This is a genomic window from Moorena sp. SIO3E8, assembly GCF_010692445.1.
Lineage (GTDB): Bacteria > Cyanobacteriota > Cyanobacteriia > Cyanobacteriales > Coleofasciculaceae > Moorena > Moorena bouillonii.
Genome location: NZ_JAAHHM010000012.1, coordinates 57,369 through 115,039 on the forward strand (window position 1 = coordinate 57,369; position 57,671 = coordinate 115,039).

General features: G+C 43.5%; 52 protein-coding genes, 1 tRNA gene and 2 pseudogenes (1 of these 55 only partly in view). 25 read left to right on the forward strand and 30 right to left on the reverse strand.

Going from position 1 to position 57,671, the window contains the following annotated elements; all coding sequences use genetic code 11:
- Positions 1-1,215, reverse strand: partial view of a lysine--tRNA ligase gene (lysS, locus tag F6K46_RS07710; protein WP_293051796.1) — the 5' portion only. It extends 504 nt beyond the left edge of the window; only the first 1,215 of its 1,719 coding nucleotides appear in the window; it begins with the start codon at positions 1,213-1,215; its stop codon lies beyond the left edge, outside the window.
- Between the two features lie 517 nt (positions 1,216-1,732).
- Between lysS and F6K46_RS07715 the strand changes: the two genes are divergently transcribed.
- The 5 genes from F6K46_RS07715 (at position 1,733) to atpD (ending at position 7,004) form a co-directional block, all read left to right on the forward strand.
- Positions 1,733-3,055 carry a four-carbon acid sugar kinase family protein gene (locus tag F6K46_RS07715; RefSeq protein WP_293023255.1) on the forward strand — a complete coding sequence of 441 codons (1,323 nt, stop codon included), beginning with the start codon at positions 1,733-1,735 and terminating at the stop codon, positions 3,053-3,055.
- A 64-nt stretch (positions 3,056-3,119) separates the two neighbouring features.
- Positions 3,120-4,040, forward strand: a complete 921-nt coding sequence (minC, locus tag F6K46_RS07720) for a septum site-determining protein MinC (RefSeq protein WP_293023253.1) — start codon at positions 3,120-3,122, stop codon at positions 4,038-4,040.
- The gene (gene minD / locus F6K46_RS07725; protein WP_293043306.1) at positions 4,037-4,831 is read left to right on the forward strand and encodes a septum site-determining protein MinD; all 795 of its coding nucleotides are present in this window, start codon (positions 4,037-4,039) and stop codon (positions 4,829-4,831) included. Before minC ends, minD begins: the two co-directional genes overlap by 4 nt.
- 91 nt (positions 4,832-4,922) lie before the next feature.
- Positions 4,923-5,237 (forward strand): cell division topological specificity factor MinE, encoded by a 315-nt coding sequence (gene minE / locus F6K46_RS07730; RefSeq protein ID WP_293023248.1) that lies wholly within the window; start codon positions 4,923-4,925, stop codon positions 5,235-5,237.
- 318 nt (positions 5,238-5,555) lie between these two features.
- Entirely contained in the window at positions 5,556-7,004 is a 1,449-nt protein-coding gene (gene atpD / locus F6K46_RS07735; protein ID WP_293023246.1) for a F0F1 ATP synthase subunit beta, read from the forward strand.
- On the opposite strand, the gene F6K46_RS07740 is transcribed toward atpD, so the two are convergent.
- The gene (locus F6K46_RS07740) at positions 6,993-7,124 is read right to left on the reverse strand and encodes a hypothetical protein (RefSeq protein WP_269086969.1); all 132 of its coding nucleotides are present in this window, start codon (positions 7,122-7,124) and stop codon (positions 6,993-6,995) included. The genes atpD and F6K46_RS07740 overlap by 12 nt on opposite strands.
- A 250-nt stretch (positions 7,125-7,374) precedes the next feature.
- Between F6K46_RS07740 and atpC the strand changes: the two genes are divergently transcribed.
- Positions 7,375-7,785, forward strand: coding sequence for an ATP synthase F1 subunit epsilon (gene atpC / locus F6K46_RS07745; protein WP_075897823.1), 411 nt, complete (start codon positions 7,375-7,377; stop codon positions 7,783-7,785).
- A gap of 269 nt (positions 7,786-8,054) precedes the next feature.
- Here atpC and F6K46_RS07750 read toward each other — a convergent pair whose 3' ends face one another.
- On the reverse strand, positions 8,055-8,354 hold the full coding sequence (locus F6K46_RS07750) for a 30S ribosomal protein PSRP-3 (RefSeq protein ID WP_075897825.1): 300 nt from the start codon (positions 8,352-8,354) through the stop codon (positions 8,055-8,057).
- Positions 8,355-8,528: 174 nt separating this feature from the next.
- Between F6K46_RS07750 and F6K46_RS07755 the strand changes: the two genes are divergently transcribed.
- Positions 8,529-9,347, forward strand: a complete 819-nt coding sequence (locus tag F6K46_RS07755) for a TIGR01548 family HAD-type hydrolase (protein ID WP_293052192.1) — start codon at positions 8,529-8,531, stop codon at positions 9,345-9,347.
- On the opposite strand, the gene F6K46_RS07760 is transcribed toward F6K46_RS07755, so the two are convergent.
- The 4 genes from F6K46_RS07760 to F6K46_RS07775 all read right to left on the reverse strand — a co-directional run bounded on the left by F6K46_RS07760 (position 9,344) and on the right by F6K46_RS07775 (position 12,745).
- On the reverse strand, positions 9,344-9,505 hold the full coding sequence (locus F6K46_RS07760) for a hypothetical protein (RefSeq protein ID WP_293051802.1): 162 nt from the start codon (positions 9,503-9,505) through the stop codon (positions 9,344-9,346). The genes F6K46_RS07755 and F6K46_RS07760 overlap by 4 nt on opposite strands.
- A gap of 163 nt (positions 9,506-9,668) precedes the next feature.
- Positions 9,669-10,496 (reverse strand): carbohydrate ABC transporter permease, encoded by an 828-nt coding sequence (locus F6K46_RS07765; protein ID WP_070391914.1) that lies wholly within the window; start codon positions 10,494-10,496, stop codon positions 9,669-9,671.
- A 14-nt stretch (positions 10,497-10,510) separates the two neighbouring features.
- Positions 10,511-11,467, reverse strand: coding sequence for a sugar ABC transporter permease (locus F6K46_RS07770; RefSeq protein ID WP_293051807.1), 957 nt, complete (start codon positions 11,465-11,467; stop codon positions 10,511-10,513).
- A 3-nt stretch (positions 11,468-11,470) separates the two neighbouring features.
- The gene (locus F6K46_RS07775; protein WP_293051810.1) at positions 11,471-12,745 is read right to left on the reverse strand and encodes an ABC transporter substrate-binding protein; all 1,275 of its coding nucleotides are present in this window, start codon (positions 12,743-12,745) and stop codon (positions 11,471-11,473) included.
- 1,274 nt (positions 12,746-14,019) lie between these two features.
- Between F6K46_RS07775 and F6K46_RS07780 the strand changes: the two genes are divergently transcribed.
- Positions 14,020-15,462, forward strand: coding sequence for an MFS transporter (locus F6K46_RS07780; RefSeq protein ID WP_293051813.1), 1,443 nt, complete (start codon positions 14,020-14,022; stop codon positions 15,460-15,462).
- Between the two features lie 378 nt (positions 15,463-15,840).
- The gene (gene iscB / locus F6K46_RS07785; protein ID WP_075904003.1) at positions 15,841-17,103 is read left to right on the forward strand and encodes an RNA-guided endonuclease IscB; all 1,263 of its coding nucleotides are present in this window, start codon (positions 15,841-15,843) and stop codon (positions 17,101-17,103) included.
- A 49-nt stretch (positions 17,104-17,152) separates the two neighbouring features.
- Here iscB and F6K46_RS07790 read toward each other — a convergent pair whose 3' ends face one another.
- Both F6K46_RS07790 and ruvB read right to left on the reverse strand, forming a co-directional pair.
- Positions 17,153-17,974, reverse strand: a complete 822-nt coding sequence (locus F6K46_RS07790; RefSeq protein ID WP_293051816.1) for a tetratricopeptide repeat protein — start codon at positions 17,972-17,974, stop codon at positions 17,153-17,155.
- A gap of 77 nt (positions 17,975-18,051) precedes the next feature.
- Complete coding sequence (gene ruvB, locus F6K46_RS07795; RefSeq protein WP_293051825.1) at positions 18,052-19,143, reverse strand: Holliday junction branch migration DNA helicase RuvB; 1,092 nt, start codon at positions 19,141-19,143, stop codon at positions 18,052-18,054.
- 41 nt (positions 19,144-19,184) lie between these two features.
- On the opposite strand from ruvB, the gene hisF reads away from it, so the two are divergent.
- The 3 genes from hisF to F6K46_RS07810 all read left to right on the forward strand — a co-directional run bounded on the left by hisF (position 19,185) and on the right by F6K46_RS07810 (position 20,444).
- Positions 19,185-19,955: an imidazole glycerol phosphate synthase subunit HisF gene (gene hisF / locus F6K46_RS07800; protein ID WP_293036867.1), complete on the forward strand. Its 771-nt coding sequence runs from the start codon at positions 19,185-19,187 to the stop codon at positions 19,953-19,955.
- Between the two features lie 126 nt (positions 19,956-20,081).
- Complete coding sequence (locus F6K46_RS07805) at positions 20,082-20,294, forward strand: hypothetical protein (protein ID WP_075897842.1); 213 nt, start codon at positions 20,082-20,084, stop codon at positions 20,292-20,294.
- 77 nt (positions 20,295-20,371) lie between these two features.
- Positions 20,372-20,444, forward strand: a tRNA-Ala gene (locus F6K46_RS07810).
- Between the two features lie 133 nt (positions 20,445-20,577).
- Here the strand turns inward: F6K46_RS07810 and F6K46_RS07815 are convergent.
- Together F6K46_RS07815 and F6K46_RS07820 are read right to left on the reverse strand one after the other, a co-directional pair.
- Complete coding sequence (locus F6K46_RS07815; protein ID WP_075897844.1) at positions 20,578-20,772, reverse strand: hypothetical protein; 195 nt, start codon at positions 20,770-20,772, stop codon at positions 20,578-20,580.
- A 351-nt stretch (positions 20,773-21,123) separates the two neighbouring features.
- The gene (locus F6K46_RS07820; RefSeq protein WP_293051828.1) at positions 21,124-21,924 is read right to left on the reverse strand and encodes an MOSC N-terminal beta barrel domain-containing protein; all 801 of its coding nucleotides are present in this window, start codon (positions 21,922-21,924) and stop codon (positions 21,124-21,126) included.
- A 5-nt stretch (positions 21,925-21,929) separates the two neighbouring features.
- On the opposite strand from F6K46_RS07820, the gene F6K46_RS07825 reads away from it, so the two are divergent.
- Both F6K46_RS07825 and F6K46_RS07830 read left to right on the forward strand, forming a co-directional pair.
- The gene (locus tag F6K46_RS07825; protein ID WP_293051830.1) at positions 21,930-22,265 is read left to right on the forward strand and encodes a hypothetical protein; all 336 of its coding nucleotides are present in this window, start codon (positions 21,930-21,932) and stop codon (positions 22,263-22,265) included.
- A gap of 366 nt (positions 22,266-22,631) precedes the next feature.
- Positions 22,632-23,744, forward strand: coding sequence for a pentapeptide repeat-containing protein (locus F6K46_RS07830; RefSeq protein ID WP_293051832.1), 1,113 nt, complete (start codon positions 22,632-22,634; stop codon positions 23,742-23,744).
- 47 nt (positions 23,745-23,791) lie between these two features.
- Here the strand turns inward: F6K46_RS07830 and F6K46_RS07835 are convergent, their stop codons facing one another.
- Positions 23,792-24,622 carry a DUF4058 family protein gene (locus tag F6K46_RS07835; RefSeq protein WP_293051834.1) on the reverse strand — a complete coding sequence of 277 codons (831 nt, stop codon included), beginning with the start codon at positions 24,620-24,622 and terminating at the stop codon, positions 23,792-23,794.
- A gap of 557 nt (positions 24,623-25,179) precedes the next feature.
- Positions 25,180-25,335 (reverse strand): hypothetical protein, encoded by a 156-nt coding sequence (locus F6K46_RS07840; RefSeq protein ID WP_293051836.1) that lies wholly within the window; start codon positions 25,333-25,335, stop codon positions 25,180-25,182.
- Positions 25,336-25,392: 57 nt separating this feature from the next.
- On the opposite strand from F6K46_RS07840, the gene F6K46_RS07845 reads away from it, so the two are divergent.
- Positions 25,393-26,805, forward strand: a complete 1,413-nt coding sequence (locus F6K46_RS07845; protein WP_293051838.1) for an amidase — start codon at positions 25,393-25,395, stop codon at positions 26,803-26,805.
- A gap of 154 nt (positions 26,806-26,959) precedes the next feature.
- Here F6K46_RS07845 and F6K46_RS07850 read toward each other — a convergent pair whose 3' ends face one another.
- The 3 genes from F6K46_RS07850 to F6K46_RS07860 all read right to left on the reverse strand — a co-directional run bounded on the left by F6K46_RS07850 (position 26,960) and on the right by F6K46_RS07860 (position 28,713).
- A complete protein-coding gene (locus tag F6K46_RS07850; RefSeq protein ID WP_293051840.1) occupies positions 26,960-27,325 on the reverse strand; it encodes a hypothetical protein in 366 nt (121 codons plus the stop codon).
- A gap of 28 nt (positions 27,326-27,353) precedes the next feature.
- Positions 27,354-27,476 (reverse strand): hypothetical protein, encoded by a 123-nt coding sequence (locus tag F6K46_RS07855; protein WP_293051842.1) that lies wholly within the window; start codon positions 27,474-27,476, stop codon positions 27,354-27,356.
- A gap of 139 nt (positions 27,477-27,615) precedes the next feature.
- Entirely contained in the window at positions 27,616-28,713 is a 1,098-nt protein-coding gene (locus F6K46_RS07860) for a hypothetical protein (protein ID WP_293051845.1), read from the reverse strand.
- Between the two features lie 836 nt (positions 28,714-29,549).
- Here F6K46_RS07860 and F6K46_RS07865 point away from each other — a divergent pair.
- The 3 genes and pseudogenes from F6K46_RS07865 to F6K46_RS07875 form a co-directional block, all read left to right on the forward strand.
- Positions 29,550-29,874, forward strand: a pseudogene (locus tag F6K46_RS07865) (transposase); the annotation flags it as partial.
- A gap of 173 nt (positions 29,875-30,047) precedes the next feature.
- Complete coding sequence (locus F6K46_RS07870; protein WP_293051848.1) at positions 30,048-30,284, forward strand: hypothetical protein; 237 nt, start codon at positions 30,048-30,050, stop codon at positions 30,282-30,284.
- A 138-nt stretch (positions 30,285-30,422) separates the two neighbouring features.
- The gene (locus F6K46_RS07875) at positions 30,423-30,599 is read left to right on the forward strand and encodes a hypothetical protein (protein ID WP_293051850.1); all 177 of its coding nucleotides are present in this window, start codon (positions 30,423-30,425) and stop codon (positions 30,597-30,599) included.
- A gap of 43 nt (positions 30,600-30,642) precedes the next feature.
- Here the strand turns inward: F6K46_RS07875 and F6K46_RS07880 are convergent, their stop codons facing one another.
- Positions 30,643-31,863, reverse strand: coding sequence for a transposase (locus tag F6K46_RS07880; protein WP_293030871.1), 1,221 nt, complete (start codon positions 31,861-31,863; stop codon positions 30,643-30,645).
- Between the two features lie 83 nt (positions 31,864-31,946).
- On the opposite strand from F6K46_RS07880, the gene F6K46_RS07885 reads away from it, so the two are divergent.
- Together F6K46_RS07885 and F6K46_RS07890 are read left to right on the forward strand one after the other, a co-directional pair.
- The gene (locus F6K46_RS07885; RefSeq protein ID WP_293030874.1) at positions 31,947-32,075 is read left to right on the forward strand and encodes a ribbon-helix-helix protein, CopG family; all 129 of its coding nucleotides are present in this window, start codon (positions 31,947-31,949) and stop codon (positions 32,073-32,075) included.
- 102 nt (positions 32,076-32,177) lie between these two features.
- Complete coding sequence (locus F6K46_RS07890) at positions 32,178-33,104, forward strand: saccharopine dehydrogenase NADP-binding domain-containing protein (RefSeq protein WP_293051853.1); 927 nt, start codon at positions 32,178-32,180, stop codon at positions 33,102-33,104.
- Positions 33,105-33,303: 199 nt separating this feature from the next.
- Here the strand turns inward: F6K46_RS07890 and F6K46_RS07895 are convergent, their stop codons facing one another.
- Positions 33,304-33,447, reverse strand: a complete 144-nt coding sequence (locus F6K46_RS07895) for a hypothetical protein (RefSeq protein WP_293051856.1) — start codon at positions 33,445-33,447, stop codon at positions 33,304-33,306.
- Between the two features lie 205 nt (positions 33,448-33,652).
- Positions 33,653-34,648: a ketol-acid reductoisomerase gene (gene ilvC / locus F6K46_RS07900; RefSeq protein ID WP_293052198.1), complete on the reverse strand. Its 996-nt coding sequence runs from the start codon at positions 34,646-34,648 to the stop codon at positions 33,653-33,655.
- Positions 34,649-35,236: 588 nt separating this feature from the next.
- On the opposite strand from ilvC, the gene F6K46_RS07905 reads away from it, so the two are divergent.
- On the forward strand, positions 35,237-35,530 hold the full coding sequence (locus F6K46_RS07905; protein WP_293051859.1) for a ferredoxin: 294 nt from the start codon (positions 35,237-35,239) through the stop codon (positions 35,528-35,530).
- Positions 35,531-35,761: 231 nt separating this feature from the next.
- On the opposite strand, the gene F6K46_RS07910 is transcribed toward F6K46_RS07905, so the two are convergent.
- The 6 genes from F6K46_RS07910 to F6K46_RS07935 form a co-directional block, all read right to left on the reverse strand.
- On the reverse strand, positions 35,762-37,474 hold the full coding sequence (locus tag F6K46_RS07910) for a SpoIID/LytB domain-containing protein (RefSeq protein ID WP_293051862.1): 1,713 nt from the start codon (positions 37,472-37,474) through the stop codon (positions 35,762-35,764).
- A 198-nt stretch (positions 37,475-37,672) separates the two neighbouring features.
- Positions 37,673-40,945 (reverse strand): hybrid sensor histidine kinase/response regulator, encoded by a 3,273-nt coding sequence (locus tag F6K46_RS07915; RefSeq protein ID WP_293051865.1) that lies wholly within the window; start codon positions 40,943-40,945, stop codon positions 37,673-37,675.
- 21 nt (positions 40,946-40,966) lie between these two features.
- Positions 40,967-42,211: an RNA-guided endonuclease TnpB family protein gene (locus F6K46_RS07920; protein ID WP_293051868.1), complete on the reverse strand. Its 1,245-nt coding sequence runs from the start codon at positions 42,209-42,211 to the stop codon at positions 40,967-40,969.
- Positions 42,212-42,585: 374 nt separating this feature from the next.
- Positions 42,586-43,341 carry a DUF1995 family protein gene (locus tag F6K46_RS07925; protein WP_293051871.1) on the reverse strand — a complete coding sequence of 252 codons (756 nt, stop codon included), beginning with the start codon at positions 43,339-43,341 and terminating at the stop codon, positions 42,586-42,588.
- Positions 43,342-43,474: 133 nt separating this feature from the next.
- Positions 43,475-44,638 (reverse strand): cysteine desulfurase family protein, encoded by a 1,164-nt coding sequence (locus F6K46_RS07930; RefSeq protein ID WP_293051874.1) that lies wholly within the window; start codon positions 44,636-44,638, stop codon positions 43,475-43,477.
- Between the two features lie 118 nt (positions 44,639-44,756).
- Complete coding sequence (locus F6K46_RS07935) at positions 44,757-45,137, reverse strand: hypothetical protein (protein ID WP_070391933.1); 381 nt, start codon at positions 45,135-45,137, stop codon at positions 44,757-44,759.
- Positions 45,138-45,390: 253 nt separating this feature from the next.
- Here F6K46_RS07935 and F6K46_RS07940 point away from each other — a divergent pair, with 253 nt between their 5' ends.
- From F6K46_RS07940 to F6K46_RS07950, 3 genes are all read left to right on the forward strand, one after another.
- Positions 45,391-46,821: a phospholipase D-like domain-containing protein gene (locus F6K46_RS07940; RefSeq protein WP_366510652.1), complete on the forward strand. Its 1,431-nt coding sequence runs from the start codon at positions 45,391-45,393 to the stop codon at positions 46,819-46,821.
- A 576-nt stretch (positions 46,822-47,397) separates the two neighbouring features.
- Complete coding sequence (locus F6K46_RS07945; RefSeq protein WP_293051877.1) at positions 47,398-48,549, forward strand: aspartate carbamoyltransferase catalytic subunit; 1,152 nt, start codon at positions 47,398-47,400, stop codon at positions 48,547-48,549.
- A 433-nt stretch (positions 48,550-48,982) separates the two neighbouring features.
- Positions 48,983-51,940: a WD40 repeat domain-containing protein gene (locus tag F6K46_RS07950; protein ID WP_293065306.1), complete on the forward strand. Its 2,958-nt coding sequence runs from the start codon at positions 48,983-48,985 to the stop codon at positions 51,938-51,940.
- Between the two features lie 212 nt (positions 51,941-52,152).
- Here the strand turns inward: F6K46_RS07950 and F6K46_RS07955 are convergent, their stop codons facing one another.
- The 3 genes from F6K46_RS07955 to F6K46_RS07965 form a co-directional block, all read right to left on the reverse strand.
- The gene (locus F6K46_RS07955; RefSeq protein ID WP_075897976.1) at positions 52,153-52,362 is read right to left on the reverse strand and encodes a type II toxin-antitoxin system HicB family antitoxin; all 210 of its coding nucleotides are present in this window, start codon (positions 52,360-52,362) and stop codon (positions 52,153-52,155) included.
- Between the two features lie 741 nt (positions 52,363-53,103).
- Complete coding sequence (locus tag F6K46_RS07960; RefSeq protein ID WP_293065312.1) at positions 53,104-53,358, reverse strand: hypothetical protein; 255 nt, start codon at positions 53,356-53,358, stop codon at positions 53,104-53,106.
- A gap of 44 nt (positions 53,359-53,402) precedes the next feature.
- Positions 53,403-53,525, reverse strand: a complete 123-nt coding sequence (locus F6K46_RS07965) for a hypothetical protein (protein WP_293065315.1) — start codon at positions 53,523-53,525, stop codon at positions 53,403-53,405.
- Positions 53,526-54,495: 970 nt separating this feature from the next.
- Between F6K46_RS07965 and F6K46_RS07975 the strand changes: the two are divergent.
- Positions 54,496-55,437: pseudogene (locus tag F6K46_RS07975) on the forward strand (patatin-like phospholipase family protein).
- A 689-nt stretch (positions 55,438-56,126) separates the two neighbouring features.
- Here the strand turns inward: F6K46_RS07975 and F6K46_RS07980 are convergent.
- Together F6K46_RS07980 and F6K46_RS07985 are read right to left on the reverse strand one after the other, a co-directional pair.
- Positions 56,127-56,558 carry a hypothetical protein gene (locus tag F6K46_RS07980; protein WP_293065320.1) on the reverse strand — a complete coding sequence of 144 codons (432 nt, stop codon included), beginning with the start codon at positions 56,556-56,558 and terminating at the stop codon, positions 56,127-56,129.
- 218 nt (positions 56,559-56,776) lie between these two features.
- Positions 56,777-57,646, reverse strand: coding sequence for an EamA family transporter (locus F6K46_RS07985; RefSeq protein ID WP_293065325.1), 870 nt, complete (start codon positions 57,644-57,646; stop codon positions 56,777-56,779).
- Positions 57,647-57,671: the final 25 nt, after the last annotated feature.

A 57,671-nucleotide genomic window follows, 5' to 3' on the forward strand; every position in this document is an offset into this window, starting at 1 on the left:
AAGGGGAGAGATTTCCACAGGATAATCCAGAACAAAAGTCGGTTGGATTAACGTTTCTTCTACCTTCTGCTCAAAGGCTTCATTGAGCAATTTGCCAATAGAATAGCAATCATTGGGAACCTCCACACCAGCATCTTTGGCTGCTGCTTTTGCCTGCTCAATGTTGGTAAACTTATCAAAATCTAAACCAGTTTGGTCTTTGACTAACTCGTGCATCGTTACTTTACGCCAAGGGGGAGTTAGATCAACTACTTCACCTTGGTAGTTAATGGTTAGTGTACCTAACACTTCCTTAGCAGCATTACTGATCAGATTTTCCGTCAACACCATCATCTGATTATAATCGGCGTAAGCCTGATAGATTTCAATCATGGTGAATTCCGGATTGTGACGAGTCGAAATTCCTTCATTGCGGAAAACACGCCCCAACTCATACACCTTTTCAAAACCACCAACAATTAGTCGCTTCAGATGCAACTCCGTAGCAATACGCAGATACAAGTCCATTTGTAAGGTGTTGTGGTAGGTAATAAAAGGACGGGCATCTGCACCACCAGCCTCACTCTGAAGTACCGGAGTTTCAATTTCAATAAAATCCTGTTGGTTTAAATAGTGCCGAATAGAAGCAGTTATTTTGGCACGACGACGAAAGGTTTCCCGGACATCGGGATTAACAATTAGGTCAACATAACGTTGACGATAGCGCTTTTCTGTATCCGTTAAACCATGCCACTTATCTGGTAAAGGTAACAGAGATTTAGTCAGGATATCATACTCCTTGACATAGATCGAGAGTTCCCCTTTCTCCGTACGCTTGATGGTTCCTTTTGCCCCAATAATATCTCCAGTATCAGTGAGTTTTTTGAGAATATTGAAAGCATTGGGAAGGTCTGCCATTTTAGCAGTGATTCTCTTTTTATCCAGGTAAAGCTGAATTGTACCGGTCTCATCCTGAATGTTGAAGAAAGCTAATTTACCAAAGACACGACGAGCTATAATCCGACCAGCAACAGCAACTTCGACATCTACTTCTTCGCCATTGCCTAGGTCAGCATAGTTTTGCTGCAATTCGGCAGCCTGAGCTGTAGATTCCCAATTATAGGCATAGGGGATTAATCCTTCTGCTTTGAGTTGTTCAACTTTTTCAAGCCGTGTGGTGCGAATTTCTTCTAGAGTTGAAGTGCTTTGTGGTTCTGGACGGGATTGTTCTGACATAATTTATAGCGACAATCTAGCTAGTGGACAAATAGTGGATAAACTGTAAGTTAGTGCTGCCTGGTGACCCCTTATTATATAGCAATTATATATAAAACGTTAACATCCTCGTTAACATAGGTAACGGAGAACATAAGGGAAGTATAACTAGTTATCAATAAGTTATCAATAATCAGTTAGCACTGCTCTATAACTATAATTATAGCTGATTTTTTAAACCTGATCAAATATAACTAGTTTTATAGATAATTTTAATAATTAGTAGTTTATAATCATAATTAATCTGTCAGTTATCATAACGATGATTCCATTAATGCTTCCGATTACATGCTCTAAAATTTACTGACTTGATTGGGGATATTATTGTTATAGATTATCTGCTATCAAGCTCCCTATCAATTTAATTTGATGTTATAATAATTATGAGCATTGCTATAACAATCACCAATTACCCATTCCCGATTACCCCTTCCCGATTACTATGGTAAATAACTGACTTTAATGACAAGCTTGGGAAATGACCAAAAAACCAAAAATTATTGTCCTCGATGATGACCCGACTGGCTCCCAGACTGTTCACAGCTGCTTGTTGCTGATGCACTGGGATGTGGATACATTGCGGCTGGGACTAAGGGATAACTCCCCAATCTTTTTTATTCTTACTAATACCAGAGCTCTTAACCCAGAGCAAGCAGCAACTGTGACTCGGGAAGTTTGCCATAACCTCAAAATTGCCATAGACGCTGAAGGAATTAAAGATTTTATGGTAGTCAGTCGCTCTGACTCCACCTTGCGGGGGCATTATCCTGTCGAAACTGATGTAATCGCCCAGGAAGTCGGACCATTTGATGCCCATTTCTTAGTCCCTGCATTCTTTGAGGGCGGACGAGTCACTATCGATAGTGTCCATTACCTAATCATTGATGGTATTAGAACCCCAGTGCATGAGACCGAGTTTGCCCGTGACTCGGTATTTGGATATCGCCATAGTTATTTACCCGACTATGTCCAAGAAAAGACCAAAGGTCAGATCAAGGCTGATGCGGTCGAGCGGTTTTTACTAGCAGATATTCGTAACGGTAGCTTGGAGCGCCTTCTCAAACTTACCAATAACCAGTGTGGCGTTGTGGATGGGGAAACCCAAGGGGATTTAGATCAATTTGCGGCAGATGTCCTGAAGGCTGCTGCCCAAGGGAAACGCTTTCTGTTTCGCTCTGCTGCTAGTATTTTAACCTCCCTTGCTAGTCTTGGCCCCCAACCCGTGGCCGCTATGGATATGGCTCAGTATGTCCGAGAGGGGAAACCAGGAGTTGTGATTGTGGGTTCCCACGTTAAAAAGACTACCCAGCAGCTGGAGCAGCTATTGGGAGCATCTGGGATTGGGGGGATTGAGGTAAATGTTGCCAATTTACTAGATGAATCCGAACAGCAACGGGCAAAACTTTTGGCAAGTATTCTCGAGCGGGTTCAGGAAATTCACAGTGCTGGTAAGACACCGGTAGTTTATACCTCTCGTCAGGAATTGGTTTTTGAGGATGTGCAGAAACGGCTGGCCTTTGGAGCAGTAGTTTCAGGCTTATTGATGGATATCGTGAGGGGATTACCTAAAGATATTGGGTTTTTAATCAGTAAAGGGGGTATTACCTCCAATGATGTCTTAAGTACTGGTCTGGCTTTGAGGTCAGCACGACTATTGGGTCAGATCCTTCCTGGATGCTCAATGGTGCGAACCTCTGCTGACCATCCCCAGTTTCCTAATTTACCTGTAGTGCTATTTCCTGGCAATGTGGGAGATGTGAATGGCTTGGTCACGGTTTACCGTCGATTGAGTGGAGAGTAATAATGCTTGACAGGATATCGAGTGTGGGTCTGGGGTGACAGAGCAATAGCACTATTTAAGTATCTTGCCCTTTTGCCCTACACCACCATTAGCTAAAATTCTCAACAGTTATCCAGCAGAACTTGCTGAAGAAGGTATGATCACGGAAGAATCTATCTTCGGTGCGTTAACTAATCTAGCTCCTTGTTGCATGACTTCTGATTCTGCCCAACCATCACCAGTTTCAACGGTTTCCGACGACCGCAACTCGGTAGTTAACTGCCAAGGGCAAGTTCGCTTAAAAAGTGAGGGGAAACGGCTGTTGTTGATCTTGCCACCAGCCACTAAAAACCCTAGTACTGCCAATTGGTCGGACCTATGGGAACAATTCAAGCATCGCCTCAATGCTGGAGAGCGCTTTTGGCAGCCTGAATCCAGTGTCCATATGATGGCTGGGGATCAATTGCTGGATGGGATGAAGCTACAAGCGATCGCTGATGCCCTTGGGGAAGTCCAGTTAAGGCTAAAGCGAGTCTACACCACGCGCCGACAAACTGCTGTGGCTGCTGCAGCTGCTGGGTACTCAGTAGAACAAGAAACCCCTAAGTACTCTTTGAATCAAAAGATTGATCAACCTACTGAATTACTCGCAGAACCTCTGTACTTACAAATGACCGTGCGTTCTGGTATAGAGATTCGTCACCCTGGCACTATTGTTATAATAGGAGACTTGAACCCTGGTGGTGCATTGATTGCAGCTGGGGATATCTTAGTTTGGGGGCATCTACGAGGCATTGCCCACGCCGGTGCGAATGGTAATCGAAAATGTCGGATTATGGCATTAAAAATGGAACCCACCCAGTTGCGGATTGCTGATGCTGTAGCTAGGGCACCGGAGACACCGCCACTTCAGTACTATCCTGAAGTAGCTTACGTGACTTCCCTTGGAATTCGTATTGCTAGAGCTGCTGATGTTGCTAAAACCCACTTGTCGTTGAATTCATGAGTCGAATTATTGTTGTCACCTCTGGCAAAGGAGGGGTGGGTAAAACTACCATTACCGCCAATCTAGGTTTAGCCCTAGCTCGTCTGGGTCGTCGAGTTGCCTTAGTGGATGCAGATTTTGGTTTGAGAAACTTAGACCTGCTGTTGGGACTAGAAAATCGCGTAGTCTACACGGCTATTGAAGTATTAACAGGTCAGTGCCGCTTAGACCAGGCTTTGGTCAAAGACAAACGGCAAGAAGGGCTAGTCCTGTTACCGGCAGCCCAAAGTCGTAACAAAGAAGCCGTTAACCCCAACCAAATGAAAAAGTTGTTGGGGGTGTTAGCCAAGAATTACGAGTACATCTTGGTGGACTGTCCAGCAGGAATCGAAAGCGGGTTTAAAAATGCGGTTACGGCAGCTACTGAAGCCCTAATCGTTGCTACACCAGAGATTACCTCAGTGCGGGATGCTGACCGAGTGATTGGCTTACTGGAAGCGGAAGGAATTAAAAATACCCGCCTAATTGTCAACCGCCTGAAAGCCACAATGGTAAAAGCGGATCAGATGATGTCAGTTCAAGACGTCCAAGAAATTCTTGCTATTCCCCTAATTGGTGTTATCCCCGAAGACGAACGGGTGATTGTCTCCAGTAATCAGGGTGAACCTTTAATCCTATCAGAAAAGAAAACCCTGCCTGGAATTGCCATTGAAAACATTGCTGCACGCTTAGAAGGTGCAAATATTTCCTTCCTCGACCTGATGGCAGAACACGACAACCTAATCAGCCGCTTACGCCGCCTGTTCAGATAAGGTTTTACATTGTGAATTGCCAACAACTAGTTTTGCCAAAGAGCCTCTTCCTTCTCCCCCTGTGTGATTATTCACTACTCCAAAAAGCCCCATGATTATCGAAATTCTAGAACAACTTTTTTCCTGGAGGAGTGCTCAAAGCAGCCGTGAGGAGGCTAAGCGCCGCCTCCAACTGGTAATTGCCCACGATCGCTCTGACCTGAGTCCTAAAATGGTGGAGTCGATGCGGCAAGACATCCTGGAGGTGGTCTCTCGCTACGTTGAGATTGATCCCGATGGGTCAGAGTTTTCCTTAGAAAGCAACCAACGGGCAACAGCACTAATTGCTAATCTACCCATCCGACGAGTTAAGGAAAAACTACTAAAGGAAGAATACCAACGCTTCACTCAAGACGAAGAAGAGTAAGTCTCTAGTAGCTGAAGGGGTGACAAGCTACTTCAAAAGTAGGCCGGTTGTGGGGTAAACCGGTTTGGGGTGTCTAGCTAAATTGAGGCTATTACTTGGCTGAACAATTATCGGATCACCTTTGAAGGTGATTATGAACCAAGGTCTCCTCCTATGGTCACCCCTAAGGGATGGAAGCTAGAGTCGTGTTTATATTTAATTTGGGATCAACTTCCGATACGGTTGAACCCTAACAATGGTAATCTTGAGAGTGGCATTACTAAATGTTAAGACTGTTTTCCAAAATCTGTAACAATAGCTTGACTAAATAAGCGCAATATGGTAGGCACCGCAGAACAAACAAACACGGGCGCTATTGCCCAAATTATCGGTCCGGTTGTTGACGTAGAGTTTCCCAGCGGCAAAATGCCGCAGATTTACAATGCCTTGAGAATTGAAGGCAAAAATGAAGCTGGACAAGATGTTGCTGTGACCTGCGAAGTGCAGCAGCTTCTCGGGGATAACCAAGTGCGCTCTGTTGCCATGAGTGGTACAGACGGTCTGGTGCGGGGTATGGAAGTTATTGATACTGGTGCCCCCATTAGTGTACCCGTCGGCAAGGCTACCTTAGGACGGATTTTCAATGTCTTGGGTGAACCAGTAGATAACAGAGGACCAGCAGAATCTGAGGAGCGCTTCCCAATTCACCGCCCTGCTCCCAAGTTAACTGAGCTGGAAACCAAGCCCTCAGTATTCGAGACCGGTATTAAAGTAATCGACCTGCTGACTCCCTATCGACGTGGTGGTAAGATTGGCCTTTTTGGCGGCGCTGGAGTCGGCAAAACTGTGATCATGATGGAGTTGATCAACAACATCGCCACGAAACACGGTGGAGTATCAGTATTTGGCGGTGTAGGAGAGCGTACCCGTGAAGGGAACGACCTCTACAACGAAATGATGGAATCCAAGGTAATCAACCCGGATGATCTAAACGAGTCGAAAATTGCCCTAGTTTATGGTCAGATGAACGAACCACCCGGTGCGAGGATGCGGGTGGGTCTGTCAGCTTTGACCATGGCTGAGTACTTCCGGGATGTGAACAAGCAGGACGTGTTGCTGTTTATCGATAACATCTTCCGATTTGTACAAGCAGGTTCGGAAGTGTCTGCTCTTTTGGGAAGAATGCCTTCTGCTGTAGGATATCAACCTACTTTGGGAACAGATGTAGGTGCTCTGCAAGAACGGATTACCTCCACTAACGAGGGTTCAATTACCTCCATTCAGGCAGTCTATGTACCAGCTGACGACTTGACCGACCCAGCCCCAGCCACTACATTTGCTCACCTAGATGGTACAACAGTGTTGTCCCGTGGCCTAGCATCTAAGGGAATTTACCCGGCTGTGGACCCCCTCGATTCTAATTCAACTATGCTGCAACCGAGCATTGTGGGAGAAGACCACTACGGAACAGCTCGTTCTGTGCAGGCAACTCTACAGCGTTACAAGGAACTCCAAGACATTATCGCGATTTTGGGCTTGGATGAATTGTCCGAGGATGACAGACTAACGGTGGCTCGCGCCCGCAAGATTGAGCGCTTCTTGTCTCAGCCGTTTTTTGTAGCTGAGGTCTTCACTGGTTCTCCTGGTCAGTATGTTAGCTTGGACGATACTATCAAAGGCTTCCAAATGATTCTGAAAGGGGAATTGGATGACCTTCCTGAGCAAGCCTTCTACATGGTGGGCAGTATTGATCAAGCGATCGCTAAAGCTGAAAAACTAAAGAGTTAAGTCAGGTTTGATGCTAATAAGGTTATCAAGGTTGTTCGCGTAGCGTGGCCTTTTGGCCAAGGTGATCAAGGTTGAAGGTTGAAGGTTGAAGGTTGAAGGTTGAAGGTTGAAGGTGATCAAGGTTGAACGCGATGGACGAAGTCCCGCTTTCAGCGATCGCGTGGCCGAAAGGCCAAGGTTTGGTATTTAAACAGCAACCTAGTAACCAGTAACCACTAACCAGTAACCACTAACCAGTAACCACTAACCACTAACCACTAACCACTAACCTTCAACCTATTAACCTGTTAACCTGTAACCTTCAACCTGTAACCTGTAACTTTCAACCTGCTAAACTGCCAAAGTCCAACAAAAACAATTCATTCTGCTGATGGCTTTAACTGTTCGTATTATTGCTCCCGACAAAACCGTCTGGGATGACCAAGCACAGGAAATAATTTTACCCAGCACTACCGGTCAGCTTGGGATATTGAGTGATCATGCTCCTCTGTTATCAGCGCTGGATACTGGTGTGATGCGAATTCGTTCAGACAAAGAGTGGATACCAATTGCTCTTATGGGTGGATTTGTGGAAGTTGAAGATAATGAAGTGACGATTCTTGTCAATGGTGCTGAGTCCAAAGATGAAATTGACAAGGATGCTGCAGGTCTTGAGTTCAACGAAGCAAAAGCTCGTCTAGAAGAACTTCAAAGCGAGGAGAATACCCAAGAAAAAATCCAAGCAACTCAAGCCTATAAGAAAGCCCGTGCTCGCTTTCAAGCTGCTGGTGGCATGGTGTAGTAACACATGGTGTAGTAACACATGGGTAAATTATAACCCCGTAAACGAAGTAAGCAAGGGATTTAAACCCTATAAGCTCCGCGCTCTCCAAACCCCCCCCGAAACAGGGGGGTAGGGGAGCGTCTGGAGTTGGTCAAGGTCAGTCTGTTACTTGGATTAAGGTAATTCGATTAAGGAAGTTGTTAAACTAAGGAATCATCTCAACTATGGTCAGATGAGTGGTCAATTCCCAATTCCCCTCAATCATTAGATTAATCAGCAAGGCTGGATTAAGCACTACCAGTAAAAACGACTTCCGGGAACTTAGCCTGAGCCTCAGACATAGGTCTACGCCTACCTTCCTCTTGCCAGTAGTTAATAACTTCAGTGGCTTTGTTGAGGATTTCAATGCGATCAGCTTCAGTAATCCAGTGTTTGGCTTCCATCTCATCCTTGAGCTGTTCCCAGGCATCGTTCCGGGGCCAGAAAAAGTAACAAGTTAATGGGCTGGTGCCTTTGCCGACAATTTGATCAACTGCCAGGGCTACATTCTCATCTAGCCAGAGAACTTTTAATAGAAATTTTGACAATCAGGCCTCCCTCAGATATCCCAGGTTATCTTTAACTATAATCTATTGTACAATTGATGATTTTAGCGCAAGAAGACTGTTCTTGATCAAGATTCAGGGATAGGTTTGTAGTTAAATAGTTGGTAGTATTGGTGCTGATCAGCAATATTGGCTCAACTAGCCCAAGCGTGCATGATGCCTAGTTCAGAAACATTTATTCCTAACTTTAATGCCATAGTGGTGTTCGACATTGACGGCGTGGTGCGTGACGTTAGTGGTTCTTACCGTAGAGCGATCGCAGATACGGTAGACCATTACACTGGTGGTGCCTATCGACCCACTATGGTAGAGATTGACCAACTCAAATCAGAAGGGCTATGGAATAACGACTGGGATGCATCGCGAGAATTAGTTTATCGCTACTTTGAGGCTCAAGGAAAAACGAGATCCCATTTTTCTCTCGACTATGAAGCCCTTGTTGATTTTTTCAATTCTCGCTATCGAGGAACAGATCCCAACCATTGGACTGGGTACATTTGTGACGAACCGTTATTGTTACAACCCAGTTATTTACAGAGTTTGACAACAGCAGGGATTCCTTGGGGTTTTTTCAGTGGGGCAACACGACAGGAAGCGAACTATGCCCTAGAAGGACGACTCGGTCTCCAACGGCCTGTCCTAATTGCGATGGAGGATGCCCCTGGTAAGCCTGACCCTACAGGACTGTTTGCCGTAGTTCTACAGCTAGAACAGGAGCATCAAGTTAAGGTGGAATTGCCAGTTATCTACGTTGGTGACACAGTTGCTGACATGTACACTGTTGAAAAAGCCAGAGACTCTCATCCAGAACGAGTTTGGGTTGGGGTAGGTATTTTACCCCCTCATGTGCAGGAGATACCAGAACACCGGGAGGCTTATGGAGAGAGGCTAAAAGCTGCTGGTGCAACAGTGGTTTTTGATAATGTTGAGCAGCTGACTCCTGAACAGATTCAGAAAATAGTACATCAGGGTTAATAGTTGTTAATAGTTGTTCGCGTAGCGTGGCCTTTTGGCCAAGGTTGTTCGCGTAGCATGGCCTTTTGGCCAAGGTTGAAAGTTGTTCGCATAGCGTGGCCTTTTGGCCAAGGTTGAGAGTCCTTGAGGTTAAAAGTCAAAGTCAAAGTCAAAGTCAATAGTCAATCTTCCAAAAATTCACAGGTTGACGAAAACAAAAGCGAGGTCTTGGGGTTACCCCCAAGACCTCGCTGCATTAAAAGCGGCAAGCTCTTGACCTTGCCATTGGCATATCCGTTTCTCTGTGCTTAGTCGGACTTCACCCTTTAGCGTTTCAACAGCTCATCCTTTAGAGCCAGTAAATGTTACCCCAGAGATAAAGTAACGATTGAAGAAGGCGTAAATCCCCAAAGCCGGTATAGTAAAGACCATTGAGGCTGCCATAATGTAGTTCCAATAACTAATGTATTGCCCTTTAAAGGTATTTAAACCTAAGGGAAGGGTAAACATTCCTGGGTCAGACGTAATCATTAGGGGCATTAAGAAATTATTCCAAGACCCCATAAAAATAAAGATAGCTTGTGCTGCCAAAGCTGGCTTGGCTAAAGGCAGGACAACCTGCCAAAAGGTTTCCCAGCGACTTAATCCATCCAAGGCAGCAGCCTCTTCAAGTTCCTTAGGAAAATTGATAAAGAACTGCCGCATCATAAAAATAAAGGTGGCATTCACTGCACTCGGTACAATCAATCCTTGGTAGGTATTCAGCCATCCCAAAGACTTTAAGATTAAATAACCAGGAATTAGGGTGACTTGTCCAGGAATCATCAAAACTGCCAAGATTATTCCCAACAATAATGAATTACCTGGAAACTTAACTCTGGCTAAGGCATAACCTGCCATTGAGTTAAATATAATATTCAATCCTGTTACACAAACACCAACCAAGACACTGTTTAAAAACCAGCGCCCAAACAAAGGGGATTCAATAAAAATATTGCGGTAGTTATCGAAGGTAAAATCATGGGGTATAAAATTCAACCCGCCAGCGATAATTTCCTCAAGGGGTTTAAAGGAGGCTGATAAAGCCCAAGCAAAAGGTAAAAACGTAATAATGGCATAGAGGATAAGAATGCTATAAAATATCCCTCTGATCCAACGAAAATTATTCACTCTTATTTGATCTCCTAATTCGCTTTTTCTTCTCTAAAGAAGCCGCGTTGAATCAGTGTTGTCACTAGAATTACACCAGCTAACATTAATGCCAGTGCAGCGGCATAACCCATATCCAGACTTCTAAACGCATACTGGTAGATCAGAAGCACAACCGTCAGGGTTGAGTTGTTTGGACCACCGGTGCCACCGGAGAAGATGTAAGACTGGTCGAATAACTGAAACGTACCGATGACACCCATAACCATAACGAAAAATGTAACTGGTTTGAGTAAAGGCACAGTAATATTTATGAACTGATCGAACTCATTGGCACCATCGAGTTTTGCCGCCTCATAAACGGATCTAGGTATATCTTGTAGCGCAGCCAGGTAAATCACCATGAAAAACGGTGCTGTAGACCAAATATTCATAATCATAATGGATTTGAGAGCCACGCTTGGGTCTCCTAGCCAGTTATAGGTTGGTAAACCAAAAAAGTCTAGTAATCCATTAAGTAGACCATTAGAATTATAAATCCAGATAAATATTAGGGTTAAAACTGCTGAAGAAGTGACAGTCGGGAGAAAGAAAATAATCCTAAACCATTTTTTGCCTTTAATTTCTTTATTTAGGACTAGAGCTAAAACCAGAGCCAGGATTGTTTGACAAGGAACAACAATAATGACATACTCAATTGTATTTTTTAGCGCAATCCAAACTCGCTCATCGTCAAAGGTACGAAGGAAATTTTTTAACTCAACAAATCGATAACTCAGCCCTCCTAAAATTTCAACCTTATGGAATGAAAGGAAGATTGCATAGATAATTGGTGCAATCAAAAAGGTTCCTAAAACTAGAATAGTAGGAGCCATGAAGAGGTAGCCAGATATAGCTTCCCTAACTTTGGCTTTCTGCCAAAATCTCTTCAATTTGACATCCCTCGATTTGACGTTTTGGTCAACTTCAAGTTGAGCTTTAGCTAGTGACATTTGTTAGTAGTTACTTGCTTGAATTTCTTTGTTAGCAGTTTGTTGTGCTTTTTTCATGGCTGACTTCAAGGATTGCTCACCCAGTAAAGCACTAAGAAACTGATTGTCGAAATGGGTCATAAATATTGGCAATTGTTCATCCCCTTGCCAAATTGTGGCGTACTCAGCACCAGCGATAAAGGGGGTGTACAGAGGATTCTGTTCATAGCCAAGTTCTGATATGACCGATTTCCGAGCCGGGATTGCCAGTCCTCCCTTCGCCCAAGCTTTCATCCCTTCCTTGCCAGTCAAATAGGAAATAAGTTCCCAGGCAGCCTCTTTATTTTTAGCTTGCTTATTCATGACATAAGCAACGGTATAAACCATGCTTCCTTTGTGGTTACCGATACTGGGAACTTCCGCAGTGCCAAAGTCAATCTTGGGAAATGTCTGTTGTAGGTAAGGAATCGCATAACTACCTTCAATAACCATTGCTGCCTTGCCTTGGCCAAACATTTCGCTTCCAGAACTGGCTCCAACGTCTGACGGTATGGCAGCAGAAGGGTTTTGTCGATACATATCCATCAAAGGTGTTAGACCTGATAGGCTTTGGCGAGTCGCGAAGACAGCCTTGCCCTTCTGGTCAACTAACTCACCGCCAAAGGCTTTGATCATAAAGTAGTGACGAGATAGTTGTGGCGTGATGCCCAACCCATATAGGTCAACCCTGCCATTGTGAGTTGTATCCCTGGTCAATTTTTTGGCATAGTCCTCTAACTCTTCCCAGGTTTGGGGAGGGTGAGTTATACTAAGTTGATCGAAATATTTTCTATTGTAGAAAAGGGCAAGGGTTGTAAAATCCTTAGGTAATCCGTAGGTTTTGCCATCGGATTGGAAGGCTTCGGATAGATGGGGAGCAAAGTCATCTAAATCTAGGTCCTCAGTGATGTAATCATCAAGAGGTTCCAAGACTCCATGAGTCATGAGTAAGGGAGCATCTAGGGCATCTACATAGAAGACATCAGGAGCAGCATCACCAATCAACCGAGTCTTAATGACATCCATATATTGGTCAGTGATCACTTCAAACTTGACTTTTATGCCAGGATGTGATGCTTCAAACTCCCTCAGTACCTGCTCAAGGAGCTGTTTTTCCTCCGGGCTGCTCTGCCAGCCGCTGAGGGTCACAGTAGAAATGTTACTGGCGATACTGCGGCTACAGCCAGTTAGGAACACAATTAGAGATACTAAAATTAGACATCTCGAAAGGATTTGCTTCATGATAAGTAAGGACGGCAAGGGCACCTCCTCAGACGGGAAAACTTATTTCCCGTCTGAGGAGGTGGCTATGTACCTAGAAATAATTAGTAAATACAGATGAAGATATGGTGATTGAGATAACTCGACATCCAAGATGGCTTTCTACAGCTTATTTCTTAAGGTCTCCAATATGGCTTTCTACAGCTTATTTCTTAAGGTGTCCTTATTTCTTAAGGTGTAAAGCTGTTACTAGCCATATTTATGGGGGTAAAGCTAGCTGTTAGTAGCCAACTTTATTATTGCTTATCTTTATTATACCACCACTTATCTTTAGCTTTAATTATGATTATCCATGATCCTCATCCTGGCTACAGTCTTGACTAACTGAACTACGTAAGCCTGAGATCAAGACTATGAAAGCGATCCCGCCTTTTTTTTTTTCGCTAGCCAGGTCGTGGTACCTCTTGGCTCGATCCGTCAGATGAAAGATTTCAGTGAATATACTTAATTGTATTTTTGTTGCAATATTTTACTTTTTTTGAGATATTAGACTTAAGGTACCTGTTGCCCCAGGGATAAAAAAGGCAACAGCTGTACTTAGGTCAGTATTGGTATGTAGATATTGATATGTAGATATCGGTATGTAGATATCGGTTCTGGCTACATCGGGATTCCTAAACAAGGGAATAAGGCATTGGCCATGATTTTTCCTCATGATCCATGTCTATCCCCCTTGCTCCCCCGTTAATTGAATAGCGTAGCCTCCGCTGCTATACCCCGTCATGACCATAGCTCTCCCCATAGGGCATAGCCCTTAGGAAGTAACCCTTAGGGACTATTGAAAAGTACTACTTTTCGTATTTCTAAGGGGTTGGGTGAAGGCTAGAGAATAACTGTTATTGAAAAGTACCCCTTCTCGAAAAGTAAGGGTTAACGGAGTGTATAGCAGATGTCGCAGAAGCTAGACCTTCCTGGACTCTACCAGGAGTAAGGAAGGCTATGGTAGGTCTTCTGCGAAAGTAAGCAAGTCTTACTTCCCTAGTGATGTAAATGGCATAGACTCCTCTTGTAAAACCCCTTTTAGCCGAAGGAGGTTTTAGAAGAGGGTATAGGGGGGATTTAAGAGCAAGCCAAGAGGGTTACGCTATGGGCACGCTACGCCCATCAAGAAGGGGGATGCTATGGGGAGGATATGGCATAGGAGTTTCTACCTGCCTGCCGATCCAGTACAGGTGCTACCTGAACCCATACGATTTACTCGTCTCCATCAAATTCGCCATTTAAGTCCTCTCTATCTAGCTACCTGAACCGCTATGCTCAGACTCATATCCGATGTCGCCCCAGAAGCTCCGTCTTTACCGCGATTGCCAGAGTTGCTAAAGCCCCTAAACAAGGAAGCACGACCGCCGCTTAGCCCTACTGAAAAAATTCCCAAGGGAGAGATTCGCTCTAGCCTGAGGGCTGCAACCCTTGACGGCGTGTTTTCCACCTTCTTTTCCTGTATCACAGCTGAGGTTTTCCTCACTAACTTCTTGCTGCAACTCGGGGCTAGCAACTTTGAAATCGGTATTCTTTCAGGGATACCTCTACTGGCGAATTTTCTACAGCCTATTGGTGCTTATTTATCTGACCGATCCTACAGTCGCCACTGGTTTATCATCAAAACCTTCATTCCTTCGCGACTACTATGGTTATTTGTCCTAGTAGGCATTGGGATGTTCTGCACTGGTCTGGCTCCAGCTCATCATCTAGTGTTGTGTACACTGGCGATTAACCTGATCACTCACATTTTTGGAGCTTTGGGTAGTCCCTCTTGGTCTAGCTGGATGGCGGTGTTAGTTCCTGTTCGCCTGCGAGGGCGCTATTTTGGATTGCGCAATAGCTTTACTAATTTAACCAACCTACTTTGTGTTCCCCTACTTGGATACATTGTTTCTAACTGGCAAGGTGGGCAAATTCAAGGCTATGGCGTAATCTTGATTTTGGCTATCGTAGCTGGAATACTAAGTCTAGTCTTTCAGTTCTTCATGGTAGATATCACTCCTCAGATACCTTCAAAGAAGACTGCGAAGACTGATGAGACTACTGATGAAACCTTAGAGTCTGAGGAGCCGACGCCCTCTGATTATGCTGCCCTATTGAAAGACTCAAACTTCCTAATCTTTGTACTCTACTTTGGATTGTGGATGTTTGCCTTCACCCTCAGCGCTCCCTTTTTCAATGTTTATCTGCTCGACAATTTGGGCTTAGATGTGGGTTGGGTAACTCTCTATACTAGTCTGATGGCTGGGGCAAGTTTATTGACACTGATCTACTGGGGTAAGTTGTCTGACCTGATCGGAAATCGTCCAGTACTAGTGATGGTTGGGATTCTCCTATCCGTGATTCCCTTACTTTGGCTTGGAATCGGCAGCCCAACAACTCTCGCTCTTTGGGTTTGGCTACCCCTTTTATTCTTCGGGACAGGTTCAGCTGCAGCAGCCATTGACCTGTGTGCCAATAACATCCAAATCGAGATATCACCAGCCCACAAACCCTCCACCTATTTTGCAGCAGCTGCAGCATCAGCCGGATTAGGTGGTGCTATAGGTAGTATGTTTGGTGGCTTTTTAGCCGAGTTGCCTCACTTCGGTGGTTTGCCAACATTATTTGCCCTATCAGCAGTGGTGCGATTGGCTACCCTTTTACCTTTGGCATTTGTCCGGGAGCCACGGGGTCGGAACCTCAAACAACTGCTGCTTCGTAACCGTGCTTGAACAGCAATAGTTTAGTCAATTGTTATGAGTTTAGGGTGCGTTATTAACGCACCCTAAAAGTATAGTTAAGACTTAAAGTTATTGCGTAAGTCCTGAACTAATTACTCTTGATAAACACTAAGGTTGGTCACCTAGTGTAAGCCTTGGTAATTTCCGGTAATCCCTGGAATTATCAACTAGGTTGCAGACTAAGGATTAGCTTCCTACGTTGGTTTGGTCATGACACCCAAGAGTGAACTCCAGCTTTTGGCTCTGTCGCTAGTCATTAAGACAAAGGCAAAATGTGTGATTAGCAAAACACAAGCCATTCCAACATTGTCGTTCGCGTAAGCGTGTGCGAAGCACTTGGATAACTTTACCGAATCGAGAGCACTAAAAATGCAAAATTACGTATTTGTTATTGACGCAAACTTTCAACCATTAAACCCAATTATCCCAAAGAAAGCACGTCGGTTATTGGATAAAGGTAAAGCGGCGGTTTTCAGGATGTACCCGTTCACAATCATCTTAAAAACGTCGATCAATAATCCAACCATATCACCATGTAAAATCAAAATTGATCCTGGCAGTAAGGTGACTGGATTTGCCTTAGTCCAAGACGGCCAAGTCATTTGGGCAATGGAGCTAGAACACAGAGGAGGATTAATTAAGAAAAAACTCTCGTCTAGAAGCGCTGTAAGGCGTGGGAGACGTAACCGAAACACCCGCTATAGGAAACCCAGGTTCCTTAACCGTAAGCGTCCAGAGGGATGGCTCCCCCCTAGTCTAGAACACAGAATTTTGACTACCCAGACTTGGGTGAAACGATTGATTAAATTCTGCCCAGTTAACGAAATTTGGGTTGAAAGAGTTAAGTTTGATGCCCAAAAAATGCAGAATCCTGAAATCAGTGGTATTCAGTACCAGCAAGGAGAACTAGCTGGGTATGAGGTTAGAGAGTATTTACTCGAAAAATGGGGAAGGGAATGCACTTACTGTGGGAAAAAATCAGTTCCATTGCAGATTGAACACATTTATCCAAAATCCAAAGGAGGAAGTGAACGTGTAAGTAATCTTTGCTTGGCTTGTGAAAAGTGCAATCAACGCAAAGGGAACAAACCTATAGAGGACTTTCTGAAAAAGAAGCCAAGCCTACTTCAAAAAATCAAAACCAAAGCGCTTTCGCCATTAAAAGATGCGGCGGCGGTGAATACAACTCGGAACAAGCTAGTTAAAGTACTTCAAAAGACGAAACCTGTGGTTACTGGAACGGGAGCACAGACTAAGTACAACCGGACTAAATTAGGATTTCCTAAGGAACATTGGATCGATGCTGCTTGTGTTGGGAACATTGAGGCTTTGACTTTGAAAACCTTTCAACCGCTTCTGGTTACTTGTAAAGGACAAGGGGGCAGACAAAAAGCGGCACTCAATAAATACGGTTACCCCATCAGACACAACCCGCTGAAGCCAATCAAAGGTTGGTGTAGTGGGGACATAGCCAAAAACCTTTTGACTGGGGAGTTTGGAAGAGTTAACCCTAGAAGTAAGAGTAATTCCTTCAATTACACAGTTTCTGGAAAAAAGGCGATAAGCTTACACGTTAAAAACTTGTGCAGAGTTCACAGGAAAGATGGTTATACTTACGGATTTTGCCAGTAAATACCAGAAACTACCTGGAAATAGTCTTCCTATTACATTCAGGTTATTTTCACTTAAGGTTGAAGAAATTTGCTAACGCCTCAACCATCATTGGTGGCCAACGGCGGACATGCTCTACCCAGTCTAAGTCCTGGTATCGCTTATCGAGACCAACGGCTGCCACCCAATTACTCTCAGCTTCCCCCCGTTTTCCGTCAGCCCACAACACAGCTGTTAAAGCAGCTCGGAGATCGGCAAATTGGGGGTATTTTCGTATGGTGTTGCGCATGATGCGCGTGGCTTCTTTGGTTTCACCAATTTGATATAGGGCCAGAGCATAGTTAGCATAGGCAAAGGCAAACTTGGGCGCTAACTCGATGGATTTTTGGTAATTTGCGATCGCTTCTGTCCATTGGCCTAGTCCTGCCTTCGCATTCCCCAAGTTGTTGTAAGCCATGGCATCATTGGGATCAAGTTTTAGCAATCGCTCATAGTCAGCAATGGCATCTTGCCATCGTCCTTGTGCTTCATAGGCAGCACCACGATTTAGATAAGGGTCAGTGGCTTCTGGTGCTAACTCAATGGCGTGAGTAAAGTCTGCGATCGCATCGTCTAATTTATTCTGGCTGACTCTAAGGTTACCCCGATTACTCCAACCAACGGGATTATCTGGTAACAGCTCAATTAGCTGAGTCCAGTAATTTTCAGCAGTTGGGAATTTCCCCTGATTCGTAGCAGCAAATGCCTTTTTCCTTAACTGGTTAATTTGTTTTATCTGAGCCTTAGTCAATTCTGGGAATTGGGTTTGCGCCATTGCTGGGGGTGTGATTATCGTAGCAGCCGATACAACGACAAGCAGTAAAATCAGTAAAATCCGAATCAAGCGTTTCATATATTATTTGAACTGAGACCGCAATCTTGATATTCCTTGCTACTGACTATTAACTACTAATTACTAACTACTAACAACTACTCATAGCCCAAATGTTTCCGAGCCGCTGAGGTGGCGACGCGACCCCGAGGTGTGCGGTGCAGGAAACCAATTTGTAACAGATAGGGTTCATAAACTTCTTCAATGGTTTGAGCATCTTCTCCAGTAGAGGCTGCCACTGCTTCTAAACCAACTGGTCCGCCATTGAACTGTTCAATCATTACCTTGAGCACCAGTCGGTCTGTCCAATCTAACCCCATCGGGTCTACATTAAAGATTTCCATGGCTTGAGCTGCTACATCCTGGTTAATTTGCTCAATGGCTTTGACTTGAGCATAGTCTCGCACTCGCCTTAGGAGTCGGTTAGCAATTCGAGGTGTGCCACGAGACCGACGGGCAATTTCTTCAGCGCCATCTTCCGTTACTATGGCCTTGAGCAATTGAGCTGTCCTCGTTACAATTAAACTCAATTCATCGATCTCATAGAAGTGTAAGCGTTGGATCATACCAAAGCGATCGCGTAGGGGTGAGGTTAAAGAACCTACTCGTGTGGTTGCCCCCACTAAGGTAAACTGTGGCAAAGGAATACTGCGGGTTTTGGCACTCTGACCCTTACCAATAGTGATATCCAATCGATAGTCTTCCATGGCTGGATATAGCAATTCCTCTGTCATGCGCGATAAACGATGGATTTCGTCTATAAATAAAATATCCCCAGGTTTGAGATTAACCAGAAGCCCCACAATATCTCGTGGACGCTCTAAGGCAGGTGCAGCAGTAATTTTACAATTCACCTCCATCTCAGTTGCCAAAATTAGGGACATGGTTGTTTTCCCTAATCCTGGTGGTCCATACAACAGCAGGTGATCCATGGCCTCATTTCTGGCTTTGGCAGCTTGAATGCCAATTTCCAAAACTCCTTTGAGTTCTTTTTGTCCGATGTAGTCGGCTAAGCGCTGTGGTCTAATACTCTCTTCTTGATGACCAATTTCCTCAGCGGTGGCCGTTGCTAGTAGTAGCTCCCCATCGCTTTGCCTCTGACGAGGATTACCCCGACCCTTTCGTTTCTTATTGGATTTGGGTTCTCTATCTGGGTTTTGGTACTGTTGTCTAAAAGACGTTATGGCCATGGGTCATACTTTATCCTTCATACTTCATACTTAGTTTACTTATGCTGGCTAAGAGAATCTTACCGTGTCTGGATGTAAAAGCTGGGCGAGTTGTTAAAGGGGTCAACTTTGTTAATCTTAAGGACGCTGGTGATCCAGTGGAATTAGCACAAGTTTACAATGATGCTGGTGCAGATGAGCTGGTGTTTTTGGATATAACTGCTACCCATGAAGACCGAGACATTATTATTGATGTAGTCTACCGTACAGCCGAACAAGTGTTTATTCCCTTGACCGTGGGGGGTGGCATCCAGTCTTTGGAAAATATTAAATTATTATTAAGAGCAGGAGCCGATAAGGTGAGTATTAATTCGGCTGCTGTACGCAATCCGGACTTTATTAATCAAGCCAGCGATCGCTTTGGTAATCAGTGCATTGTAGTTGCTATTGATGCTCGTCGTCGGGAAGATCCTGATAATCCTGGTTGGAATGTTTACGTGCGAGGAGGGCGTGAGAACACTGGTATTGATGCGATCGCATGGGCAAAAGAGGTGGCACAACGGGGAGCTGGGGAACTTCTGGTTACTAGTATGGATGCGGATGGAACCCAGGCTGGGTATGACTTAGAGCTAACGCGCACTATGGCTGAACAGGTGGAAATTCCTGTGATTGCCTCCGGTGGTGCTGGCAACTGCGATCATATTTATCAGGCTCTGACTGAGGGCAAAGCCGAAGCAGCGTTACTAGCTTCCCTGTTGCATTACGGGCAACTGAGTGTATCTGAAATTAAAACCTATTTGAACCAGCATCAAGTTCCGGTGCGATTGCCATAGTAGACTAATGGATTATTTTTCCGAAAGATTTAAGTTTTGTTGTGTAGTATTAAGTAGTTTAATGGTTTGCAGCGATTTTTATAGCTGCTAAACTAAATATGGATCCAATATTAATTTTTGTAAAAAATGCTGGTGATAATTCTAATATTTGATGTGGCCTTGGTGGCTTGGTCACTGCACCTGATGCAGGAAGCCTTTGATACCCAAGAGTTCTCTCTGATGCTGGCTGGTACCTTAGTAGCTATGTCAGCAGCAGCTATGTTAGTTGTTTATTTTCTGATGAACAGCTGCATGGGGTATCTTACCCAAATGGCTCAGTCTCCCAGCGTATTCTACTGATCGAGATAATTTCATTCTCAAAACACTTGACTTAGCTGAGCTATCAAGGTAGACTAGGTAATGGACTATAAAATTACGGGGTTATAGCTCAGTTGGTAGAGCACCTCAATGGCATTGAGGGGGTCAGCGGTTCGAATCCGCTTAGCTCCATATTGTTTAAATATTGATTAAAGGCTGAAGTCTTTTAGCCTGAGGGGTAGCGCTAGGGTAGCTTGGCTATCAGTCTTCAGTAATAAGGTTAGAATTTGTTGACGGTTGACGGTTGACGGTTGGCGGGAAACTCTTAAAACAAGCCTTCGGAGTGACGAGGGGGGAAAACCCGTGAGACTTGATGGTGAGATGTTGAGATTAAAACCTCTTTATCGAAGACGAATTCGCTGTAATCGGCGAGGTCATCTAGACCAATCAAATTTAGGATGATCTCAGCCACTAGCCAGGTGCTGACTTTCAGAAATACATTGTTCCACTGATGATTCATTGCTCTGAGGTTTAAACATTTGGTAGGTAGAGGTTTTGTCTGGCTTCTGTTTGTTCAGATGTACCTAAATCTCTACTTCAATTCCAGAGCGACGAATCCGCAAAAAAGTCAAAAAGTTTTATTTAATAAAATTTCCCATATTGATTGGTGTTGAAAGTTCACGGTTTAGGGTTGACAGTTGATATCACTTTAGGTTAATCACTTTGCTGATTAGCGATCGCGTTTTGTGATTTGAACCGAATTTGGGATTATAGCGCTGCATTGGTTTGATCATAATGTTTGCATCAATTCTTATGAGTTACCTGTGCCCGGTTTCCTGTTCTTGACTTGTGCAAAAAGCCTAGTCAACCTTCACGCTCCCTTAAGGATTTCGATGGGATCCCCTTGGTGCAACACTTTACCGGTTTCTGAAACAGGCACATTTGTATTCACACTTAATTTGTAGAAATGATTGAAACGAGCGCTGGTTGTCCAGGATGGTAGAGTTTCCTTGCGCTTCGCCATAAAAGTTTTTTGGAAATTAGCAGTAGCTTCTCCTGTCTGAGGGTCTCGTGCTAAAACAATACAACGTTGACAGGGATTAATTCCTTCTATCAAAGCTTCCCCTACTTTAAACTGAATAGATTGCCCTGATTCGGAAAACAATTGGTCTTCCCAGAAAGCGGGAACTCCTCCAATTTCTAGATTGGCTCGAACCCGACTTCGTATGTCTTCAGGACTTATTTCAGGGAACCAAGAAGCAATGGTTTCAATCGTAGCGCTACTAATAATAGTAGGACCACGAGCATTGGTATCGTCTGGGAAACCAGTGCTGGTGTTCTGCACTACTTTAACTGGAAAATCGAAGTAATCCTTTAACCAAGCTTCGAGAGCAGCTCGCCCATGATCAATATGAAAGGTAATGTTTTGGTTTGTGCCCTGAATTTGTAGCGATAGCAATTGGGATTGGATATCGAAGACCGACCGCAGCAAGTAGACTTTGGCATTGCGCTTACCATTGACAAATTTACCTTGCTGATCGAATAGGGCAAATTCCCGGTCATGGTTTAGGGCACCACTTTTGAGGAGAGTGGCGGTTTCGAGTTCAATCCGATCAAGGGATTTAATCGGGTAGATATAGATAGCCTTGAGGTAAGGTATTGCAATTTTCATAACGAGTGAGCGACATTGCTTATCCTTTTAAGGCAAAAGGCAAAAGGCAAAAGGCAAAAGGCAAAAGGCAAAAGGCAAAAGGCAAAAGGCAAAAGGCAAAAGGCAAAAGGCAAAAGGCAAAAGGCAATATTCAAGATTGTTTTAAGCGATGCAGCGCGGTCTTGGGGAGGCAGCGCGGTCTTGGGGGTCTCCCCCATGAGCGACTGCCGTGGTTTCCACGGGGCTTACAAGGTGCGGACGCAGGTTCCGCACACAGACCCAAAACCATGAGCGACTGCATCAAGACAGGGAATCTGCCTCAAAGAAGACTTTACCTCATCATTGCAATAAACGCTATATAATAGCTTACAAATAACAGATAAAGAATGATATAGCAATAATAATCAAGACTCCATCAGCTTTATCCTAGTTGTAACTATTTCTATCAAGTAAAGCATTTTTTTATAAACTTGGTAGGGATCACAGGGCAAACTTATCTAAACTTAGTTAATAAATACATTAATTTATCATAACACCAGGGATATCAAGGAAAGCGATCGCTAATCCCACCAAGCGATCGCTAATGTTGGTTTTGTTACTTACCTTAAACAAACGTAATAAACTTTAAGTTTTACCAGAAGAAATTAGTTAAGCGATCGCTAAGTTATAATGACAGCTAATTTATGCTAGTAAGCCAAATATATAGGGTTTGCCCCCAGTTGGCAATCATGAAGCTGAATCAAATTCTTAATCAAATCAAAGTCTCTCTAACCCCTTCGTCAACTAAAAATCATTACCAAAAGGTTGAAGAAATAGCCTATAAGCTTTCCCAAAATCGCCTACTAGTAAAAGGTGAAGGGGATGCGGAGCACGACTGGCATAAAGCTGAGCAAATTGTTAAAAATCCTTTGACGTTAGCCTTGTTCAAGTGCCATCAACCTTTCATCAGCATAGAAAAAAAGTTTTTAGAGCCTGTTCTGGATTACCTCAATAGATTAGCATTGCTAGAAATTTTGGGACTAGTTGGTAATCTATCTCTACTTGTTGGTGTGATTGTCTTTATTGGTGGTGAGCAAGATAGACGAAATGCTGAAGTTTATCAGGCATGGCAAGTAGTTACAGCAGCCTATGACCAAGCTGGCAGTGGCGGCAGAAAAGAAGCTCTGGAATTCCTAAACTCAAGACCAAGGCGTATTCCCTGGTTTTGGTTGACCTGGCGGAGACAGAACTTAGATAGTTTACAGGCTCCAAAGGCTTATTTGAAGGGAGTCCAGCTCCCTGGTGCGAAGCTAGTTAACGCTAATTTATTTGCAGCTAATTTATTTGCAGCTAATTTAGAAAAAGCTGGTTTATCTAGAGCTAATTTGCAGAAAGCTATTTTAGATGAAGCTAATTTACAGCAAGCTTATTTAATTAAGGCTAAGTTACAGCAAGCTAGTTTATCTGAAGCTAAGTTACAGAAAGCTAATTTAGGGAATGCTAAGTTACAAGAAGCTTATTTATTTAAGGCTAAGTTACAGCAAGCTAAGTTAAATATAGCTAAGTTACAGCAAGCTGATTTAGAGCAAGCTAATTTAGAAAATGCTAGTTTAGTTGGAGCTAAATTACAGAATGCTCATTTAGCTGGAGCTAATTTAAAGAACGCTAATTTAAAGAACGCTAATTTAGCTGGAGCTAATTTAGCTGGAGCTGATTTAGCTGGAGCTGATTTAAAAGACGCGATTTATTCAAATGAAATAAGATCGGAATCCTGTAAATATGACGATACCTATGATCCTTGTCGCACCATATTTCCTGAAGGTTTTGACCCTAAAGCTGCTGGCATGAAGTTAATCAAGTAAGTTAAAGATATACCTAAACGATAATTATTAAAATTCAACACTACAGGCTACTCTTTAATCAAGACTTGCTTTACCCAAGCTACATCTGCGGTCGATAAAGGTGGTGGGGGGTTTTGACTATAATCAATCGCTAAATCATAACTCCCTTGGTCGTAAAGCTGATGTAATAATTGTTGTAAATTAACCGTAGGTTCTCGATCGCCTGGTTGGAGAGGTAAAGGAAACGAAGGTATTGCTTGGGGGAGATTGAAGGCATATAAATCGGCTTGGGGACGTTCTTGAGAACGGCTGACCACGATTCGATAGTGGCTCTGGAAGGCTTGAGTATTCATAGCCATCGGTTTTCCTTGACGCAGTAAATCAATTTCCACTAAATGGGTTAAGCTATCTAATATTTTTTGCCGTTTGGTTTCATAAGTGCTGCGCCCTTCTGCAGACCGTTTGTTTTTGGGAGAAAGAATTTCGATAACAGTAATTACTTTGCAAGTTTCTACCTTTCGCACTTCTAAATACCACTTCTTGATGCAGTCGCTCATGGGGGGAACCCCCAAGACCGCGCTGCATCGCTCCCTAACCGTTTCAGTCATCGGTAGAGCAATCTTCATTGGTTTAAGGCTAGGAGCAGCAACGGTAACCAGAGCTGAGGGATCTTGGTGGTTGCTTTGAGAACTTTGAACAACTACATCATCAGGAATTCCTACTAGCATCGAATCATCACCAGTAGCGTTGTAGACTCTTTCCTCAATTGCTACCCGATACTTCGGACGTAGTTGGGGGTTAAGGCTTTGGGCAATCAGGACAATTAGCGACTTGTGAACTTGTGACCAATATTCTGGTTTTTCCAGATAGGGATTCATCCCAGGAAAAGGTGAAGGCATATTGTGTGTTGAGGCGGTGAAGTGGTATAATTGCTAGATTAACGAAGAAGTCTGGCTCTTTGGTAGCTGCAACCTGGCCAGTATTTTTCGGAAACTTCCGGAAAATCACCAGGATTTGACGATGTGTTATACCAATTTATAAAATTAAGTGGTATAATAGCGTCTAAATAAAATTAATCTTAAGACAGCTAGGGTCTGGGTTAACCCCCTAAGCTGCTATATCCTTAGGATTTAAGCAACGTTTAACAAAAAGTCTCTCAAAGTCTTACTCCGTATAGCTTTGAGATTTTAATAATTCAGTTTTTACTAACTAGCATCTGAATGCCTAAAAGTTTTGCCTAGCAATACTCTTAGGCATTTTTTTTGAGAAATTAGCATCCCTTGATGGCAAAGAAGCATTTTGACATCCTCACCGTCCTAGAAGAACGGTGATTCCTAAACCTCACGATTTAAGTTTCTGCTTCAATGCAACCGCCTCCACCCTCAAGGGGTTTTATGGTCTTACGTTCGCTCCACAGACTATCCCCGCAAGTCCTGCGGTTCTCATGTATCGAGTTTCAAGAAAAGTCTTGATGTAATGCATGATTCAAGGGTTGGACTTCCATTGCCCTGTCCTCTTTTCCCGGTCTACCGATTTGGCTGCGCCGCCAGGTTACTGGACTTCGCTCGTATAGGCTGTCTGAATCCATCGTCTCGGGTGGGTCATTGACCATCTTCATGGTAACATAAAGCCGTCCTATAAGGACGGGGTTTCAGACCCAATTTTTTTGATGAATCAAGTTGACCTAGCGTTTACTCCAGCTCTAGACCAAGCCCAACTGATCCGCAAGGGTGAGATATCACCCCTGGAATTAGTCCAACTCTACCTTGAACGGATCGAAGCATTAAATCCCCAACTGGGCAGTTACTTCACTGTGGCGTCTGAAATGGCACTTGCGGATGCTAAAACCAAAACCGAACAACTTGCCCAAACTACTGATACCTCTAAACTTCCTCCATTTTTTGGTGTTCCAATTGCGATTAAAGACCTCAGGGCTGTAGAAGGACTACCTTGTAGCTTTGGTGTTGCTGCGCTCAAAGACAATATTGCTGAGTATGATGATGGGGTAATCACCCGCATCAAGCAAGCTGGATTCATTATTTTAGGTAAAACTGCTACCTCTCAACTGGGTTCTTTACCCTATACCGAACCCCCAGGATTTCCACCGGCTCGCAATCCTTGGAATCTGGACTACACACCAGGGGGGTCTAGTGGGGGTTCAGCGGCAGCAGTAGCAGCTGGCTTATCTCCCATTGCTCAAGGTTCCGATGGTGGGGGTTCCCTGCGCGGTCCAGCCTTTTGCTGTGGTTTGGTGGCGATTAAACCGACACGAGGTCGTATTTCTTACGCTCCAGTAGGAGACTTTCAAAGTGGTATTGCTAGTATTGGTCCAATGGCACGGACGGTAGCTGATGCAGCTGCTTTACTGGATGTCATGTCTGGCTATATTACTGGAGACCCTTACTGGTTACCTGACCCAGAGATATCGTTTCTAGAGGCTACGGAACAACAACTGGATAATTTGCGGATTAGTTTTGCGACATCCATTAAACCGATGGGAGAAGCGTCAGCTGTATGTGAAAAGATTGTGGTGGAAACGGTGCAGCGACTGGAAGGGATGGGACATCTGGTTGAACCGGGTTGTCCAGATTTCAGTGACATAGTAGAACCGTTTAAGACAGTATGGCAAGCTGGGGTAACGTCAGCAGGAATTCCCTTAGAAGCCTTAAGTCCGATGAATCGCTGGATTGCTGAACAATCTGGTTCTGCTGGGGAATACTTACAAGCGGTGACTAAGCTACAAATTATAGCGCGTCAAATTGTGGGATTCTTTAACAACTATGATGTGCTAGTGTTACCGACTTATTTACATCCACCGATTCGGGTAGGAGAGTGGGACGATTTGAGTTATGAAGAAACCTTGGAGAATATTATTAATTGGATTGGACCGTGTCCACCATTTAATGCTACTGGACTTCCTGCGATCGCAATTCCTGCTGGTTTTGATGAGAAGGGCTTACCTGTCGGAATTCAGTTAGTGGGACCTCCAGCATCAGAAGCAAGACTATTAGCATTAGCGGCTCAGTTGGAAGCAGCAAACCCTTGGATTAATAATCGTCCCACAATAGCAACGGAAGTATAGTTTAGGACATAATATTTGGCTTTAAAGGGAACAGGGAATAGGGAACAGGGAACAGAAATATGTCTTCACTTTGGCTTCGACCAAATCCAACTATCCCTCTTGAGCCTAATCCGATAGTGCCAACCTAATTGGGTAGTTAACATCCGCCTTGGCGTTAATATGAACTTGCACCTCGGTCTGCCAGTAACACCACCTTGATTCCTTGAGGTAATCGCTTCTGAGCCGATTGAATCATTTCTCGATAATCCCTGAACGATATACTGGCACTGCCATGAGCCATGACCCGCGCTCGCCACGCGGCTTGGCGCGACCTCGATGCACCACACACAGCCGCACGCTCACAATACTTCTCCCAAAATAACGAGGTGTCTAATGCCAGATAGATTACCTGTTCTTGCCAATTGGTCAAAGCTGCTTCAATTAAACTGCCATAGAGTCGATGCACATTGATTCGGGGTAATGGCTGCCAACGCTGGATTTGTCTTTGTTTGCTGGCAGCATATTGACCCCGGCACGGCATATAGACCGTCCATTTAGTCAGATTCACACTACCGGTATGTACCAGCGCCACGCTCCATCGATAAACAAACAGTCAGATGAGCCAAATGCGCCCAATCACCTTGACCCATCCATTGATTCAAGGCATTGTAGAGGCGGGAGTTTTTTTTCACAGCATCTTCAAGGTATGAGTGGTATCTGTCTTGAGGATGCTGGCTCCCCACATTCTTGCGTCAATCCCTCCTATTCCCCTCCTGGCTTACATTTGATTGTTCCTAATTGATGCTTTTGTCAGTCAACCAGGTGTACTAGTTACGATTTTGTTAGGGAATGCAGAACTGCCATGATTGCATATAGACGGTTCTCTGCCTCTGGGAAAATCCTAGAATGCGCGCCATCTGCAATTTTCTGGCTTACTTCTTCATAGTCAGTTTCATCTTGGGTAAGATGTATGGGCATACAATGAAGGAATACCCAGTCTGGATTCTCAATTTCTTGAACTTTCTCTTCATCAACTCTATAGGGAGCTAATATCTCTTTAGAGCGTAGCTTTTCTTCTGATGTATCACCCAAGGAGTGGGTATCAGCGAATACAGCATCGGTATTGACAATTTTAGCTGGATTGTTTATCATGATAGTACTACCACTATGCTCCGAAAAGGTTTTGATTTTTTGAAGCACCTCCGAAGGTGGAAAACAATCCTCTTTCTCTGGACACATTAACAAAAAGTCGATGCCAACTGCTGAGGCGGCAAGCATCACAGAATGGGTTACATTATTATTACCCATGCCAAACCAGGTAATCTGTCTGCCACCAATAGATTGTCCTTCGAAATATTGCCATTCCTCCAAGAGCGTAAATATATCTGTTAGTCCCTGTAGTGGATGAAAAGTTTTGGTCATGGCATTAATGATTGGCACGGTGGAATGTTTCGCTAATTTCCGGATAAAATGATCGCCATTAGAACCGTGAACTCGCACATATCCCAAATGAAACCAGGGTAACTGACTACCACTCAGTACCCTAGCTACATGTGAGATTTTTTCGTTGCTATAGGTTCTGGGGATAGTTTCTAGATTAAAGTGTTGGTTGCAACAAGCGCCCATTTCATTTAATGCAACGCTATATGAGCCAATGGTTCGAATAGATGGATAATTAAATAAAGAGTAGGGTCTAACCCCTTTTAGAGAATTTGCATAAAAAGGCGGATGTTTGTTATCTCGAGTGTAAGCCTCCTTTCGTATTCTTTTTATCTCCCACATTTTATGTAGTAAACCCCAAATCTCATCAATTGGTAAATCGCCTAAAGAAATTAAGTCTGTTTTCGCAAGTATCTGTATCTGCATTACCTGTCGTAAAATCGTGTTACTGAGTCGTCGGACAAAAGTTTTTACATGGCTTTGTTGCATGAATGATTAAGAGTCAAAATGCTCCCCCTCTCAGGAGAACTCTTAAGAATCATGGGCATAGCTATCAGGCATACCTAAATGGGTCATAGGATTGAGGGCAGCACAGGCCAGTAAAAGTACTAAGCGCCTGGTTATCGAAAGTACGACGATAACAACGTATTGGGGTGATCTGCCTCGTTTCCCTGTCTTGTGCGGATTCCACCATCCCTCAAGTACCTCCTCATCAATCGGTGAAGGTCAAACTTCCTCGGTTTTAATGGGCTGTGTTGTACTCACTCCAATTCCTAATTTTATATTGGGTCAAGGTCAAAGCTTCTGTCATGGCTGGGTCGAGCAAAATTTTTCTCTCTCACATATTATTGCAGCTAACTCATACTCTTTATGCAACAAAGCCTTTTTACATTGTAAATTTATGTAAATATCGCGTAAAATCCCTTGAATCAAAGGCTGCAAGCCTGGTTGACTGACAAAAAGTGAAGTAAAAAGTGGTAAACTGCTGATCTCGAAAGGAGTTGCCAGACTTGACAAAGCGTGATTGGGAGCCAGCATTCGTTCGGACAGAAACCACTCTTACCATAGAAATGCTGTGAAAAAAACTCCCGAGTCTATAATGCCTTGAAGAGTTGGATGGGTCAACCCTGTGAGTGGGCGCATCTGACCCACCTGACAACCTGTTTATGGATGGTGTCTGCCCTGATCCAGACAGGGGAGGTAAATTTGACCGAAAAACCTAAGGGCGCAAGCCCCTTGCTTCTAGGGCGTGTCATCAAATAGGAATCAATCTAGTTTAGAATCGATAAATGTAGAGAGTTGAGTCAATCAGGAGCCGTGCTATCATGACGCGCCGCTATGCTTTGCGTCTCGGATCAGTGGGAACGCATCTCTCGACTTACTACCAGGTCGAAAAGAGACGGTAGGAGTAACGGCGTGCATATAATCGATTGTTTCTCGAGGCAGTATTGTACCGCTATCGAGCTGGGATTCCGTGGCGGGATAAACCCGGAAAGATTTGGTGATAAACGAGATAGTTCATACCCGATGAACGCCGATGGGCAAAGCGCGGGGTGTGGCAACAGGTGTTTGAGGCTTTAGCCGACGATCCAGACAACGAATACGCGCTTGATTGACTCGACGATAGTGCGTGCTCACCAGCACAGTGCTTTGAAGTTACCGTAAGATAGTTGAGCCTTTATAGTTAGTAGGTTATGCGTAAAAAGTTCAAGTCTGTTGTAATAAGGCTCAACTATCTAAGGTTTCGTCTCTTGGGGCTAAAAAGGGGATGGATCAACTGAAGCCATCGGTCGAGCGTAAAGGTGGATTGAGTACCAAGATTAATGCTAAGCGTGGATGCTTTGGGTAACTCGATTAGTTTTTGCCTGAGTCCGGGACAAGCCTGTGACTTTGATGGTGCGGATGTGTTACTGCATAACTTGTCTACAGATCCCTTAATTGCAGGCATTGCCTACGATGCCGATCAACGAGTCCTACAGCGCCTTGAAAGACAGGGGAAAATAGCAGTGATTCCCCCCAAGCGGAATCGCACTCACCTGAAGGAGTATGACAAACACTAATACAAAGCCCGACACTTAATTGAAAACTTCTTTGCCAAACTTAAACAGTATCGGGCGATAGTCACCCGTTATGATAACCTAGTTCTGAACTTTCGTCGGGGCTATCTATCTTGCTGCTATTGTCATTGGGCTTAATTGATGACACGCCCTAATTTAGTTGGTGTTCGAGAAGGTTTAACCACCGTCAGGGAAGTATTAGCTTTGGAAGGAGAAGATTTAGCTGTGCCTTTATACACCCTCTTAATGCTGTTATTTTTTATCTATTGTTATCCAATCGCTTGGTACACCAAAAAACTGGAACAGCGTTTCAATTAGCGTTTCAATTATGGAAAGTAAGTGACGTACTCCCGACGTTGCCCTAAAGGGACAACGCGGGCTTCTTGCCAACACCACCCAACGGTTCGGTTACTCGGCAAGCTTTATTACTAGCGGGACGCCCCACCGCCAAATACAAAATATTTTTAGCCGCATTAACGTCCCTGTCTGCGATATACCCACAATGATGACAGGAATGAATGCGGTCTTTAAGTTTTTTGGGTACCTTTTTACCACAATTAGAACAGTTCTGGCTAGTGTTTTTAGGATTCACAGCAACCGTTAACAACCCAGCATTTTCGGCTTTGGTTGCAAGGATTGACAGGAATTGACCCCATCCAGCATCTAGAACTGATTTAGCCATTTTAGTCTTGGCTAGACCCTTGATATTGAGCTTTTCATGAGCTACTAAATCATGATTGTTTAACAGCTCCTTGGTCGTCTTAAAATGAAAGTCTTTTCTGGTATCAGCTACTTTTTTGTGAGCCTTGCCTAATTTGGCTACAGCCTTTTTTCGGTTATTGCTACCTTTTTTGGATCTACTAACCGCTTTTTGAATTTTCGCCAATCCTTTTTGAGCCTTTCGGTAATACTGAGGAATCCCTACCTCCGTACCATCTGATTTGATCAAAAACGATTTAAGACCCAGATCAATCCCTATAGGATCAGAAACCTGATCCACGGGGATTATTTTAGGAATAGTATCATCCTGAATAGACAAAGTAACATAGTAGCCATCCGCCTTGCGGGTAATCGTAGCTGTCTTGATTTTAAAACCATTGGGAATTGGCCTGTGGTAGATCATTTTGACCCACCCAAATTTAGGTAACTTTAATTGATTGCCACTAATAGGATCCTTTCCAAGTGACGGAAAAGTCAAAGAACGGTACCGGCCTTTGCCTTTAAATCTAGGTTTTCCACTCCGCTTCCCGTTGCAATCGCCTTTAAGGTACCGTTTAAAGGCCAAATCTACCCGTTTGACACAATCCTGCAAAACCTGAGAATGAATTTGACCGTACCAAGGTCTATTTTTCTTGAGTTGTGGGAGTGTTTGTTTTTGGGAAAAATAATCAGGTTTATCCCTTAAATTTGGCAAATGGCAAATAAGAGGACAAGCATTAATGGAGCAGCGATTCTGTTCATACCAATTAAACCGATCAGCTAGCAAATAGTTATACTGACAACGTAGCATTTCCAACCATCGCTCTAGCTCGAGCATTTGTTTCTTTGTCAGTCTTAATCTGTATTGATAAGCAGCTCTCATTGCGCTTGCCCTCCTATTTATCGACCTACTATATATATAATATACAGCTAGTCAAATGGCAAGTCAGAATGAAAAAAATAAAGATGACAATTCGGTTAACCGAATATGAGAAAAAGAAGTTAGAACAAGAAGCAGAACGAAGAGGAATGAATCAGTCCGAAGTACTTAGAAACTTGATAGCTCGTTTCCCTGATCCAATAACTTCCACTTGACAGTTCCGCTTCGCTTCACTGTCTCGCTATCATCCCGACGCTTACCTTGTCAGGTAAAGCGCGGGGCTTCTCGCGGTCTAGCTAAATATCATTTAAATAACTATGAGTTATCGACTCTTGATTATTGGTTTAGGGGATTTGGGTCAGAGGTTTGCTGCTGAGATCTCGAAGTTTGCTGAGATTGATGAATTAATCCTGGCAGGTCGCCGAATTGAGTTTGGTGTTACCTTTGCTGAGCTATTAGCTGCATGTAGTCAAATCAAAGTACGATTTTTTGAACTGGATGCAGAGCAGCAAGACGCCGTTGAGCAACTTTTGCGTGACCAACGCCCCGATCTGATTGTTCAATGCGCTAGTTTATTTTCGCCTTGGTATTTGCGTGAATGCCAACACCCAGTGGCTAAAGTCCTACGAATGGCAGGATTTGCTGCTCAAATTCCAGCTCAGCTTCCACCAATCACAACAGTTATGTCAGCCGTTCGAGAAATTGATTTCCCAGCTCCTGTGGTGAATTGTTCTTATCCAGATCTAACTCATCCGGTTTTAGCGCAGCTTGATTTAGCTCCGACAGTTGGAATTGGCAATGTGGGGATGATTCAGTATCGCGTTCAGGCAACATTGCTTCAACAAAGTAAACTGTCTGGGACTGAAGTCAAATCGGACCTGCCTCTCGTTCGAGTTCTGGCACACCATAGTCAGATTAGGGCTGCTATGAGCTCGATCCGACCTTCTGACACCTCTTCCTGTCCAAAAGTTTTTATAGGAGAAGGGGGACAGCGAGCTGATGAGTTAGTATATGCAGGGTTGCCACTGATGAGTAATCGCTACCTCAATGCACTCACTACTGCAAGTGGATTACCCATTTTGCAAGCTTTGCTACCCAATAAACCTCCCCTAAGAATTTCTGCGCCTGGTCCGCTCGGTCTACCTGGAGGGTACCCGATTAAGATTATCAATCGCCTTATTGAACAGATTGCCCTGATTGCCTTTGAGCGCACCCAGGTAGTGGTTTCCACTTTCAATGATTAACTCAGCTATTTTTTTTGAGTACTAATCGCATCAAAAGCAAAGACGACACCCGCCTCAGCCAGTTGGTTGATAAATTCAGGCATTGCTTTGACGCACGTTGGTTTTGCTATTGACCTGGTAGGGTTAATGAATCAAACCTCGCTCAACCAGATAAGCGCTCACTAGTATAATCCCTCGGTGAGGTGGAGAATCGGGATTATCACCAAGAACGTTGGTACGAGCCTCGTAGGACAAGACCATCAATGGCTTTGGTTTCTCCAGGCTTGGGTTCAATACCAAAGAAACGGGCCAAGACCGCAGAATACTGCTGATAGTCTAGGCTCAGCAGAACACGACGAATCATACTGTACGAAGGAAGTCTGCCCAAAGGGGGATGAAATAGTTCAATGAGCTCCTCCCGATTGCTATAAAATCTAATATTTACAGGACTTACGCCAAATATGAGTTATTTCCCTATCCGACAAGTAGAGTTATGACGTAAGTCCTGCCAAATTTAAGTAAGTGCTGATTTAAGATATTAATGGTAAACCGTCAACGGTCAACAATGCTTAGACTTTTTTCAACCAGCTGAACATAGCGCGTAAGTCTTTACCGACTTCCTCGACGGGATGTTCTTTATTCTGACGGCGCATAGCAGTGAAGACCGGTTTACCTCCCTGATTTTCCAAGACAAATTCACGGGCGAATTGACCTGATTGAATTTCTTTGAGGATTTTACGCATTTCGGCGCGAGTTTCATCAGTAACAATCCTTGGCCCACGGGTATAGTCACCATATTCAGCAGTGTTGGAGATGCTATCCCGCATGTTAGCTAAACCACCTTCGACGACTAGGTCAACAATCAGTTTGACTTCATGAAGGCATTCAAAATAGGCCAATTCTGGTTGATAACCAGCAGCGACTAGGGTCTCAAATCCAGATTTAATCAATTCACTCAAGCCGCCACACAATACGACTTGCTCACCAAATAGGTCAGTTTCTGTTTCTTCCCGGAAGGTAGTTTCGAGAATCCCGGCACGGGTACCACCAATTCCTTTGGCGTAAGCCATGGCGCGATCGCGTGCTTGGCCTGTGGCATCCTGGTAAACAGCAAATAGACAAGGTACCCCTTCGCCCTGTTCATAGGTGCGCCGCACCAAATGTCCTGGACCTTTGGGAGCAACCATGATCACATCTATGAACTCTGGGGGAACAATTTGACCAAAATGAATATTGAAGCCGTGGGCAAAGGCAATCACATTACCCTCGGTCAGATTTGGCTCAATTTCTGCCTGATAAATGGTTTTTTGCACTTCATCCGGCAGCAGGATCATCACCAAGTCAGCTGCTTTAGCAGCATCAGCCACTGTGTGGACGGTTAAGCCTGCTTCTTCAGCTTTGGCCTTAGACTTACTACCTGGATAGAGTCCCACGATCACATTCATGCCACTCTCTTTAAGATTAAGGGCGTGAGCGTGACCTTGAGAACCATAGCCGATGATAGCTATAGTTTTATCCGCCAGTAGGTCTAGGTTAGCGTCGGTATCGTAATACATCTGAGCCATTGTAATTTCTGTTCCTTTTTTGCTGGTCACTGTCTTGATGCAATAGCGAGTGGGGGAAACCCCCAAGACCGTAATGGTGCGCTTTCCGTTGGCGAATTAAATTCGCCACGGGTCGCACCTCTGCATCGCTGCAAACTTATCATGATACCGCAAAACCGATCTCAAGCCTGGCAAGTGATATACCTTTTTATCCATCAGCCCATCACCGGATCACCTGATGTGTGGATACAGGTCTTGGATGGTAATGATAAGTATTCCTAATTATAAATCCCTAAGGATTTTGCTGAAGTTATCTTAGGGAGATAGGATCTGTAAAAATCCTTTTAAAACTATATCTTAGAGCATTTTCATGGAGCGGTTTGAGAGCTAACTCTCTGGTGTAGATACTTGTGGAGATTATATAAGTAAAACTTATCAAATTGGGGATTAAGCCTTTCATTCTTAATCGGTCTTAATCTGCTGAGTGTTTTCCCGTAGTATCAGAGATGGAGTAAAAATAAGCATGCCAAGCTCCTTCAAGCAAAGGATAGGCTTTTGCCGTATACTCACAACGTCTCTACTATTGTTTTACGAGAGGATTACTAAAACATGGCAACTTACAAAGTCACCTTGAAAACACCAGATGGGGATCAAACCATTGACTGTCCTGATGACGAATACATTCTCGACACTGCTGAGGAGCTAGGTGTAGATCTCCCTTATTCCTGCCGTGCGGGTGCCTGCTCTACCTGTGCTGGCAAACTAGAGAGTGGTACTATTGATCAATCAGACCAATCTTTCCTGGATGATGAGCAAATTGCGGCTGGCTACGTTCTGACCTGTGTGGCCTACCCCACTTCTGATTGCACGATCACTACTCATCAAGAGGAAGCACTGTACTAAGTACTACTATAAGTACTAATAACAGAGGGGAAGTAAGAGAGCTTAGAAATTGGGTGTTTTATCCTTTAAGCTCTTTACTTCCCCATCGCCGAAAATCGGGTGATGAGATAATTATGTAATGGGGTTATGGCGAAATAACGCGCTTATTGCTCAATCAAGGAGGAGAAGAAGGTAATTTTTCTGAAATTCTTCCGTATCTTCACTTTCTCCCCCCTTTTACCATTAATTACACTAGGGTGTTACTAGTGCGCTGGCATTTTGCCAGAAGATAATAGAATTATTCAAAGGCTGAATTTGAGTACCAGGATAATAAAAGCTGAGAATTTTTTCTGCAGACCAACCGAGTTTAGCTAAATTTTGGGAACCGTGTTGGCTAAAGCCAACCCCATGTCCAAAGCCGCCACCTACGAACACGAAGCCTTTGAGGGTTTGGTTGGCTTTGTCATAAATCGGGTCTACGTAGAAGAGGGTGCTGCGGGGAGGACCAAAGGCGCTGCGGGCTTCATTTTTACTCAGCTCCAGGATACCCCGATCCGTTGTTACCGCCATTTTCAGCACTCGTCCTGCTGGTGAACGCTCTACCACTTCCATATGCTCAATGGTAGTGAAGTTGGCAAGGGGGTGTTTGGTTTTTTTGAGATAGCGTTGTAAATGGCTGGTGACTTGTTTCAAGGTATTGTTGTACTTCCAGCGGAATAAGTAACTATTGTCAGTCTCATTAAATCCTTGCTTCAAGTTCATGAACTCACGGAAATTTTGTTCGTCTGCTAAGGATTTTTGTGACAAATTCCAGAGGGAGTATGGGGAGTCTACCACTGCTCTTAAGTAAGGACGTTCTGACCCATTCCAAACATCACTAAAAGGCGCACTGACTCCACCAGTTGCCGCTGAATATAGGGCATCTACTAACTCATTGTTGTAGGTGAGGACGAGACCTTTAGTGGCTGCGATCGCACGGTCAGCGACCGGATTGGTTTGATTTATTCCGAAATAAACCTGGCAGTGAGTATCGGCACAGAGTTCGTAACCGTCAACATTAAATCGGCGTCGGTTCCGCAAGGCGTAGGTGCGAGCAATAATGCTCTGGGCAGCTACGGTTGAATAGCGTGCTCCAGCTCCAATTTCATGAGGTACTACACCACGTAAATAGCTTTCTAGAGGTACCTGATTTACTAAGGTATAGTCACCATAGGCATTGGGCTGGATCCGTAGACTACCAGGATAAAGTCTTGTCCTACGGTTATTTTCTCCTTTGCTAACCCAGATCCGATTTTTGCCAGCAGTAATATCGATTTCCCGTCGATGGTAGCGATAGTCACCAATTACAAAGGAAGCATGGGGCACCTCGGTGACAACGTTAGTATCAATATAAGCAATAGTATCACCTTTGGCTTTGATACTTGCTAGCAGTAGACGTCGCAATAAAGGGGTTTGATAAACACTCCGTTTTGCCCACACCTGCCAGCGGTCAGGCTTGGCAATTTCCACCTCAATCCCCTTTTCCCGCCATTTATTGGCACTATCTTCTGCAGTTTCAAAGGTCCCATGGTTACTCAAGACCACGTACTCTTCGATCTGCGGCTGCTGTAACGGTTTATTGACTATTTCCAGCTTGAGGCTGCTAAGCTGCTTGGTTTTCGGTTGCATATCACCGCCTAAAAATTTGACGGTTAGCTGATCGTCCGGGGCAGCTTTCAGGGTGAGCTTGTCAGTTTCTTCATCTCCAAAGCGCTGCACGACTCCCACTTTTAGTGGGATATCTGAGGCTTTGGCGGCTAACCCTGATAGGATTGGTAGTCCCCACAACGATAGTGTCATCAACGGTATTAGGAAATGGGGATTGGAAGTTGGGGAATTGAGAGAGATCGGTTTTTTCGTGAACCCCACTATCCAATTGCGAAACCGACCTGTCTTACCCGATGCCGTATTTTGATGCGAATTCAAGTCAAACGCTTTTATTGTCATTAGCTTAGTTTTTAAAGTACCCAATCCATAATTCCCATTCCCCGATTCTAGATCCCGAAAAGTACGATCCTCCAGAGGTATTGTTACCCTAACCAGGTCTGGTCATCGTCTTTGGTTTGGCATTGGGATGATTTGGTTGAGGATGCTGCCCGCAGCTACCCATTGGGATTACCTGTGTTAATTACTTCGAGCTAACAACACTTCCCCTTGCCTGATTCGTTGGGCAGCATCTAGTAGCACGTCTTCTAGATAGGGTTTGGTAAAATAGCCTCTAGCACCGAGATCAGCAGCTACTTTCCGGTGTCGATCAGCACCACGAGAGGTGAGCATGGCCAGGGGGATTTCACACAAATCTGGGTCTTTTTGAAGGCGAGATAGGAGTTCTAGACCATCCATTCTGGGCATTTCAATGTCACAGAATACGATCTCGCAAGGCAAACCAGACCGGAGTTTATCCCAGGCTTCTTGACCATCACGGGCTTGTTCTACCCGATAACCAGCTTTACTGAAGGTCATAGAAAGGAGTTCTCGGACTGTGATTGAATCATCCACAATCAACACCATGGGATCAGATTTGATTAGATTGACCTCGGCTCCGCTGGCGGTTGGAGTTTCCATCCTTTGCCAGATCGCAACACCACCATCTTTACGAATCCGACCCATAGCAAGGTCAATCAGTTCTAGAACGTCAGCAATGGGCATCACTCGACCATCCCCTAAGACGGTCGCCCCGGTAATGCCTACTGGCTTAGGTGCAGGGCCTTCGATTTGCTTAATAACAATTTCTTGCTCCCCTAATACCTGATCAACCTCTACGGCGAGCATGTTACCTGTACTTCGCAGTACCACCACAGAAATCAAGTTGTCTTCCCGTTGGCTGCCATAGACACTAGCCCGGCTGAGTTGGCTATGGTAGGTCAGCAATTCTGAGAGGGGCTTGAATGGGATCTGGCTGTCCCGCCATTGAAGAAAGGCTTGACCTTGGGAATTGGTCTGAATGCAGTCAGGGGAGACATCCTGCATATCTTCCACCCCATCCATGGGAAAAGCAATTCTGGCGCGATCGCTTACACAGCAGAGGGCTTTACAAATACTCAGGGTCAGGGGTAAGCGAATGGTAAAGGTGGTTCCTTGCCCGAGAGTAGAGTCGATAGTAATAGTTCCCCGAATTTCACTTAAGCAGGTGCGCACCACATCCATGCCTACCCCTCGACCTTTGGTATCAGTTACTTTCTCAGCAGTGGTGAACCCAGGGTGGAAGATGAAATTGAACAACTCCAAGTCGCTCAGGGTTTTTGCCTCAGTTGGGGAAATCAGATTCTTTTCAAGGGCTTTAGCTCTAATTCGAGCTGGATCAATGCCCGCCCCATTATCCGAGATAGAAATCACCGTCTGATTTCCCTGGTAGAATGCTCCGAGGGTGATTTTACCCGCCCTAGGCTTCCCCGCAGCCAGCCGTTCCTCTGGTAGCTCAATCCCGTGGGTAATGGCATTGTTGACCAGGTGGGTCATAGGATCATAGAGGTGTTCCAAGATCATTTTATCAATCAAGGTTTCCCGCCCCTCAACGTGTAGCTCGGCTTCCTTGCCTTCCTGCAAGGAAATTTCCCTGACTGCACGGGGCATGCGGTCTGCTGCCTGGGCAAAGGGCACCATACGCGATCGCGTCAGTCCTTCTTGGAGTTGATTAGTTACCTGTCTGAGGGTACGAGTTACTTGGTCGGTTTCATCCACCAAAAACTCAATGTCAGATGCCGACTCCTTAACCCGGACAATCAGCTCAATGATCTCTTGGGATAGCAAATGGAAGCCTGTAAAGCGGTCCATTTCCAGGGGGTGATAGTCTTCTAAGCTGGTGCAATTCTGGTTTCCTTGTTCCCGTTCTTGGATGCTTGTAGTGCGGTAAATCCTACTACTAGACAATAGAGAATTTTCCAGCAGGGTTCGCTCATACAAGTCCCGCATTTTCAAACCCACATCGTTGAGGCTCGATACCTGATGGGATAAATTATCTAAGAATTGCCGCAGCCGTTCTTGATCTTGCTCTAAGCTATTGCGACCAACCACCAGTTCTCCCACTAAATTGCTCAGGGTGTCCAGTTGTTTAACCGGTACCCGCATGGTTTGTTCAAATAGCTTAGACCTCGGACGCCTTGTTTGGCGAGACAGCTCCTGGTTCATCCCTCCTGGGATAGCAGATATGCTTTGATTTGTCTGCTCTAGCAAGTGCTCAAGGTCTTTAAAGTCATCCTCTACTGAGTCCGCCTGATTGGTTTTCCGGGTTTCTTGGTCTAGGGAGTGGTTAGGTTCAGGGCTACTAGTTTCATTTAATAGGAGTTCTAGTTCATCAAATATTCTTGTCTGCTCTGATCCCACTTCAACAGTGGTTAAGCTCAAATCCAGGGGTTTTATACTGTCAAAATCAACGTTTTGGTAATGGGCCGTAGCTTCTGCCAACAGCTGCTCTAATTGCTGCCATTGATCTTGGGTTGTTGGTAAGGGTTGTGGTGATGAATCTGGTAATTTGTTTGATTTTATAGGATCAGATTTTCTATTTTTTCCTTTTACACTTGAACTAAGACCGGGTGTCGAGGTGGGTTTTAAAGACCCTTTAGTTGATGGGGATTTAATTCCTGGCTGGTCATGGTTTGCCGGGGGGTGAGTTGGAATAAGCTCCAAGTCATTAACCAGATTAAAATCTAATTCATTGAGATCCGTGTAGGTCTGACCCGGGCGAGGGCTGTGGGTGGGATCGACGTGCGGTGTGCTTGGTTGGATAGGCTGCTGTTTGCTCATCCCATAACTATCTAATTTTGTGGGAGTAGTATTTTCCGCGCTTGAGCTATTTTCTTCAAAAAAGGTATCGTCAAATAAACTACTTAATTCATCCGCTGGGTTAGTTTTTTGAGTTAGGTTTGCCTCAGTACTCCCAACAGAAAATAATTCTTCAAGGTCTTTATCTGTCAGGCTTGGAGTAGGGTTAGGTTGAATCTCCTCTGGAGTTGACTCCCTTGACTGTAGTAATTCAAAAGCTGCTTCTTCTGGAAATTCCTCATCGAACAAACTGAGTAAATCTTCCTCGGTAGACTCCGCTGCCTCTGGAATGTCCAACCCATCAAGTTCTTTAATCAGGTCAGATAAATCCTTTGGTTCGTCTGTAGTTATAGAATTGTGTGATTGGCTAGACAACTGCTGGTTATCTGGAGCGATAATTTCTTCTTCTTGCCAGGTTTTATCCAAATCAGGGGTCTGACCTTCAAAGATATCAGCTAAGCTATTGAGTTCTGCCATGCCAACTTTTGGTTCTGCAGCATCATCGGACTCGATTTGGAGGATATCAGTGGTTGGTTGTGCCACTTCCTCTATATCCGGTATATCCTCGAGGAAGTTATCTAGGTTAAATTCGTCTTTGATTACTGCTGGTGGCTGAGCATCTAGGTTGTTAGACATTCGGAAAGCTAAAATTCCACATTAAGCGAACATTTTTAACCTTTTGCCTTGGCAAGTTCGCCGGTTCCCTGCGACGAGAAACTGATATAATTCGGTAAAAACCGTATTAAAGTTCCCTTCCTGCTTCTTTCCAGTTACCTGGTTTTTCATAGGGTGTCGGCACTTCCTATTCCACAGGCTTAGACCGAATAGCCTTCGGCAAAACGTTCGTGCATTCAGGCTGGCGTTATAGTCACGGTCAAAGACTTCACCGCAAACCTCACAATCAAAAACTCGTTCTTTAAGTGGCATTTCCTGAACATGACCACAACTAGAACAAGTTTTAGTGGATGGGTAGAATCTATCTACAAATACCAATGAGCAACCGTACCACTCAGACTTGTATTCGACTTGACGACGAATTTCATAAAGAGCGGAGCGGAATCGGCTATCGCACCTGCGTTCCTTATGGTTTTTTAGCAGACCGGAAACATTTAGATCTTCTAACCCAATCACTGCGTGGTTTTTGCAAAGCCAAGAGGTTAATTTTTGAATTGCATCTTTCCGGATGTTAGCAACACGTTGATGGGCTTTAGCTAATTTCAGCTTGGTCTTATTTCTATTGGCAGAACCCATAGTTCTTCTAGATAGTTCTCCTTGAAGTCTAGCCAGCTTTTTCTGAGCTTGTTTGTAAGCTCTAGGATTAGGAAATACCGTCCCATCTGAACAGGTGGCTATAACTTTAACCCCGACATCAACACCTAGATATTCTCTACATTTAACAGTGGGTTCAGGTTCCAACTCGTAGGCCAAAGAAATATACCAAGAATCGGCTTCTCGACTGATTGTAACCCGCTTCGTCTGGATTCCAGGTAAAGGTTCATAAGTGCTAACCCACCCAAGAAAAGGGAGTTTCAACCGAGTTCCTGAAAACTCCATGACCTTCCCACAATTATCTAGGGTGAAGCTATCATTTCTACCTTTCTTCTTAAACTTAGGGTGTTGAGCTCTCCCTTGAAAGAATCGGTTAAACGCTTCTCCTAAGTGCATGAAGACGAATTGATCAACCCTAGAACTTAAGGTAGACTGCCAAGGATATTGAGGTTTAACATGATTGGTATAGAACTTTTTCAGCTTGTTAGCAGAAGGCTTTAGCCCGGCTTTATAGGATTCGTTCCACATATTTAAAGCCCAATTCCAAAGCCACCTAGAATACCCAGCGTGTTGAGCCATCAAGGTTTTTTGTCTATTATTAAGTTTTAACTTGGTCTTGAAGGCTCGTTGCATAAGTCTGGGTCATTCTTAATTTTGCTTTGATACTAAGCGAGCAGCTCGGCGCTGTCAGTCATGGAGTTTTAATGGCTTTGATTATCCCTGCCGTTTCCCATCAAGCTCACGTTCTGACATTGACCCCGACTCACTCAGCAGCAACTCTGAGTTTGATGTACTTAGTCACCGAGCTACCTTTGACGACATAATGATCGTATCGTTTTGTACCGCAAATCGTCAACTAAGTTACTCCTCTATGATAGTTCTAAAATTTAATATCACTGACTAGCCAAGAGGTAGCTTAACACTCCCGAATCTATACAGACGAGGTTTTCTTGCCTCGCTAGCTAGATTTCTTATAACGTTTTTCATATCTCAGTTCAAGTGTGAGTTCAACGACTCAGAGCATTTAAGAATTTCTGGATACCTGAGAAGAACGACTGTTTTTTTTGGGCAGATGGTATATTTTGAGCATCTTCTGGGCTAGTTGTGTTAACTAGATTTGCCTTAAGTATAATTTGCTCAATAGCCTCTGTTGTCGGTTTGCTGGTTTCTTCAGTCACTAACTGATACTCATCATCAATTTCTAGCCATACTTGCCACACAGAAGGGTAACAACGCCATAGAGCCCCTCCTGGAAAGGGTCGCAGATAATAACAAGATTCCAGAGTTTTCAGGAAGCGATCGCGCAACTGACGTGCGGCATAGCCAATCCCTACAATCGAGACATCTTCGAGCTGAGGATTTAGGATTACACAGGGGCGATCCCCAGCCAAATTACAAATCTTTTCCACTTGGCCTACTTCCACGGCAGAGGGACCTACTAGCAAGAAAACCTGGTCATCATCATCAATTCTAGTTTCTGCTGGGGAGCGACTGGTGCCAACATCAGTAATTTTAAACGGTACCTCTCCCCAGTCACGACGGGCAAGGGCTGAAGCACCCGTATCAGGAAAAAATATTTTCAGTCCGGAGCCATACTGCTCAAAGATAGGAATAAATTCTTGGGCGATTGACTGGGCTTGTAGGGCAATTTCTGGAAAGACCAACTCCACTTGTACCCTGGTTTGACCGTCATCTAGGGCAGCTTTGGTCGCTTGTTTAGCTTGAGCGATCGCATCTTCTAAGCTCAAAGGAAGTTCATTCATGAGTCTGTCTGTGTGTTAATCAAAAACTCTAATATTAATTGCTTAAAAGAAAAAGGAAAACTAATGTCTTGCCACATTAATCCCGCCCAATCAACCCTACCCATAGGAGCAATTGAGGCTTTTTTGAGCAAAGTTAGACCTTAGATAATGCTGGTTCTGGCATCAGTCGTTCTAAAATTTGCTTGAGTACCATCACCGTCCAATCTACATCAGCTTCTGTGGTATCTCGCCCCAGTGTCAACCGAATTCCAGCCAAAGCAGCTGGAGCATTGTAACCCATTGCTAACAATATCGGACTCGGACTCAGTTTACCACTGTGGCAAGCGGAACCTGCACTAATCCCAATACCAGCCTGATTAAACTGACGCACTAGAGTTTTGCCAGTCACCCCCTCAGTAGGGGAAGTGACACAGAAACTAACGTGATGGGGTAAGCGATAGTCTCTAGAACCAGTGGGAATGAGATTGGGAGTATCAGCCAGTTGGTCAAACATGCGATCGCGTAATCGAATTAACCGAGGTGTCTCTTTTAGCATGTGCGCTGCTGCTAGTTCTGCCGCCATGCCAAACCCAGCAATCAGTGGCACCGCCTGGGTTCCAGACCGCAATCGGGATTCTTGTCCACCACCGGAGATCAGGGGCACTAACTCCACACCAGGGCGGATATACAGTGCCCCTGCTCCCATCGGACCATAAATTTTGTGACTGGAAATCGACAGCAAATCTACCGGTAGTTGTTGAACATCTATCGATAGCCGTCCTGCTACTTGAACTGCATCGGTATGAAACAAGACACGGTGTTGACGAGCAATTTGTCCGAGTTCATCAATAGGTTGGAGCGTACCTACTTCACTTTGACCGTAGATGACGGAGACTAAAACTGTATTTGCCTGTAGGGCAGCTTTTAAATCACCGGGATTGACCATTCCCAGAGAATCCACTGGTAGCCTAGTCACTTGCCAACCCCACTGCTCCAACCAGGCCACTGGTTGAGCGATTGCAGAATGCTCTACACTAGAAATAATGATATGCTGGGGTTTCTTGTAGGCTTGGGCAACCCCCATCACCGCCAAATTATCCGCCTCAGTACCGCCAGAGGTAAATATAATCGATTCTGCTGGTGCATTGATTAACCTAGCCACCTGCATTCTTGCTCGTTCCAGTACAATAGCCGCTCGCTGACCCCACTGGTGTAAGCTAGATGGGTTACCCCACTGCTGGGCAAGGACATCTTGAATAGTTTTAATGACTTCTGAGCGTGGTGGTGTGTTGGCGCTATAGTCCAGATAAATTTGCATGGGTTTTCAGGCAACCAGCTATCTCTACCTTCAGCATATAACCTTTCCAGGTCTCTCTCAAACTGATGACTAATAACTGATGATTAATAACTGATGAATAATAACTGATGAATAACAACTAACCACCTGGTTTGCCAACGTTATAATCCTCGTGGGACAAAACTGCGTGAGGAACCAATAAGCTACCCTGGTCGTGACAAATCATTCGGTAGTTGCGAGTTACAGGAATACTAATGATCCAGCGGTTGTGGCGCAGCCGCTTGCCACCAAATTCTCTGTAATCTTGGTGATTCTCCAAACCAGCAATTATCCCACGGGCTTTGACAACCACATGGGTAGGAAGGTTTTTTAAGTCAATGGGATCATCTTCAAAACTAGACTCCCACTGCTGTTTTTGCTGTTTTTTCTCTTCCCGTGCTCGGTTTTTTTGATCACATCGGTGGCATGTTTTACCATACCCCTTGTGGCCACACGGGAATGTTTTCTTTCGTCTTGGCATAAGACAGTAGTTCGGGTTAAACTCCCTAACCCGCTAATTAGGCTTCGGTATAAGCCATTCCATAAGAAAAAGGCAATTAGGGGGGGTAGTTGAACAAGATGGCAACTGATATCCCCTGGTATTTTATGTTAATTCAACAACTGCATCTATTTGAAGATTGTGCTGTTAGCATGAGGAAATCAGCTATTCAATCGGGTTTTTTGATGCCTTGAGTTCCCAACCAGCGTGCATTTACTGGAATTTGTATTATCCTTTGCTGATACTATTGATGTTGTGTGGCTGTCAACAAGCTCAGCCACAGGTTTCTCTTGAGCCCCCTCTGCCCCAAGACCCTTGGGTTCAGGCTTACTTTAATCATAGTAGGTCAGCCCAATACATAGATCCTTACCGGGGAGTAACTCGGGAGGGAGATAACTTGGAGCAAGTGATTGTGGATGCGATCGCATCAGCAAAGTCAACAGTAGATGTGGCGGTTCAGGAGTTGCGTATGCCCAGAATTGCCCAAGCTCTAGTAGAACGTAAGCAAGCTGGTGTCAAGGTCAGAGTCATTTTAGACAATAACTACAGTCTTCCGGTCAGTAAACTTACCGCTGAGTCAGTGGCAAAACTGCGCCAAAGAGAACGCTCACGCTACAATGAGTCCCTAATATTGATCGACCGTGACGGAGATGGTCAGCTGAGTGCAAGGGAAATTTCAGAAGGAGACGCTTTAATCATCTTAGGAAATGGTGGTGTACCTATGATTGATGACACAGCGGATGGTTCTCGGGGCAGTGGCTTAATGCATCATAAGTTTATAGTTATTGATAACAAAGTTTCTATTATTACCTCAGCCAACTTCACTCTTAGTGATCTACATGGTGACTTTCAGTTTCGAGAGAGTCGTGGCAATGCCAACAATCTGCTCAAGATTGACAGTGTAGAGTTAGCTAACCAATTCACCCAGGAATTTAACCTGATGTGGGGGGATGGTGCTGGCGGTAAACCAGACAGTAAGTTTGGTCTCAAGAAGCCATGGCGACCAGTAGAGCAGGTGAGACTGGGGGATACAACTGTGGGGGATACAACTGTGGGGGATACGACTGTGGGGGATACAACTATCGCGATACAATTCTCCCCAACCTCCACTACCAAACCTTGGCATCAGAGTAGCAATGGTCTGATCGCTCAAATCCTTCCTCAGGCTAGGGAAACCATTAACATCGCTTTATTTGTCTTTTCCGAGCAACGGCTAACTAATGTTTTAGAAAAATCCCATCAACAGGGTGTTAAGGTCAAAGCGCTAATTGAGCCAAGTTTTGCCTTTCGCTATTACAGTGAGGGTTTGGACATGATGGGAGTAGCTGTTGCTCACAAGTGTAAATATGAGACTGGTAACCGTCCTTGGCGTCAACCGATTGCTACCGTCGGTGTGCCTCAGTTGCCAGAAGGAGATGTCTTACATCACAAATTTGCCATTCTCGATGGAAAGATAGTGATTACAGGCTCTCACAACTGGTCAAAAGCAGCAAATACCAGGAACGATGAGACGGTGTTAGTTATTCATAGTCCTATGGTTGCTGCCCATTTTGAGCGGGAGTTTCAACGCCTCTATGGCAAAGCAGTGAAGGGAGTACCAGTTAGAGTTCAGCAAAAGATTAAAGCACAGCAACAAAAATGTCTGCCTCTTGATCCACATTCTTGAGTAGATCATACTATTGACTAGTTGGCATGACGGGTTATACCCCTCAATTAAATAATAGATGTGTTAGATCAAGTCCGGTTAATCACTTTTAAAATGGTCTGTTGCGTTTTGTCGTTAGTGATCAGTCATTGATAAAACGTCCACCAATCTGTCATGGCCTGTTCATAAATCGGTGTTGTCGGAACAATAACTAGTGATCAATTATCAAGAGGTGCGACCCGTGGCGAATCTAATTCGCCAACGGAAAGCGCACCTCATTGAATGATAAGTATTCAACCGGAAATGATATCAGTTGACAAAACTTAGGTGCGCGCCTCCAAGGCCGGGATCAATCCCTCGCGGCCTTGGGTCGCACCTTTTGTTGAAAACCTTCTTAGACCGAACATTAAACCAGCTTTTTTCCTTAACACAGGTTTGCGCTGAGGTTATCTTAGGTGTTGGGGCTCAATAATACCAAGTAGGTAATACTGCTCGACCTGCTAACCTTGATCGATATCTAGGGTTTCCTGGGTGTCAGAATTTCTCCAAGCTGTCACGAGCAGCAAAACTAAGTTATTGAATTGCTTGACGACTTATATGGCAAATGCCACCTGGACTCGCCGCCATATTCTTGCCCTGGCTGATTTTACGCCAGATGAATACAATACAGTCTTACAAACTGCCGCTAGCTTTCGGGAAGTATTGTCCCGGCGCACCAAAAAGGTACCTGCACTACAGGGTCACGTGGTTGCGAATTTGTTTTTTGAACCATCAACCCGTACTCGTAGCAGTTTTGAACTAGCGGCTAAGCGTCTTTCTGCTGATATCCTAAACTTTGCACCAGGAACATCTTCCTTAAGCAAGGGCGAAACGATTCTTGATACAGCGAAGACTTACCTGGCAATGGGAACTAATATGATGGTGATTCGCCATCGGCAGGCGGGAGTTCCTCAAATTATTGCTACTGAGATGAATCGACTCGGTGTCCAGGTAAGTGTACTTAACGCTGGTGACGGTCAACATGAACATCCTTCTCAAGGATTGCTGGATTTGTTTACAATTTGTTCTTGCTTAGACTGGGATAATCCCCGCATCGAACTGCTTGCTGGAAAAAAGATTACCATTGTTGGAGATATTTTGCACTCACGAGTTGCCCGTTCCAATATCTGGAGTCTGCTTGCGACAGGGGCAGAGGTTCATCTCGCTGGACCACCTACCCTACTTCCGCAATTATTTGCTGAATACAGTAGTACTCCTCTCCAACAACCTAGGCAAAAGCAACAGCAACAGTTATGGGCTAAGTCTAGCCTTGGTCAACAGCGGCAGTACACCGAAACCCCTGTGATTGTAGAAGCAACGGTACCGATCACAAGTCAAGGCAGCCATTCCCTTACCTCTACGCAACAGTTACCAATTACCCATCCTAAGCTCTATGTTCACTGGGAGATTGAACCAGCACTAAAAGATGCTGACTTTGTAATGACCTTGCGGCTGCAAAAAGAACGTATGACGAATCATTTGTTGCCTAGTTTGAGAGAATATCATCAGCGTTATGGGATTACCCGGGAGCGCCTCCAACTTTGCCAACCCAACGTTCACATTCTCCATCCTGGTCCAGTTAACAGAGGCGTTGAAATTAGTTCTGAGCTGATGGATGATCCCGATATTAGCTTAATTCCTCAACAGGTGACTAGTGGAGTTGCGGTTAGGATGGCGTTGCTTTACTTAATCGGTAGTGGTAAGTTTTGACAGCTCATCCTTAAGAGCAAGGAGACTCTCGTTATACCCGCTTTCTTTAGCGAGAGAGGAAGGGTGCATCTCAGTTTTGCAAAAATACCAAAATCATGATATCATGATATTATTAATGATAAATAGTTTCTAATAATTACTAAAACTCATGAACTTGAGTCCGGAAGAAAAGCAAGAGCTAAAAGAACAATAGGAATGCGAGTTAAAATATCAGGCTCACAATGGAATATTGAAAATGTTCCTAAAATTCTTTCTTTACGCTGTGCTTACCTAAATGGGATGCTTTATTAATGATGTTTTTACAAAAATGAGATGCACCCGGGGCGGTCGCCCTAATTTTCCGACTCTTCGTGCTTGGTTACGACAGCCAGCCCCGTAACGCACCACCGGATCAAAGATCAAACAGCATGCATTGAGATGCACCCCTTGAATTATGAGTAATCTTCGCAGTTGGTTAGGGCAAAAATCACCAGAGGAAATAGAGCATTTCTTGGGTGATATTCCCCGTTTATGGTTAGAAGGTGGTCAACTTAACAAATTATATCGTTTGTTGAGTAATTATGAGTTTATCGAAGCCAAACTTAATCATCCTGAATTTGGCATCAAGACACTGATTGAAGATTATGAGTTGATTGATGATATAGAGGTATCCCATCCAGACTACAGCGAGCAAACGATAAAATCCCTCAAGTTAATTCAGGGAGCGTTGCGACTATCAACACATATCTTAAGTCAAGATCCAAATCAATTAGCAGGGCAACTGTCAGGGCGTTTAGTAGAGTTTGATACCCCAGACATTCAACGATTATTACAACAGATACCGCAAACTAATACCACTTATTTGCGTAGCTTGACAGCTACGTTAAATCCCCCTACTGGACCCTTACTATCTACCCTAATTGGTCATGGTGACTCCGTAAATGCCGTTGCTGTCACACCAGATGGCACGAGGGTAATTTCTGGTTCATCTGACAACACAGTTAAAGTCTGGAATTTGAATACAGGTGCAGAAATTTTCACATTAAAAGGTCATAGTGCCCGAGTCCATGCTGTAGCGGTTACTCCCGATGGCACCAGGATAATTTCTGGTGCCTCTGACCATACGGTTAGAGTCTGGAGTTTAGCAACGGGTAAAGAAATACAGAGATTTAATGGTCATAGTCACCCTGTAGTTGCTGTAGCGGTTACTCCCAATGGCAAGGAAGTGGTTTCAGTATCAGTTGCAAAGATTAACTCTATCAAAGTCTGGGATTTGGAAACTGCTAAAGAAGAGTTAACCCTAAAAGGTCATAAAGACATAGTGAGAACTGTTGCTATCACATCTGATAATCGCGTAATTTCTGGGTCAGATGATGGAACTATTAATGTTTGGGATTTAACAAATGGTAAAATGCTTTTCAGTTTTAATGAGCCTAGAATATACAGCGTTTATGGTGGTCATATAGTTAATATTCAATGGCAGCCAGTATATGCAATGGCAGTTACTCTGGACGATAAGTGGCTAATTTCTGGTTCTGGTTATTCTGAACAGAGTACAAATAATCTTATAATCTGGAATTTAGAAACGAAAAAAATAGCTTTCACCCTTAAAGGTCATAAAAATCCTATTAGTGCTCTTGCTGTTACGCTTGACGGTAAACAAGTAATTTATACTTCTTTCGATAATACTATTAAAGTTTGGAATTTAGAATCTCAAGAAGAAATTTTCACTTTTTATGGTCATGATGACTCAATCTATGATATTACAATAACACCAGATGGTAAGACTATTATTTCTGCTTCAAAGGATAAAACACTCAAGATTTGGAATTTAGAATCACAACAGAAGCATGTTGAATTAAAAGAAAACAAAACTTCAGTAAATGATGTAACCATTACTCCCGATGGCAAGCAAGTAATTTTTTTGTTACAAGATACTATCATAAAAATTTGGAATTTAAATAAAAAGACTATAATTTCTAGTTTTTATAGCACTCATAATTCTCAAAATAATATTGTTATAAAAACTAGAAAAAAAATTGAAAAATATACATGGCATATTTATTCAGGTTTTACCAAAGTATTCTCGATATTTTATGATAGATTAAACAATCACTTATTCTCATTACTATTCGCATTATTCATGTTAACAGATATTTTAGCAATATTAATAGGTTTAATAAAAAATATAATAATAAGTATCATTATATTAACACTTATCTGTGTAATAGAAATTTCAGAAAAAATAGAAAATCATTTTAATTTTACTAAAAAAAATATACCTGAATATTTTTATAAACAACTATCTAAACAAAAAATAAAATTATTAAAATATTTACCAAAATACAGCAAATTTTCGGATATAACAAGAGAATTAAGTCAAGCCTTTGAAAGGAATGTAATTATTAGACTAGGGATTGCACCCAATAATTTTCTGGTTTCTATAAATAATCAAATACCGTCATATTATCAGTTTTTGAGTGTCTGGAATTACCGTAGAAGAACTAAAATTTGCGATTTACTATCAATCTCTCAATATTGCTACATTTATTTAATTTTATTAATATCTGTTATTTACATAAGTATTAGATCTTTCTTTTTATATATTCAATTTTTATTTTCAGATTTGCAGATACTTTGGTTTTGCTCCCTATTTGGATTAATTGCCTCATTATATGTACTAGATAAACTATTGTCTTCTATAATAACCTTCATATTTTATGGTTCTGCAACAGCTATATCAATCACCCCAGATGGTAACCATGTAATTTCTGGTTCAACTAAAAGTACTATTAAAGTTTGGCATCTGGACACCAAAAAGTTACATTTTGTCCTCAAAGGTCATCAGGACGAGATAACTAGTTTAGCTGTCACCCCAGATGGTAAGTATTTGGTTTCTGGCTCCAAGGATAAAACAATCAAACTTTGGAATCTAGAAACTAGAAAGGAATGTTTCACCCTTAAAGGTCATGGGGATTCAGTCAATACTCTCTCGGTAACCCCTGATGGTAACTACGTCGTGTCTGGCTCCAAGGATAACACCATCAAAATTTGGGATTTGGAAAAGCGAGAGGAAATGCTTACCTTTACAGGTCATAAGGACTCGATAAATCGGATCAAAGTAACATCCAACGGTAAGCTAGTGATTTCTGCATCTTCCGATAAAACACTCCAAGTGTGGGATTTCGAGACTAGGGAAGTTATTGCTACGTTTACTGGAGAAAGTGCTATCAACTGTTGCGCCGTTGCACCGGATGATGTCACCATTGTCGCAGGGGATGAAGGGGGAAATATGCATTTTCTGCGGTTGGAGGGAGTGGGGAATAGGGAACAGGGAACAGGGAACAGGGAACAGGGAACAGAAAAGAGGCAAAAGGCAAAAGGCAAAAGGCAAAAGGCAAGTAGGGAGTAGGGAATAAATTAATCATAAATTCATCCTAGGGTGGGCAGTGCCTAAGACCGATAATAATAGGGTTTAATAGATTTTATCAGCACTGCCCACGGACAATAAAGAGTTTAGCTTTTTAATCAAATTAATCGTCAGTCAGGTGGGCAGTGCATCAGAGCAATTTCAAAGCTGACCATTGGTTTGATAAGCACTACCCACCCTACATCTACTCCGCCTTAAGCCACCTCAATATACTCACAGAATGACACTGATTCAGGAGCACTTAATCCATCTTCTTTCAATCCTTCCAAATGAAACATCACTGCCTCAGTAATTAATTGTTTAACGTCTTCTAATGTTTCTGCCACCGCAACACATCCAGGAAGATCGGGAACATAAGCACCGTAGCTATTTTTTCCTTTTTCAATAACAACTGCATAGCGCATTAAATTTTGTCCTCCTCTATTTGAGCTTGTCGCCATATATTTTTAAGAGTCCCAATCGGAGCCTCAAGACTTGATTTACCCGATACTGTTACTGTGCCAGACTTTGAAGGAGTAGGGAGTAGGGATTAGGGAGTGGGGAGTCGAGAATAAATTAATCATAAATTCATCGTAGGGTGGGCAGTGCCTAAGACGGATAATATTAGGGTTTAATAGATTTTATCAGCACTGCCCACCAACCGAAAATTAACTAGAAACTAGTAATACTATTAATCCTAGGGTGGGCAGTGGATAAAACGGATAATATCAATTTGTAATAGGTTGGATCGGCACTGCACACCGACAATAAAGAGTTTACCTTTTTAATCAAATTAATCGTCAGGTGGGCAGTGCATCAGACCAATTGAAAAGCTGACCATTGGTTTGATAAGCACTGCCCACCCTACATCTACTCAACCGAACATGATATTATCCCGACTCCCGACTCCCGACTTCCTAAAAAAAATCGGTCAAGTTTGGTTAAGCCCAATTCTTGACCGCATTCAATTTTTCGATATGTCACAAGAACAGCTCAGCTGTACTTATATGATAACAACTCCAAATCGACTATTACATTGTTGTTGAATTACTCAGCAACTGCTGGAAACCAACAACATCCCAACTCATACTGCTTCATCCTGCTTCACAAAATAACCGTCACGATTCCTGTGGGCCAGGGATTTTCATCCCTGGCAAATTCCTATCCTAGTCTATGTAGAAATATCGAATAAAAAAGGTCATCACCTGACCAGGTTTTCCGGTAGGCTCCGGAGTGCTCCATTCGTCGGGGTGTGCATACTTAAGGGCATACACGGCATTAATGGTCTTGCGAACCTGTTCAGGAGTACCGACCAAGACGTGCTTGGCTTTTTTGCACTTACGGCATTCGTCACCAGAATTTTCTGGGCAATTAGGATTGTTGAGATTGTGATCTGAGTTGGGGTTAATGTTGTTAGTCATTTGGAGTTCCGTGTTTGAACTGTGTATAATATTAATATATTAATTTATTGACTAATTGTCAAGGGGTTTGGGAATTTTTTTTTATTAATAAATAAGGAATCGGGAATCGGGAATCGGGAATCGGGAATCGGGAATCGGGAATCGGGAATCGGGAATAAATTAATCATAAATTTATCGTAGGGTGGGCAGTGGATAAGACTGATAACTATCAACTTGAAATAGATTTAATCCACTGCCCACCGACAAGGACATGGAATCGGGAATAAATTAATTGTAGGGTGGGCAGTGGTTCAGACGGATAACTATCAACTTGAAATAGATTTAATCCACTGCCCACCGACAAGGAAATGGCATCGGGAATAAATTAATTGTAGGGTGGGCAGGGTCGCAGACAGATACTATCAGGTTATAAGAGATTTTATCAGCACTGCCCACCAATAATATTAATCGTAGGGTGGGCAGGGTCGCAGACGGATACTATCAACTTATAATCGGTTTTATCGGCACTGCCCACCAATAATATTAATTGTAGGGTGGGCAGGGTCGCAGACGGATACTATCAGGTTGTAAGAGGTTTTATCGGCACTGCCCACCAACAACTAAATAAGAGTTATAGCAATTCTCTATGCCATGAGTTACAAAGGGATCCCCCTAAATCCCCCTTATCAAGGGGGACTTTGAGGTTGATAACTGTACCTCATAAATCCTATAAAGGCTATAGTTGTTTAGCTAAAAAAAACCATGTGGATTGGGATTTAATAGCGTAAGCATTCAGCAGTCAGCCGTCAGCCGTGAGCTTTTAGCTCACCCTACGCGAACAGCTTATTTTTCAAGTAGCATGCGCTATGGGCATAAACTGTTCCCGTAGCGTGACCACAGGCCTTTAGCCTTTAGCTGATAGCTGATAGCTGATAGCTGATAGCTGAATGCTTACTTACTAGCTCTGTGGTTAACCAATATGAATTGCGTAATACTACTAATGTAGTTTAAATAGTTTTTTTAAATAGTCTGATAAATTCGTTAATTCTACCGAGGTCTTGTAAAGAAAGTCTGTAAATAATGGGATTAACGTTTAATTTATAGTTTTTTTATTTACTGGATTAAATCAAATTTAAAACTGACTTCTGAGGAAATACCATGACATTCAAAATTCTTAGCTTAGATGGAGGGGGAATGCGTGGAGTTATATCCGCAAGAATTCTCCAAGAGATAGAAAAAACAATAAAAGAGAAATATGGTCAGGAATTACATGAATATTTTGACTTAATTTCCGGAACATCCACTGGCTCAATTTTGGCGGCGGGAATTGCCTGTAATATGACTGCATAGGATCTGATTAAGCTCTATAAGAAAGAGGGAAAAAATATCTTTCTTAAGAGTACACGTTATATGCGAAAATTGCGGGAGTTAAGTAAACTTTTTGGGCGTGGTGTATTATATCCCCACGAGTTTCCAGATAAGTCGGAAGAGCAAGGATTGGCTAATGTTTTGAAAAGAAATTTGGTTGATCCGGACTCGCGTAAACCTTTGACAATGAGAGACATCAAGGACTTACAACTCTTAATCCTCAGTTATGACGTTTTCACCCGAAACACAACGTGGTTTGGGAATAACGATCCAAGTGGATGGTACATTGAGAATGATATTCCACTTTGGCAAATCTGTACCGCTTCAGCTTCAGCACCAACGTTTTTTCCACCTTATCAACTCCTAGTCAAGCCTGATGAAGAAAATTATAAGAAAAAATATCGCCCCCATATCGATGGTGGGGTATCAGCTAATAACCCAGTGTTAGCTGCAATCGCCCATGCTATATCGATGAAAGATGAGGGAAAGCAAAATAAAACTAAAATAGACGACATTGCTGTTCTCTCCATTGGCACTGGTACAACAACTCGTCCTTATACATATGATGAGGTAAATAAATGGGGACAATTGGGTTGGGTAAGCCATCTACCGGATATGTTTTTAGACCCTGATGCGGAAAATTCAGAGCATATTGCTTTACGCATGTTTAGAGGCATAGGCAGGCAAAAATATTTGCGTTTAAATTTCGAAATAAACATGTATATTAAATAAAAAAAATGTTTTATAAAACTATGGAAGCCTTTCAAAAAAATTAATAAATACATTCATCAATATAATCTATTTTTTGATAATATTAGGGATAAAAAAAAGGAAAAACTTAATGAATATATTGACAACTATGAAGCTTTTAAAGAACTAAAATTTGCTGCTGAGTGCTATTTAGAATACGGAACAGTTGATTATAAAAACGCTGATAATGACAAGGATATTGCCGTTCGGGATGCAATTGACAAGTTTATTTACAATCATCCTCCTGATCACAAAAAGTAAAAAGAAGATTTAGAAGACTCTAACGCAGAGACAACCCAGTCAAGACAGCTGGTTACAACTTAGAGGGGTCTAAAGCCAAGATTTAACCTTTAAACCCTCTAGTTTTGGTAAGGAATCAGGGATCTGCTGATCCCTGATTCCTTACGTTTTCCGATTCGGGCAAAGCCCGACGCTGGGCGAACTGCCCAAGGGCAAGTAAGAAAATTAATCGTAGGGTGGGCAGTGGATAAGACGGATACTATCAGGTTGTAATAGAGTTGAGAACCACTGCCCACCGACCTCAAATCAACTAGAAAATATGAGTTATTTTCTAGATTTTTAAGACAATTAGTCCTCCGGTGGGCAGTGCATCATACCCATGGAAAAGCTGACAATGGTTTTGCTAAGCACTGCCCACCCTACATCTACATCTATTGCTGGTCTGGTGGGCAGTGCATCATACCCATGGAAAAGCTGACAATGGTTTTGGTAAGCACTGCCCACCCTACATCTACATCTATTGCTGGTCTGGTGGGCAGTGCATCATACCAATTCAAAAGCTGACAATTGGTTTGATCAGCACTGCCCACCCTACATCTATTGCTAGCATGCCTTTTGCCTTTTGCCTTAATAAGCACTGCCCACGCTACATCTATGGCTGGTCTGGTGGGCAGTGCATCATACCAATTCAAAAGCTGACAATTGGTTTGATCAGCACTGCCCACCCTACATCTATTGCTAGCATGCCTTTTGCCTTTTGCCTTTTGCCTTTTGCCTTTTGCCTTAATATATACTGCCCACCCTACATCTATTGCTGGTCTGGTGGGCAGTGCATCATAGCCATTGAAAAGGTAACTGCTCACCTTACATCTATTGCTGGTCTGGTGGGCAGTGCATCATACCAATTTAAACCCTCACAATGGTTTTAATAAGCACTGCCCACCCTACATCTATTGCTAGCATGCCTTTTGCCTTTTGCCTTTTGCCTTTTGCCTTTTGCCTTAATATATACTGCCCACCCTACATCTGTTCCCTGTTCCCTGTTCCCTGTTCCCTATTTCCTGTTCCCTAAAACCCAATCCTAATGTCCCGATAGACTAATCAGTACAACTCCCAATACCATAATTGCTGCTCCAGTTGCTCTTTCCTGAATTCCGGGTTCTTTAAAAATTAGACATCCTAAGATTACACTAATTAAAACACTCATGCGTTTAACGGCGATCACGTGACTAACAAAGGTCATTTCGAGAGCTGTCATTTGGCACAAAATGACTCCGGCCTGAAATAAACCAATAGGAACTATAGACAGTAAGTATTTTGGAATTTGGTTTAATTTACTTCGTGATTTATACAGCATAATCACTCCCATCCCTGTAGCAATAAAGGTATGCAGTGCAATTGCCCAAAATATTGGTGAAGAATTTTGTACCCCCACCTTATCAACGTTGGACGTAATACTAAAAATTACAGCTGCGGTTAACATTAACTTAGGACCTCGTTGCTTCAGTAGCCCTTTAAAAGGGGCGAGGTAACCGTTTCTTTTTTCTTTCAAATTCAAGCTATAAGACCCAAGTACAATCATCATAATCCCTACCATATCTAAGGGGGTAGGATATTCTCCAACAATGATTGGGGATGTCACTAATAAAAATAACGGGGTAAAGGTCACAAAGGGAACGGTAATGGATAAGTCAGAGCGACTCAATGCTTGGATATACAAGCTCATGGCTAGGACATTCAGAGACCCTCCTACCATTAATGCTAAGCCAAAATATCGGCCTAGTTCGGGAATTTCAATAACAAAAAGGAGGGGCAGTAAAACCGGCAAATAAAAAAAGAATAACGCCCAAGAAACAATGTAAGCATCAACATTTTTGAGCCCTCGCTTACTCGTCAAATCCTTGCCAGAAGCAAAAAGAGCTGTTAGACTAGCGAATATCAACCAAAGCATAGTAGTGCTAACCTGTAGTTTAGCC

What these genes read in the sequence shown, in the direction of transcription:
- F6K46_RS07770 (WP_293051807.1), bottom strand. Translation starts at nt 11,467, where the DNA reads ATGTCACTAGCTAAAGCTCAACTTGAAGTTGACCAAAACGTCAAATCG.
- F6K46_RS07905 (WP_293051859.1), top strand. Translation starts at nt 35,237, where the DNA reads ATGGCAACTTACAAAGTCACCTTGAAAACACCAGATGGGGATCAAACC.
- F6K46_RS07880 (WP_293030871.1), bottom strand. Translation starts at nt 31,863, where the DNA reads ATGAGAGCTGCTTATCAATACAGATTAAGACTGACAAAGAAACAAATG.
- F6K46_RS07790 (WP_293051816.1), bottom strand. Translation starts at nt 17,974, where the DNA reads ATGAAACGCTTGATTCGGATTTTACTGATTTTACTGCTTGTCGTTGTA.
- iscB (WP_075904003.1), top strand. Translation starts at nt 15,841, where the DNA reads ATGCAAAATTACGTATTTGTTATTGACGCAAACTTTCAACCATTAAAC.
- ilvC (WP_293052198.1), bottom strand. Translation starts at nt 34,648, where the DNA reads ATGGCTCAGATGTATTACGATACCGACGCTAACCTAGACCTACTGGCG.
- F6K46_RS07815 (WP_075897844.1), bottom strand. Translation starts at nt 20,772, where the DNA reads ATGAATCATCAGTGGAACAATGTATTTCTGAAAGTCAGCACCTGGCTA.
- F6K46_RS07945 (WP_293051877.1), top strand. Translation starts at nt 47,398, where the DNA reads ATGGCAAATGCCACCTGGACTCGCCGCCATATTCTTGCCCTGGCTGAT.
- F6K46_RS07755 (WP_293052192.1), top strand. Translation starts at nt 8,529, where the DNA reads ATGCCTAGTTCAGAAACATTTATTCCTAACTTTAATGCCATAGTGGTG.
- F6K46_RS07930 (WP_293051874.1), bottom strand. Translation starts at nt 44,638, where the DNA reads ATGCAAATTTATCTGGACTATAGCGCCAACACACCACCACGCTCAGAA.
- atpC (WP_075897823.1), top strand. Translation starts at nt 7,375, where the DNA reads ATGGCTTTAACTGTTCGTATTATTGCTCCCGACAAAACCGTCTGGGAT.
- F6K46_RS07965 (WP_293065315.1), bottom strand. Translation starts at nt 53,525, where the DNA reads ATGATTAATTTATTCCCGATTCCCGATTCCCGATTCCCGATTCCCGAT.
- F6K46_RS07875 (WP_293051850.1), top strand. Translation starts at nt 30,423, where the DNA reads ATGACACGCCCTAATTTAGTTGGTGTTCGAGAAGGTTTAACCACCGTC.
- F6K46_RS07960 (WP_293065312.1), bottom strand. Translation starts at nt 53,358, where the DNA reads ATGACTAACAACATTAACCCCAACTCAGATCACAATCTCAACAATCCT.
- F6K46_RS07860 (WP_293051845.1), bottom strand. Translation starts at nt 28,713, where the DNA reads ATGCAACAAAGCCATGTAAAAACTTTTGTCCGACGACTCAGTAACACG.
- F6K46_RS07830 (WP_293051832.1), top strand. Translation starts at nt 22,632, where the DNA reads ATGAAGCTGAATCAAATTCTTAATCAAATCAAAGTCTCTCTAACCCCT.
- F6K46_RS07955 (WP_075897976.1), bottom strand. Translation starts at nt 52,362, where the DNA reads ATGCGCTATGCAGTTGTTATTGAAAAAGGAAAAAATAGCTACGGTGCT.
- F6K46_RS07780 (WP_293051813.1), top strand. Translation starts at nt 14,020, where the DNA reads ATGCTCAGACTCATATCCGATGTCGCCCCAGAAGCTCCGTCTTTACCG.
- atpD (WP_293023246.1), top strand. Translation starts at nt 5,556, where the DNA reads ATGGTAGGCACCGCAGAACAAACAAACACGGGCGCTATTGCCCAAATT.
- F6K46_RS07845 (WP_293051838.1), top strand. Translation starts at nt 25,393, where the DNA reads ATGAATCAAGTTGACCTAGCGTTTACTCCAGCTCTAGACCAAGCCCAA.
- F6K46_RS07870 (WP_293051848.1), top strand. Translation starts at nt 30,048, where the DNA reads ATGCTAAGCGTGGATGCTTTGGGTAACTCGATTAGTTTTTGCCTGAGT.
- minE (WP_293023248.1), top strand. Translation starts at nt 4,923, where the DNA reads ATGATTATCGAAATTCTAGAACAACTTTTTTCCTGGAGGAGTGCTCAA.
- F6K46_RS07890 (WP_293051853.1), top strand. Translation starts at nt 32,178, where the DNA reads ATGAGTTATCGACTCTTGATTATTGGTTTAGGGGATTTGGGTCAGAGG.
- F6K46_RS07935 (WP_070391933.1), bottom strand. Translation starts at nt 45,137, where the DNA reads ATGCCAAGACGAAAGAAAACATTCCCGTGTGGCCACAAGGGGTATGGT.
- F6K46_RS07920 (WP_293051868.1), bottom strand. Translation starts at nt 42,211, where the DNA reads ATGCAACGAGCCTTCAAGACCAAGTTAAAACTTAATAATAGACAAAAA.
- ruvB (WP_293051825.1), bottom strand. Translation starts at nt 19,143, where the DNA reads ATGGCCATAACGTCTTTTAGACAACAGTACCAAAACCCAGATAGAGAA.
- F6K46_RS07885 (WP_293030874.1), top strand. Translation starts at nt 31,947, where the DNA reads ATGACAATTCGGTTAACCGAATATGAGAAAAAGAAGTTAGAACAAGAA.
- hisF (WP_293036867.1), top strand. Translation starts at nt 19,185, where the DNA reads ATGCTGGCTAAGAGAATCTTACCGTGTCTGGATGTAAAAGCTGGGCGA.
- minD (WP_293043306.1), top strand. Translation starts at nt 4,037, where the DNA reads ATGAGTCGAATTATTGTTGTCACCTCTGGCAAAGGAGGGGTGGGTAAA.
- F6K46_RS07715 (WP_293023255.1), top strand. Translation starts at nt 1,733, where the DNA reads ATGACCAAAAAACCAAAAATTATTGTCCTCGATGATGACCCGACTGGC.
- F6K46_RS07925 (WP_293051871.1), bottom strand. Translation starts at nt 43,341, where the DNA reads ATGAATGAACTTCCTTTGAGCTTAGAAGATGCGATCGCTCAAGCTAAA.
- F6K46_RS07840 (WP_293051836.1), bottom strand. Translation starts at nt 25,335, where the DNA reads ATGGTCAATGACCCACCCGAGACGATGGATTCAGACAGCCTATACGAG.
- F6K46_RS07895 (WP_293051856.1), bottom strand. Translation starts at nt 33,447, where the DNA reads ATGATTCGTCGTGTTCTGCTGAGCCTAGACTATCAGCAGTATTCTGCG.
- F6K46_RS07950 (WP_293065306.1), top strand. Translation starts at nt 48,983, where the DNA reads ATGAGTAATCTTCGCAGTTGGTTAGGGCAAAAATCACCAGAGGAAATA.
- F6K46_RS07805 (WP_075897842.1), top strand. Translation starts at nt 20,082, where the DNA reads ATGCTGGTGATAATTCTAATATTTGATGTGGCCTTGGTGGCTTGGTCA.
- F6K46_RS07835 (WP_293051834.1), bottom strand. Translation starts at nt 24,622, where the DNA reads ATGCCTTCACCTTTTCCTGGGATGAATCCCTATCTGGAAAAACCAGAA.
- F6K46_RS07915 (WP_293051865.1), bottom strand. Translation starts at nt 40,945, where the DNA reads ATGTCTAACAACCTAGATGCTCAGCCACCAGCAGTAATCAAAGACGAA.
- F6K46_RS07850 (WP_293051840.1), bottom strand. Translation starts at nt 27,325, where the DNA reads ATGCCGTGCCGGGGTCAATATGCTGCCAGCAAACAAAGACAAATCCAG.
- F6K46_RS07985 (WP_293065325.1), bottom strand. Translation starts at nt 57,646, where the DNA reads ATGCTTTGGTTGATATTCGCTAGTCTAACAGCTCTTTTTGCTTCTGGC.
- F6K46_RS07820 (WP_293051828.1), bottom strand. Translation starts at nt 21,924, where the DNA reads ATGAAAATTGCAATACCTTACCTCAAGGCTATCTATATCTACCCGATT.